The organism is Aequorivita capsosiphonis DSM 23843, assembly GCF_000429125.1.
Taxonomy (GTDB): Bacteria; Bacteroidota; Bacteroidia; order Flavobacteriales; family Flavobacteriaceae; genus Aequorivita; species Aequorivita capsosiphonis.
On sequence record NZ_AUBG01000014.1, the window covers coordinates 115343 to 173013 of the forward strand.

At 37.0% G+C, this 57671-nt stretch carries 51 protein-coding genes (2 of these 51 running past the window's edge); 18 read left to right on the forward strand and 33 right to left on the reverse strand.

From position 1 onward, the window contains the following. The 9 genes from G440_RS0112810 to G440_RS0112850 form a co-directional block, all read right to left on the reverse strand. Positions 1–374: the 5' portion of a GlcG/HbpS family heme-binding protein gene (locus tag G440_RS0112810; protein ID WP_026451673.1), read on the reverse strand. It extends 25 nt beyond the left edge of the window; the window shows 374 of its 399 coding nt (coding positions 1–374); the start codon lies at positions 372–374; its stop codon lies beyond the left edge, outside the window. 80 nt (positions 375–454) lie between these two features. Continuing rightward, positions 455–748 carry a putative quinol monooxygenase gene (locus G440_RS0112815; RefSeq protein WP_026451674.1) on the reverse strand — a complete coding sequence of 98 codons (294 nt, stop codon included), beginning with the start codon at positions 746–748 and terminating at the stop codon, positions 455–457. Positions 749–958: 210 nt separating this feature from the next. Continuing rightward, positions 959–2242 carry a glycosyltransferase gene (locus G440_RS19985; protein ID WP_084426781.1) on the reverse strand — a complete coding sequence of 428 codons (1284 nt, stop codon included), beginning with the start codon at positions 2240–2242 and terminating at the stop codon, positions 959–961. A 47-nt stretch (positions 2243–2289) separates the two neighbouring features. Beyond that, positions 2290–3546, reverse strand: a complete 1257-nt coding sequence (locus G440_RS0112825; RefSeq protein ID WP_026451675.1) for a hypothetical protein — start codon at positions 3544–3546, stop codon at positions 2290–2292. 278 nt (positions 3547–3824) lie between these two features. Next, complete coding sequence (locus tag G440_RS0112830) at positions 3825–4130, reverse strand: hypothetical protein (protein WP_026451676.1); 306 nt, start codon at positions 4128–4130, stop codon at positions 3825–3827. A 574-nt stretch (positions 4131–4704) separates the two neighbouring features. Next, the gene (locus G440_RS0112835; protein WP_157417979.1) at positions 4705–5910 is read right to left on the reverse strand and encodes a hypothetical protein; all 1206 of its coding nucleotides are present in this window, start codon (positions 5908–5910) and stop codon (positions 4705–4707) included. 243 nt (positions 5911–6153) lie between these two features. Then, positions 6154–7287 carry a hypothetical protein gene (locus G440_RS0112840; protein WP_157417981.1) on the reverse strand — a complete coding sequence of 378 codons (1134 nt, stop codon included), beginning with the start codon at positions 7285–7287 and terminating at the stop codon, positions 6154–6156. A 273-nt stretch (positions 7288–7560) separates the two neighbouring features. After that, a complete protein-coding gene (locus tag G440_RS0112845) occupies positions 7561–9231 on the reverse strand; it encodes a T9SS type A sorting domain-containing protein (RefSeq protein ID WP_245574858.1) in 1671 nt (556 codons plus the stop codon). Positions 9232–9514: 283 nt separating this feature from the next. Next, positions 9515–11218, reverse strand: coding sequence for a T9SS type A sorting domain-containing protein (locus G440_RS0112850; RefSeq protein ID WP_026451680.1), 1704 nt, complete (start codon positions 11216–11218; stop codon positions 9515–9517). Positions 11219–11591: 373 nt separating this feature from the next. Between G440_RS0112850 and G440_RS0112855 the strand changes: the two genes are divergently transcribed. From G440_RS0112855 to G440_RS0112890, 8 genes are all read left to right on the forward strand, one after another. Next, positions 11592–13547, forward strand: coding sequence for a histidine kinase (locus G440_RS0112855; protein WP_245574859.1), 1956 nt, complete (start codon positions 11592–11594; stop codon positions 13545–13547). A gap of 3 nt (positions 13548–13550) precedes the next feature. After that, a complete protein-coding gene (locus G440_RS0112860; RefSeq protein ID WP_034259514.1) occupies positions 13551–14309 on the forward strand; it encodes a LytR/AlgR family response regulator transcription factor in 759 nt (252 codons plus the stop codon). Between the two features lie 457 nt (positions 14310–14766). Beyond that, a complete protein-coding gene (locus tag G440_RS0112865; RefSeq protein WP_026451683.1) occupies positions 14767–15744 on the forward strand; it encodes a lipocalin-like domain-containing protein in 978 nt (325 codons plus the stop codon). A 106-nt stretch (positions 15745–15850) separates the two neighbouring features. Beyond that, positions 15851–16543: a hypothetical protein gene (locus tag G440_RS0112870; RefSeq protein WP_026451684.1), complete on the forward strand. Its 693-nt coding sequence runs from the start codon at positions 15851–15853 to the stop codon at positions 16541–16543. Between the two features lie 497 nt (positions 16544–17040). Then, positions 17041–17904, forward strand: coding sequence for a hypothetical protein (locus G440_RS0112875; RefSeq protein ID WP_026451685.1), 864 nt, complete (start codon positions 17041–17043; stop codon positions 17902–17904). Between the two features lie 207 nt (positions 17905–18111). Then, positions 18112–19464: a hypothetical protein gene (locus tag G440_RS0112880; RefSeq protein ID WP_026451686.1), complete on the forward strand. Its 1353-nt coding sequence runs from the start codon at positions 18112–18114 to the stop codon at positions 19462–19464. Positions 19465–19569: 105 nt separating this feature from the next. Then, positions 19570–20091 (forward strand): hypothetical protein, encoded by a 522-nt coding sequence (locus G440_RS0112885; protein ID WP_026451687.1) that lies wholly within the window; start codon positions 19570–19572, stop codon positions 20089–20091. A 69-nt stretch (positions 20092–20160) separates the two neighbouring features. Further along, positions 20161–20532, forward strand: a complete 372-nt coding sequence (locus G440_RS0112890) for a DUF4870 domain-containing protein (protein WP_026451688.1) — start codon at positions 20161–20163, stop codon at positions 20530–20532. A gap of 151 nt (positions 20533–20683) precedes the next feature. Here G440_RS0112890 and rimO read toward each other — a convergent pair whose 3' ends face one another. After that, entirely contained in the window at positions 20684–21985 is a 1302-nt protein-coding gene (rimO, locus tag G440_RS0112895) for a 30S ribosomal protein S12 methylthiotransferase RimO (protein ID WP_026451689.1), read from the reverse strand. A gap of 191 nt (positions 21986–22176) precedes the next feature. On the opposite strand from rimO, the gene G440_RS0112900 reads away from it, so the two are divergent. Continuing rightward, a complete protein-coding gene (locus G440_RS0112900) occupies positions 22177–23256 on the forward strand; it encodes a serine hydrolase domain-containing protein (RefSeq protein WP_026451690.1) in 1080 nt (359 codons plus the stop codon). Positions 23257–23353: 97 nt separating this feature from the next. Then, positions 23354–25252, forward strand: a complete 1899-nt coding sequence (locus tag G440_RS0112905; RefSeq protein ID WP_026451691.1) for a S9 family peptidase — start codon at positions 23354–23356, stop codon at positions 25250–25252. 97 nt (positions 25253–25349) lie between these two features. On the opposite strand, the gene ftsY is transcribed toward G440_RS0112905, so the two are convergent. The 12 genes from ftsY to G440_RS0112970 all read right to left on the reverse strand — a co-directional run bounded on the left by ftsY (position 25350) and on the right by G440_RS0112970 (position 36268). Then, entirely contained in the window at positions 25350–26303 is a 954-nt protein-coding gene (gene ftsY / locus G440_RS0112910; RefSeq protein ID WP_026451692.1) for a signal recognition particle-docking protein FtsY, read from the reverse strand. Between the two features lie 271 nt (positions 26304–26574). After that, positions 26575–26727: a DUF4295 domain-containing protein gene (locus G440_RS20995; protein ID WP_084426772.1), complete on the reverse strand. Its 153-nt coding sequence runs from the start codon at positions 26725–26727 to the stop codon at positions 26575–26577. 41 nt (positions 26728–26768) lie between these two features. Beyond that, the gene (gene rpmG / locus G440_RS0112920) at positions 26769–26951 is read right to left on the reverse strand and encodes a 50S ribosomal protein L33 (protein WP_026451694.1); all 183 of its coding nucleotides are present in this window, start codon (positions 26949–26951) and stop codon (positions 26769–26771) included. A 27-nt stretch (positions 26952–26978) separates the two neighbouring features. Continuing rightward, the gene (gene rpmB / locus G440_RS0112925; RefSeq protein ID WP_026451695.1) at positions 26979–27218 is read right to left on the reverse strand and encodes a 50S ribosomal protein L28; all 240 of its coding nucleotides are present in this window, start codon (positions 27216–27218) and stop codon (positions 26979–26981) included. A 77-nt stretch (positions 27219–27295) separates the two neighbouring features. Then, positions 27296–28543, reverse strand: a complete 1248-nt coding sequence (locus G440_RS0112930) for a competence/damage-inducible protein A (RefSeq protein ID WP_026451696.1) — start codon at positions 28541–28543, stop codon at positions 27296–27298. 2 nt (positions 28544–28545) lie between these two features. Further along, positions 28546–28887 (reverse strand): Hpt domain-containing protein, encoded by a 342-nt coding sequence (locus G440_RS0112935; RefSeq protein ID WP_026451697.1) that lies wholly within the window; start codon positions 28885–28887, stop codon positions 28546–28548. A 1-nt stretch (position 28888) separates the two neighbouring features. After that, positions 28889–29500: a fumarylacetoacetate hydrolase family protein gene (locus tag G440_RS0112940; protein ID WP_026451698.1), complete on the reverse strand. Its 612-nt coding sequence runs from the start codon at positions 29498–29500 to the stop codon at positions 28889–28891. A 7-nt stretch (positions 29501–29507) separates the two neighbouring features. Next, positions 29508–30281 (reverse strand): 3'-5' exonuclease, encoded by a 774-nt coding sequence (locus G440_RS0112945; RefSeq protein ID WP_026451699.1) that lies wholly within the window; start codon positions 30279–30281, stop codon positions 29508–29510. Positions 30282–30393: 112 nt separating this feature from the next. Then, on the reverse strand, positions 30394–31713 hold the full coding sequence (locus G440_RS0112950) for a dihydrolipoamide acetyltransferase family protein (RefSeq protein ID WP_026451700.1): 1320 nt from the start codon (positions 31711–31713) through the stop codon (positions 30394–30396). Between the two features lie 96 nt (positions 31714–31809). Then, positions 31810–32931, reverse strand: coding sequence for a glycosyltransferase family 2 protein (locus tag G440_RS0112960; RefSeq protein ID WP_026451701.1), 1122 nt, complete (start codon positions 32929–32931; stop codon positions 31810–31812). 81 nt (positions 32932–33012) lie between these two features. Further along, complete coding sequence (gene recR / locus G440_RS0112965; RefSeq protein WP_026451702.1) at positions 33013–33633, reverse strand: recombination mediator RecR; 621 nt, start codon at positions 33631–33633, stop codon at positions 33013–33015. 142 nt (positions 33634–33775) lie between these two features. Further along, complete coding sequence (locus G440_RS0112970; protein ID WP_084426775.1) at positions 33776–36268, reverse strand: VPS10 domain-containing protein; 2493 nt, start codon at positions 36266–36268, stop codon at positions 33776–33778. Positions 36269–36399: 131 nt separating this feature from the next. Here G440_RS0112970 and G440_RS0112975 point away from each other — a divergent pair, with 131 nt between their 5' ends. After that, on the forward strand, positions 36400–37845 hold the full coding sequence (locus G440_RS0112975) for a sodium:solute symporter (protein ID WP_026451704.1): 1446 nt from the start codon (positions 36400–36402) through the stop codon (positions 37843–37845). Here G440_RS0112975 and G440_RS0112980 read toward each other — a convergent pair. Further along, positions 37816–38175: a CoA-binding protein gene (locus tag G440_RS0112980; RefSeq protein ID WP_026451705.1), complete on the reverse strand. Its 360-nt coding sequence runs from the start codon at positions 38173–38175 to the stop codon at positions 37816–37818. The genes G440_RS0112975 and G440_RS0112980 overlap by 30 nt on opposite strands. Positions 38176–38936: 761 nt before the next feature. Then, positions 38937–39944, reverse strand: coding sequence for a 3-oxoacyl-ACP synthase III family protein (locus tag G440_RS0112985; RefSeq protein ID WP_026451706.1), 1008 nt, complete (start codon positions 39942–39944; stop codon positions 38937–38939). Between the two features lie 169 nt (positions 39945–40113). Here G440_RS0112985 and G440_RS0112990 point away from each other — a divergent pair, with 169 nt between their 5' ends. Next, a complete protein-coding gene (locus G440_RS0112990) occupies positions 40114–42534 on the forward strand; it encodes an alpha/beta hydrolase family protein (protein ID WP_026451707.1) in 2421 nt (806 codons plus the stop codon). Positions 42535–42859: 325 nt separating this feature from the next. On the opposite strand, the gene G440_RS0112995 is transcribed toward G440_RS0112990, so the two are convergent. Together G440_RS0112995 and G440_RS0113000 are read right to left on the reverse strand one after the other, a co-directional pair. Further along, positions 42860–44167 carry an ABC1 kinase family protein gene (locus G440_RS0112995; protein ID WP_026451708.1) on the reverse strand — a complete coding sequence of 436 codons (1308 nt, stop codon included), beginning with the start codon at positions 44165–44167 and terminating at the stop codon, positions 42860–42862. Continuing rightward, positions 44167–44856 carry a TetR family transcriptional regulator C-terminal domain-containing protein gene (locus tag G440_RS0113000; protein ID WP_026451709.1) on the reverse strand — a complete coding sequence of 230 codons (690 nt, stop codon included), beginning with the start codon at positions 44854–44856 and terminating at the stop codon, positions 44167–44169. Before G440_RS0113000 ends, G440_RS0112995 begins: the two co-directional genes overlap by 1 nt. A gap of 220 nt (positions 44857–45076) precedes the next feature. Here G440_RS0113000 and htpG point away from each other — a divergent pair, with 220 nt between their 5' ends. Then, positions 45077–46999, forward strand: coding sequence for a molecular chaperone HtpG (gene htpG / locus G440_RS0113005; protein WP_026451710.1), 1923 nt, complete (start codon positions 45077–45079; stop codon positions 46997–46999). 151 nt (positions 47000–47150) lie between these two features. Next, complete coding sequence (locus G440_RS0113010; protein WP_026451711.1) at positions 47151–47501, forward strand: DoxX family protein; 351 nt, start codon at positions 47151–47153, stop codon at positions 47499–47501. A 90-nt stretch (positions 47502–47591) separates the two neighbouring features. Here the strand turns inward: G440_RS0113010 and G440_RS0113015 are convergent, their stop codons facing one another. Beyond that, positions 47592–48371, reverse strand: a complete 780-nt coding sequence (locus G440_RS0113015) for a S1/P1 nuclease (protein WP_026451712.1) — start codon at positions 48369–48371, stop codon at positions 47592–47594. Positions 48372–48618: 247 nt separating this feature from the next. Here G440_RS0113015 and G440_RS0113020 point away from each other — a divergent pair, with 247 nt between their 5' ends. The 3 genes from G440_RS0113020 (at position 48619) to G440_RS0113030 (ending at position 52217) form a co-directional block, all read left to right on the forward strand. Further along, on the forward strand, positions 48619–49545 hold the full coding sequence (locus tag G440_RS0113020) for an alpha/beta hydrolase family protein (RefSeq protein WP_026451713.1): 927 nt from the start codon (positions 48619–48621) through the stop codon (positions 49543–49545). Positions 49546–49849: 304 nt separating this feature from the next. Beyond that, a complete protein-coding gene (locus tag G440_RS0113025) occupies positions 49850–51187 on the forward strand; it encodes a DUF819 family protein (protein ID WP_034259517.1) in 1338 nt (445 codons plus the stop codon). A 313-nt stretch (positions 51188–51500) separates the two neighbouring features. Further along, complete coding sequence (locus G440_RS0113030; protein ID WP_026451715.1) at positions 51501–52217, forward strand: DUF4369 domain-containing protein; 717 nt, start codon at positions 51501–51503, stop codon at positions 52215–52217. Here the strand turns inward: G440_RS0113030 and G440_RS0113035 are convergent. The 4 genes from G440_RS0113035 to idi all read right to left on the reverse strand — a co-directional run bounded on the left by G440_RS0113035 (position 52212) and on the right by idi (position 54492). Further along, positions 52212–52478 carry a hypothetical protein gene (locus G440_RS0113035; RefSeq protein ID WP_026451716.1) on the reverse strand — a complete coding sequence of 89 codons (267 nt, stop codon included), beginning with the start codon at positions 52476–52478 and terminating at the stop codon, positions 52212–52214. The two genes, G440_RS0113030 and G440_RS0113035, sit on opposite strands and share 6 nt — an antisense overlap. 111 nt (positions 52479–52589) lie before the next feature. Then, positions 52590–53567 carry a type I phosphomannose isomerase catalytic subunit gene (locus tag G440_RS0113040; RefSeq protein WP_026451717.1) on the reverse strand — a complete coding sequence of 326 codons (978 nt, stop codon included), beginning with the start codon at positions 53565–53567 and terminating at the stop codon, positions 52590–52592. Continuing rightward, positions 53567–53977: a 6-pyruvoyl trahydropterin synthase family protein gene (locus G440_RS0113045; protein WP_026451718.1), complete on the reverse strand. Its 411-nt coding sequence runs from the start codon at positions 53975–53977 to the stop codon at positions 53567–53569. The genes G440_RS0113040 and G440_RS0113045 overlap by 1 nt, the downstream gene beginning before the upstream one ends. Beyond that, positions 53974–54492, reverse strand: coding sequence for an isopentenyl-diphosphate Delta-isomerase (idi, locus tag G440_RS0113050; RefSeq protein WP_026451719.1), 519 nt, complete (start codon positions 54490–54492; stop codon positions 53974–53976). The genes G440_RS0113045 and idi overlap by 4 nt, the downstream gene beginning before the upstream one ends. Positions 54493–54864: 372 nt before the next feature. Between idi and G440_RS0113055 the strand changes: the two genes are divergently transcribed. Next, entirely contained in the window at positions 54865–56478 is a 1614-nt protein-coding gene (locus G440_RS0113055) for a peptide chain release factor 3 (protein ID WP_034259519.1), read from the forward strand. A gap of 99 nt (positions 56479–56577) precedes the next feature. On the opposite strand, the gene G440_RS0113060 is transcribed toward G440_RS0113055, so the two are convergent. Then, a complete protein-coding gene (locus G440_RS0113060) occupies positions 56578–56898 on the reverse strand; it encodes a DUF3467 domain-containing protein (protein WP_026451721.1) in 321 nt (106 codons plus the stop codon). 169 nt (positions 56899–57067) lie between these two features. Further along, positions 57068–57671 carry the end of a DNA-directed RNA polymerase subunit beta' gene (rpoC, locus tag G440_RS0113065; protein ID WP_211228198.1) on the reverse strand. Its footprint extends 3695 nt past the window's final position, so 604 of the gene's 4299 nt are visible here — the last part of the coding sequence; its start codon lies beyond the right edge, outside the window; it ends in the stop codon at positions 57068–57070.

Sequence of the window (57671 nt, forward strand, 5' to 3'; positions counted from 1 at the left end):
GCAACGGCGTGATCATTTTCTACAACGCTTCCACTTACGCCAACAGCACCAATTATGTCGCCATTCTTGTTCTTTATCAACACACCTCCGGGAAAGGAGATTAACCCACCGTTGGAATGTTCAATATTATATAGCGATTCGCCAGGTTGCGAGAGTTTTCCTATTTCTCCAGAAGGCATATCGAAGAATCTAGCAGTTTTCGCTTTCTTTAGTGCGATATCTGCAGAACCCAGCCACGCGCCATCCATACGAACGAAGGCCACTTGATTTGCTCCACCATCTACTACACAGATGTTCATTTTAGTGTCTATTTCTTTTGCTTTTTTCTTGGCTGCGGCAATTACTTTTTCCGCTTGTTCTAATGTGATATTCATTGTTATAATTATTTATTGTTATTCAGTATTATTATTTATTGCTATTCTTTATTATTATTATTTATTATTGAGTTGCTCCTTTACTTTGAAGAGAGTATGTCAAGCTTTTGAATTTTTGGATCTTCAGAAAGTAGTTTGCTAGCATTTTCCATTAAGGCTTTGGCTATATCACCATTTAAATGTGCTTCGCGGCCTTCTTCATTTTCAAAAGTATCAAAAATGCCAAAGGTGTTGTTATCTATCTTAAAACTGTACCAAGTAAGGGTTTTGTCTTCCTGCTGGGCAAGATTTATTGCACCTCTTATAAAAGATTCCACATCAGTTTCTTTTCCGCTTTTGGCCTTTAACCTAACTAATAATCCTAACTTTTTCATCTTGTTTTTTTTTGAAATTTCTATTTCATAAATATAACTTGTTGAAATTTAAAAGTAGTGAAGATTGTGTTAAGCTTAGGGTTAACACGGATTTATAAATTTATCTAAATTGGAAAATTGAAAAATAGCCACACTATAAAAGGGAATCAACTTACAGGACTAAATTTTTTTGCAAAAATTATTCTTTTCAGCCCGATTATAAAATTGAACTCATTTGTAATCATCCCGAACCTCATCGGTATTGGCAAAACAAACTGGAGAAGTGTTTTGCGAAGTTGCGTTTTTCGCTTCAATCCACTTACTCATATATTTTGTGCCTTGTAGCGTGTGATATTGTAATATTTGTCCAACAAAGTTTTCTTTACGATGTGCGTCAAGGTTGGCCAAAAGATCAGCGATACGCGATTTAAATTCTTCAGAAAAAAGATCTTTTTGAAAACGTTCCTGAATAATTCTAAAACCATTTTTCTGCGCATCTTGCCAGCGGATTTCTTCGGAATATAATTGCACTGAGTTTTTGATGAAATCTTCCTTAGAAGAAGTAATGGCACCGCCAAAAGGAAGTTTACCGCATAAACCTTCCGCACCTATTTCTGTTGTTACCGAAGGTAAGCCAAAGTGCATCGCATCTAAAAGTTTACCTTTAAGCCCCGCACCAAAACGGATTGGAGCCAAAAGCACACGATAGCTTTTTAAAGTTTTCTCCAAATCTTCTGCCCATCCCTTTATAATAAAATCTTCCTTTTTATTGTTAAGCTGAAGGATTTGCTGTGGGGCATAAGCGCCGTAAATATGCAGTTCTGCCTTGGGAATCGGTTTTCTTATTTCAGACCAAATTTTCTTTAACTGCAATACTGAATCTATATTTGGTGCGTGAAGCAAATTGCCAATGGTCATAAAGTTTTGTCGTTCTTTAAAGGATGGAATCGTAGTTTCTTCTGAAAAAATTTCAACCAAAAAAGGTAAGTAATAAAGTAATTGTGGAGCTATTTTAAAGGTATTCTGAAGCAACTCCATTTCATATTCCGAAATGATCAGCGAAAGATCACAGCGTAAAATACTTGCAAGTTCCCGTTTGGCAATTTCTGAAAAGAGGTTTGCATCAGAAACCAATACGTCTTTTTTTATTGCCCCTTCCCTAGCCTTCCTTAAAAAGTGTAAATCTTCGGTGTCGAGGATTTTTAAAGTATTTGGACAGGTTTCAGAAACACGCCAACCAAATTGTTCTTCCGTAATATAACGGTCAAAAATGACGATTTCTGGATTTAGTGGTTTTAAGAATTCATCAAAAGAAGAATCATTCAGCAGAATACTTTTTACTGAAATATTTCGAGTTTCCAGATTGAAAGTTCGCTCAGAAATTGCCGCAGTACTAGCAAAAGTGATTTGGTAATTATCTTCTTTAAACAATTCAATAAGCTGCATCATTCTGCTTCCCGCAGCTGTGGTGCTCGGTTCGGGGAAAGTATGGCCAATGATGAGAAGATTTTTCAATTGTATTTTTTTCAAAGATACGGATTTGCCAGAAGCACAAAATTCCATTACAAACTCTTAATAGAAATAGATGCGGTTTTAATAGAATTATTGTCTCCATCAACATTTGTCCAAGCTGCATAAAGTGAATCTCCTACAATTTCCAATTGCGGAAAACCACTTGCTCGCTCAAAACTTGTTTTTGAAATGGTAACAGGAAACGCTTTAGCGCCATCTTTGGAAACCCGCATTGCCCGAATCAGGGTTTCGTCTCCTATATTTTCCACCCAACTTACAATAGCAGTATTTTCTGATGTCATAACAACATCAACCCTACCCATAGTTTTGTTTTCATTTACTTGAATAGGTGCTCCAAAAGTTTTGCCTTTATCCTTCGAAAAAGCAAGCTGAACTTTAGAAATGTTATTAACAGCGGTAAACCACGCAACCGCCGCATTATTTTTATAAGCATCAATTACCGGCCCATTAACTGGACAGCCAGAAATTTTCCAATTATCATTATAAACTGGATGCGGGGCCGAAAATGAATCTTCAAAAAGCCCGATGCGAGCAATGTCTCTTACTTCGGCAGCAGACCTGTCTCTATAAACCAATAATGGGGCACCGTCTATGGAAGTCATTCCTGTTTGGCAGCAGTCACAAACACGATTATCTAGTTCTACAGCAGGTTCCATGCTGCCATCTGCGTGAACCACACGCCCTCGAAGCGACATAGGCGGACCACCGTGAGCTTCATGGCCATCTGCTCCCGCTACGGTATTTCTTCCATCTAACCAGATTGCATAAAAAGAAGATTTACCGTAAGGAACCACCGAAACAAAACCATGTTCACTGGCAGTTCCGTCATTATGCAATAGAATATCCTTTTTCCATGTCTTGGTTTCTGCTGAGAAAAGATCCATTTTTACATCATAAGTATATTTGTCTTCCGCTGATTTCTGAAGATGGCTTACAAGAATATTCCCATTGTTTTCAGCAATAGTGGGAAAATCTGCCCAATTAATAAACCAATCATTTCCCGAATTTACTTCGAAAGGCTTTGTCCATTTTCCATTTTCAAGCGTCGAAAAATATAATACTGAAATGGAATCTTTCTCTTCCACCCAAGACATAAAAAGTTGATTCTCCGTTCCAAAAAGCCTAGGTAAAGAACTATTGCCCGAGCTTGGATTTTCTAATAATGCTACAATTTCCGAAGTTGCATCAATTTTGGAAGGGGTTATGGCTTTCTTTTTTACGTTTTTACAAGAAACCAGTATTGCTACACCTACAAAAAGTATAGGAATTAATTTTAAAAACTTCATTTGCTAAATATTTTTACTAGGTGTGGGTAAGGTGTGATCAATGATTTAAGAGTTATTTCAAGTTTAAGGTTTGCTGTTGAACTTCTGCTTGTGGTGAAAAAATAACCTCGGAGGCGCAGAGGGCGCAGAGTTTTAGTTGCTTTTCTAGCTTTAAAATATTATAAATTTGTTTTTTCTCTAAAATGAGTAATAGAATTATATTCTTTGCGGCCTTCGCGCCCCTGCCTGTCGGCAGGCAGGTCTGCGGTGAATACTAACTTCAGAGTTTTATTTCCTAATTAAAATCCATAAATCTCACACATCAAACCCAGATTGAAAAAAGCGGAAATCGCTCCCATAACGAGCATGGCACTGACAAACAAGGTAGCAAAAATCACAATTTTTCTATTTGAATGATAATTGACGTAATTCAAAATTACTTGAAAAACCAAGGCTAAAGATTGAGCCACCAACATTCTTTTCGCGCAAACTATAACGGGTTCTTTAAAATATAGAAAGTATGTAGCCAGCATTAAGATTATATACAATGCAGTTATTCCAAACAACACAGTTTTTGGAAATTTAAATCTTTGAGAGTTTATCATGGTGGCAGTTTTATCTCAAAGATAGTGAATCGAAGAATAAGGATTCACGCGTTTATTGAGGTATTGGATTTACGTCTTGTAATCAAAAAAGTCTTCCCTTAGAATAAATTCTTTAGGAAGACTCTTAACTTGGTTAATTAGCGAAGGGCGTTAGTTTACCTCCGACACTCTTAATTTTGGAAAACATAAGCTTTTATTTCGAAAAGCCCGATTTTCGCAAATCTTGGTTCCTACTTAATTCCATATTGGAGAACCAGATTGGCCATTCACTTCAACCTTCATCACATATACCCCTAATGCTGGTGATGAAAAGTTGAAGGATGGACTTTATATATTTTTAAAGAAATAACATTTTTAAATTTAACAACAAACATAGAAGTAAGAAAACTAACCTGAAACCTCTACTTAGAATTTGGATAGTTTGGATTAGTATTCGGTAAAAATGATGATCTCTTCTTTATATTTAAGTTTATAAATTTAAAACAAAGAGAAGAGCCACAGTTACGTAGCTCTTCTCCATACCAATCAAACAATCGCTTTTCCATTTTTTAATGAATTTATAAAAGAAAAAGTTTTAACCTCTTTCAAATAACTCTGTACAAGGCGTATTAATAAATGTAAGGTTTGATGATGAATAATTTGGGTTTTCTGATTGTCCCACTCGTAAATAACCATATACACCACAAGAAGCTAAATCTTTAAACTCGGTATCATGGATATTAAGCTTTGTATTAGTCCAAAGAATGACTGCCCCCTTATTGTTTTCAGGGTCTTGACCGGCATCACTTATTTTGGCAAAACCTATTTCGTTCATTGGGTTGATTGTGCCAAGACCGATACCTAACCATGATCCTGGACCAGATTGTACACCACGGACTACAATAGGCAAATCTGGAGTTCCCACCATTTTAAAACCTCCTTCATTTATATCGAAACGAGTTCCAGGCTCCATCTCAATAATAGTTCCTGGTTCAATAGTAAGGCTGCCGAGCCTCGATACACCTACATTTCCTGTAACTCGGAAGGGTACATTTATATTTTGCCAAACAACATTTTCCTCTATTGCGGAAGGGTTTGAAATTATTTGAACTCTATCTAGTTCATTTCCACTAAAATCATTGGTAGCGGAAGCCTTATGTGCGAGTTGAAGACTAATATTTAAAGGCTGAATGTTTTCCGTAAATGTGTTATTTTCCAAAGTTACGTCTGAATCTCTATATCTGGCGTCAAAAGCTGATTTCTCACTATGTTTAATAGTACTGTTTTTCATTATAAGACCTGCTCCAGAATATACAACAACACTCGTTGGACCATCGCCGTTAACAATTTGGCTTCCGCCATAGCTTATGTCTACATGTTCCATAATATTAGTGTTACTACCACTATGGACTACAATTCCTTTCCACCAACCAGGGCTTAACTCTGTTCCGGTCATAACAATGGGCTTATCAGGTGTACCCACCGCATGAATTGAAGATTGTGGTTTAAAATTAAGACCTGCATGTTCAGTAAAATGTACAACAACGCCAGGTTCAATTGTCAGTTTCTTTTCAACAGAGGCATAGCAGCTTATAATATAATCTACTGGTGCATCTGGATTATCAACAAGCAATACATCTTCCCCAAAGATATCACAACTAAGCTCTATTGGTGGGGCTAGGCCTGATGGATCATCTCCAGGGCCATCATCGTCACTGGAGCAGGAAACTACTAGTAGTGAAATTGTAAAAGTTGCTAAAAACAACAGCTTATTGAATTGATTTTTCATAATACGTTTCATAAATTTAAATTTTAGGTTTGATTTGAATTTGTAGGATTCTGCTGACAAAGATACTTAGAGCAAGATTTTTTAAAACCTATAATTAGTATTTGGTAGGTTTCACTTAGAATTCAGTCGAAAACCGTAAATAAAATGCCTTTTACTTTGTTAAACATTTTAAAAAAGAAAAGAGCCTTATACGGGCTCTTTTCTCTGGTAATAAAACAATTGTTCTTTATTTTTGATAATCTATAAGTCTTAGTCTTACTCGAATGCTTCATTACAAGGCGTATTTATGAATGTGAGGTTTGATGATGTATAATTTGGATTAGATGATTGCGAATGGAGCAATTTACCATATACACCACAAGAAGCTAAGTCTTTAAATTCCGTATCATGGATGTTAAGTTGTGCACTATAATAGAGAAAAACTGCCCCCTTATTGGTGTCCGGATTTTCTCCGGCGCCACTTATTTTTGCATAAGCAATCTCGTTCATACCATTGGTACCTGAGATAGAAATATCCTTCCAAAATCCGGGGCCAGGATTTTCCCCTCGGATTATTATGGGTAATGCTTCGGTACCTACAATCTTTAAGCCTCCGCTCTCAACGTTAATATTACTTCCAGTAGCCATCTCTATTTCTACTCCTGGTTCTATTGTAACTGAACCTCCAGTGACAACACGTAAAGTTCCCTGAATGAGGTAAGGAACATTGATGTTCTGCCAGACATGATTTTCACCCACGGCTCCGTCACTTATTGTAACTTTATCTATTTCATTACCTGTAAAATCATTGGATGCAGATATTTTATCGGCATTCTTACATGTCATTGTCATTGGCGCTACATTTTCAGTAAAGGTATTATTCTCTAAACTTACTTTTGAACCGCTCACCGCCGTATAGGCAGTTCCCTCACTATGACGAATGCTAGAGTTATTCATGATAAGTGCACCTCTATTATATACTATTATACTGGACTCACCAATCCCATTATAAGTTTGACCGCCACTATAGCTGATATCAACATATTCCATAATACCGGTATTGTTAGTAGTTATGAAATTTAAGCCGCTCCACCATCCAGGACTAGATTCTGTTCCTCTCATAATTATTCGTTCATCAGCCGTACCCATAGCATGGATAGAAGAGGTTCCATGGAAAGAAAGTCCAACATCGGGGCCGAATTCAATAACCACTCCGGGCTCGATAGTCAGTTTGCCCTTTACTTGGCCATTACAGTTTATAATATAGTCTACTGGTGCGTCTGGGTTGTTCACGAGGGTTAAATCGTCCGCGAAAAGTGAGCAATCTAGCTCGATTGGTGGCGCGTCACCTACTGGATCCCCCCCAGGTCCATCATCGTCACTGGAGCAGGAAACCACTAGTAGTGACATTGTACATATTGTTAACAGTAACATTTTCTTTAATTGATTTTTCATAATATTTTTTTTGTGAATTAAATTAAGTTTGTTCGAATTTGTAAGATTCTAGAGACAAACATACCTATCACAATAAAGCTTTTAAACCCCCAGTTAGAATTTGGTGTATATCAATTAGTATTTGGTATAAAAGTTAATTAACTAGTATTAATTTTTTGGATAAAAATGCTTTTATAATGAATTGGGCACAGGTCAGTAAGCCCTTTCTTAATTAAACAAACACTATTTTTATTCTTTTATAATTTTATAAGCACCTATTTGACCATCTATTTCGACTTTCATTGTATAAATTCCGGTAGCGAGTGCAGAAATAGTGATAGACTGACTTTTCTGCTGTGGAGAAAATTGCATGACTTCTTGTCCCAATTGAGAAAAAATTGCAACTTTTTGAATGCGGCTTTTTGCTAAAATATTTAAAACATCTTCAGTTGGGTTGGGAAATACGGTAACACTGTCTGTATTATTTTCTTCTACATTCACCGTTTCCGTCATAGCATCAAAATAAACATTTTCCGCATACTCCCCATTGATTTTGTCTCCTGCAAATACCATGCAAGGCTGATGATCTGAAGTTTCAGCAATAATAGATCGAGCGCCGCTATAAACATTGATACCACTATCTGAAACCCTATGAGCCCAATCAAACCCGTCATCGCCATTATAGGTTCGGGAATAATTTCTATTGTTTTCAAAATTATATATATTAACAAATGATGTTCGTATGATATCTACGTCATCTTCTCTTCGCACCCAGCTATTAACGTATATGTAGTGACCATCATTAGATGGAGTAATCGCACCTATTGTAGTGTAATCATCGCTGTTTTTTCTCACAAATGATCTATAAATAAACTTCTCACTATAGGATGGTTTAGAAGATATCCCAATTAAAACATGATCATCGGCTGGGGCTTTTCTCGCAGCCCGAATGGTTGGACTCCACAGTTGGGCATTTGTCCCAGACCACACATTTTCATTTGTTTCCCAAGATCCTGGATCGTTATAATTTGGGTTAGCAGTGGCATATAAATCTCCTGAAGCACTATCTACAAATGTAGTATAGCATCCACCATCTCTTCCGTATGCAAAAGCAACTCCTTCAATATTTGTTTGTATTTCGGTTTCATCCACCCAATCCAATCCATAACTGCCTGCTGTACTTCGGGCGGAATACAACGTAGTTATATTATTTTGTTCTTTTATATAGGTCGCAAAAACGCTTTGGTTTGAAGTGATTTCTGGATAATTTCGATCCACACTAAAGTCGATCACATCGTCAGAGATTCCTTGCATTTCAAAATCATTCGTGGCCACTTTGATTTTCATCGCAAAAAAGGAGTAATACGTATTCATATAGGCGAGTAAATAGTCATCCCCATTTCCATCAATAGAAATCGTCTCTATTTTCCATAATTCCGCATCAAAAATAATAAAGCTTCTCCAAAGGTTAAAGGTGCCTCCGTTATTGGTACTGCGATATACAAGTAAATTTGCATCACCATTGGTATCATTTTCAATAACACTTATATAGATTATACCTTCAATTGTTACACTCATATCAAATCCGTCAATGATACCTTCATGAACCATCTTGTCCGTATCCCAATATTCTGGAGATCTTGACTCTTCATAACTCCCCTCAACTACTGTCGGTGCTATTATTGGAGTAAGTGGACGGTACAGTGCTGCCATGCGTGGATCTACTTCCTGCCAGGCATATTTAATGGCAAGCCGATTGCTATTAATCTCGGCAGCGGTACCAGTGTTTTCCAATTGCTTGGCCTGTTCATAAAGAGCCTTGAGTTCTGGAGTCACCACTTGGTTTCCAGTGGAATTTATTTGTGACATCCCTTTAAGGATACAAAGTGTACACATTAGTAAAGTAATTACATTTTTCATGATTTTGTGTTTTTAAAATTAATTTTCGTTCGTTTAAATAATTGAGGAGTAATTAATAAGGAATTGAAAATAATCTTAATCGGTAACTAGACATTTTTTAAACTATATGTTATTTAGGCTTTATAAGCCTGCAAAACAAACATATAAGAAAGAAACCTACTACGAAACATACAATTAGAATTCGGTTAGCATGAATTAGTATTCAGTAAGAAAGAAGCAATTTATAAAGAAAGGAGCCGCAGTTAAGCAGCTCCATTTCTTTACTAATCAAACAATCATTCTTCTATTTTTTAATGATTTTATAAGTTCCTAATTGACCATCTACTTTAACTTTCATCACATAAACACCCGGGGCAAGTGATGAAACATTGATGGATGGACTTTTTTGTTCTGGTGAAATCTGCATCACCTCCTGCCCAAGCAAGGAATAGATAGAAATATTCTCAACTTTGTTTTCCGAAGCAATATTTAAAGTTTCTCTTACAGGGTTTGGATAAAAAGTAAAACCTTCCAATAGGTTCTCTTCTATACCCACCAAATCGGTCTTTGCATCAAAGTATAGATTATACCCGTAAGAACCGGCGCTACTAGACCCTGCGAATGCCATACAAGGCAAACCGTCTCCTGTTTCAGCAATTGCTGCGGGAAAGCCTGCATAAACATCTTTGTCAGTATCTGCCACAGGTTCCAATGGGTCAAAGTCATTTCCATTGTATGTAAGTGACCTATTGGCATTATTTTCAGAGCCATCAATATTTTCACGAATATAAGATGTACGAATGGTTTCAACACCACCTACTCTTCGTATCCAAGAATCAGGTTTAACTATGTTCCAATCACCTCCGCCGCCAGCGGAATAAGAAGTAAACTCAGCAAAATTTCCACTATTTACACGTTTATAACCTTTTGCGTTATAATGACCTGTAGATCCAGCATCTCTGCTGGATGTAAAAATAATAACATTATCTTCTGATGGAGTATTTCTAGCAGCCCGGATGGTTGGGTTGCGAACTTCAATATCCGTTCCATAGGTCACATATTCGGCCAGGCTTCCCCATGAGCCGGGATCATTATAGTCAGTGTTTGGACGGGCATATAAATTTCCACTACCAAGCCCAAGATAAGTGGTGTAACACATACCCAGCCTACCGTAAGCAAAGGCAATTTGACCTAAGTTGGCTCCGGGAACTGGTGTTTCATCGACCCAGTCAAACCCATAGCTTCCTGATGTGCTTCTCGCAGAATAAATTTTTGGAGAAGCGGACTCTTTTGTGTAAATAGCGTAAACTCGGGTTGCATTTGTGTTTCCGGGCCAATCACGGTCCAAGCTGAATTCGGTTACATCGTTGGCTATTCCCTCTGATTCAAAATCGCCAGTGGCCATATTAATTCGAATTCCAAAAAACGATGTATCGGTATTCATATAGGCTATCAGATACTCGTTGCCGGTACCATCAAAGGAAACTACCTGCATTTTTTGAACCTCAACATTAGATAAATTAAGGCTTTTCCACAATACAAAAGAGTTGCCTCCGTCGGTGGAGCGATAAACATAGAGGCTGGAATCACTCCCAGTTCCAGTGAATCGTTCAATGGCTGCAACATAGATGTCTCCATCAGCAGTAACATCCATATCTACCCAATCTATATAACCTTCCCGCAACAGTTTGTCTGTATCCCAATCTTCAGGAGATCTCGACTCGTCATAATTTCCTTCAGCTATTCTGGGCACGCTAACAGGTGCCACTGGCTTGTAAAGTGCAGCCACAGCCGGATCTATTGTCTGCCAAGCGTTTTTAATGGCAAGCCGATTGGCATTAATCTCAGCTGCGCTACCAGCTTCTTCAAGTTGTTTAGCCTGTTGGTAAAGGGCATTGAGTTCTGGCGTTCTTTCAGGAATTAGCATTTCGCCTCCGGAGGATTCTGTTTGTGATAGCCCCGAAAGAACAAAAAGGGTACACATTAAAAGAGTAATTACATTTTTCATGATTTTGTGATTTTTTATTGTTAAATTAATTTTTGTTCGCTGAAATAATTGAGGAGTTATTAATAAGGAATTGAAAACAATCTCAACCGTTGAAAACACATCTGTTGAAATGCATCTCAATTATGCATTATGGAACTGGAAGACAAACATATAGTGAAGAACTCTAATCTGAAACCCCCACTTAGAATTCGGACGGTTTGGATTAGAATTCAGTAATAAAGAAGGAAACTACCGAATACTAACTAAAAGTAGCCAAATTCTAAATAGGTCTAATGAATCCCAGATAGATTAGTATTTTAGTAAACTCATGAGGGTTTCAATTATAATAGTAATTTATTTTCTAACCAGTTTGACACCATTAAAAGGTCAGATTGTGGCTGATTCCATTAATTACAATCTTGCCTTACTAAACAATAAAGAAGTTCAAGCACTTCGAACGAGCCCAGAATCTACTTTTGAAGAGATTCAAAAACACACCGATTGGAAATCCTACAACACTAACTATACACCTACTCCAGAATCCACGATTTGGCTAAAATTTAAAATTGAAAATCAATCCCGAGATACAGTCCACAGCTTTTTATATAGTAGAAACCACTATACCACCATTTATCAACAAAAAAAATCAGGGTTTGAAAAGTTTAAAAACGGCTTTTATGTTCCGTTGTCACAGCGTGCCAATAAGTCTATAAATTATTTTACACCATTAAGTCTTGCGCCTAATCAACAATCAGAATTATATGTAAGGTTAAAAGTTCTTCAAATTTTGGGCGAACAGAGTGTTCCTGCATTGTACTCAGAAAAAGGATATTTTAAGCATTTGCGGAGTGACTATGAATACGAAAAGAACGCTATAGCTTTTATAAGTTTCTATCTCATATCGCTCATAACCATTATGGTTTTTGCAGTCGTGTTCTGGTTCACCTTGGTTAAAAGACTCTATGTGTATTATTTGGGATATTTATTTTTCCAACTTATCTATGGTTTTATTGTTCTTGGAAGAACTTTAGCCCCAGCAGGTAATATCACTCAACATATTCCAAAATTAGCCGAAGATCTTTTTGAACCGGCACAGTTTGCCTTTATTGGATTTTATGTTTTTTTCATTCTAAATTTGATTTCAGTAAAAAAATATGATAAATTATTGGCTCAGATTCTGAAATATTTAGGCTTTACCTGCTTTTTATACGCCATTTTTCGGTTTGTTTTCAGTCACTATTTCTATAATCCAGAACTCACTTCTATTTTATTCAACACAATCAGGATCATTATTCTTCCCATAAATTTTATTTTGATTTTTTGGGTAATTTATAAAGTAAAACACCCATTATTAATCTATTTTATTATTGGACAATCTTTCTTTTTTATTGGTGCATTGATAGCCTCCCTTATTGGTTCCAATATTCTAGAAGCTTACAGTATGCTGCACTTTAGCCAGTCAGCAAATATTATATTTCAAATAGGATTGCTGGCAGAGGTTTATTGTTTTTCACTTGCACTGGGTAAAAATGTTTTTATACTTCGAAAAGAAAAAAATAAGACCACTGATGCATTAATCGCACAATTAAAGGAGAACCAGCTTTTGCAAATAACAATGAATCACGAACTCGACGAAAAGGTGAATAAAAAGACCGAAGAGCTCATCCAGCTATATACAGAATTAGAAAAAGAAAGAGAGCAAAAAATAAAAGACGATTTTGAACAACGGATCAAAGAAATCGAAATGATTGCCTTAAGGTCACAAATGAATCCACACTTTATTTTTAATAGTCTGACCGCTATAAAATTCTTGATTATGGATTCTAGAAATGAATATGCCATTGATTACCTCGACGATTTTTCAAGTCTGCTTCGAGGCATACTTCAAAACAGTAATCGGAAGAAAATTACCGTAGAGGAAGAGCTCGAAATACTGGAGCTCTACCTATCTTTAGAAAAAAATCGTATGGGGGAAGAATTTATTTACGATATTCAATGCACATCTAAAGAAACGTTATCACAATATGAAATACCACCATTACTTTTGCAACCTATTGTGGAAAATGCTATTTGGCACGGTTTGCATCCAAGTTTAAAAGCGGGGAAAAAACTGACCGTTATCTTTGATACTACAGATAATCTAAAAATAATCATTGAAGATAATGGCGTTGGCAGAAAGGAAAGCGCGAAAAGCAAAAAATTGCACGATTCTATGGGAACAAAAATTGTCCATGATCGATTAACGCTTTTCAACCACCTCAACGCCCCCTTTATTCGTCTAAAAACGATCGACCTTGAAGAAGACGGCAAGGCTATAGGAACGAGAATAACACTAACCTATCAAAACTAAATTATGATAAAAGTAATTATAATTGACGACGAAACCCACTGCACAAACGTGTTACAGAATTTAATTGAAAAAGCACATTCAGACTATACCGTTACTGGGGTTTTCACCAATCCACTGCAAGGGCTGGAGTTTATCAAGAAGAATCCACCAGACTTGTTATTTCTAGATATTGAAATGCCAAACCTCAATGGGTTTATGTTGTTGGACAACCTACTTCCAATAGATTTTGATGTTATTTTCACAACAGCCTATGATCAATATGCTATCAAAGCATTTCGCTATAGTGCCATTAATTATTTACTAAAACCCATAACCGAGAAAAGCATCGTAAAAGCATTATCAAGCTGGGAAAAACGACGTAAAAAAACCAGTGCCAAACAATGGGAGATGTTGCAGGATCAGTTAAAAGATGAAAAGAAAGAGTGTTCCCAAATAGCGTTGCCCACGGGAATTGGCTATCAAATTGTAGAAATCGAAAATATCGTGCGGTGTCAGTCCGACAGTAATTACACTAACATTTTCTGTAAAGATGATAACAAAATTTTAATAAGCCGGACTTTAAAGGATATAGAGGAGCTTTTAAAAGATCACGGTTTTTTAAGGGTACACCAGTCGCATTTAATAAACCCACAATTCGTAAAAGGGATATTAAAATACGATGGTGGAAGTCTTATTATGAACAATAATGCAGAGGTTCCCGTTTCCAGACAGAAAGCAAAACAGATAAACAAAATTTTAGAAACGATGCTTCGGTTTAAGTAGCTAAGAGATAGCATGGAAACCGGAAGTTAACTTTGACAAAGTTTTCATATGCTTCCAGAAGCTATCATACATAATAAAATGTGATCTATTATAAAACAAACGGAGCAACTTTGTCAAAGTTGGGAGCTGTCTGCGTTTTCAAAAGTTTACGAGCGAAACCCCAGGAACGCGAGCGACGGGAATTTTGGACTATTATTCATGAATTTTTGGTTTATTTTTTATTTCCAAATTACTTCGAGAACTAACTTCCAAAAATAGACGAGATAAAGGTTTGCGAGTGAAATCTAAGACAAGCGAGCGACTTGGTTCTTGTATCGAGCAACCTAATTCTAAACCATAGCTACCAAATACTAAATAGCTATTGTAACCTTACTACTAGATGAATAGGTTTGTATTTAATATTCTCCCTTCCCATTAGTTTAAGATTAAAACACTTTAACTCAAAACTCATTTAAATATGAAAACAATTCAACTAAAATCTAAAACACTATTGGATTTACTGCTGATGAGTACATTGTTTTTTAGTAGTACGCCTTCTGTTGCGCAGAGCCTAGAAGGAAAATGGAATATAGCTCAAGTAGATACCAGGCATTCTAAAGTGATAGAATTTACCAAAGACAGTGCGATATTCTATGAATTTGACAAACGTCAGGCGGCATATCCTTACCATGTCGAAGGTAATCGCTTAGTTGTCGACACTGCTTCATTGGGAGCGTTTGAGTTTGTAAATCCCCATCGGTTGCGGATAAAACCAGATCAGGAAACCGAGTCTATTGATCTTGTCCAGTTAAAACCCACAAAAACGAACTTAACAAGAGCTGAAATAGAGCAATTGAATTTCGAAATAACTAAAGATAACACGTTCCCGGTAAATCTTGATGGCGTAGAAGATGAATCTGGCAAAACAATCCAGTTGGAGAAAATAGACTCTACCTACTTTCTCTCCTTTTATCACAAAGACAGAAGGATGGGAGCTATGCCCATTGAGCAGGTAACCTCTGAAAAAATTGTGGTTTATGGATTTCCGGAAAAGCCGTTTATGATTACTGGAGAGCGGGTGCTTTCCAATGAAATTACCGCCAAAAGCAGCAGTGCCTTGGCTCCTGATGGCGAGATGAGTACTGTAGAAGCACTCACAGGCAAATGGTTTTACAAAAGTATAGAAGGACGACCTCCCTTATCAGACTGTACTAAAAAGACCTATTTTCAATTTACAGAAGATTTGAGTTTTGAAATAAAAGCTTACGCCGAAAACCACAGTAACGGAAACTGTATCGCTGGCTCCAGTATAATTGGAACTTACGAGCCTGTGGGGAATGACCAAATCAAGATAATCCAAAATGGTAAAATTGAGACTTGGAAAATTAACTCGCCTACAAAGACAATGCTTGTAGTAGAAAGAAATGGCAGTGCACTTACGCTTATAAAAGAATAGGTCTCTATTTTAATAAAACTCAATTTTGAGTCAAAAAATAAAACTACTACAAGCAAACTTTAACGTGAAAAATATTTAAAATTTCATCTTCTAAAACCCTCTAAATATGAAAACATCTCAACTTAAAATCAAAACCTCAAAAATAACAGTGCCTATACTAAAAACACTACTGTTCATGGTACTCATTGGCGCTGTAACTAGTTGCAATAATAAGAAGGACGCATCGGCTGACGATAAAAAAGAGAAGGTAACTGATGATAAGAAAGAGAAGGCTGCCGACGATAAAAAAAAGAAGGTAGCAGATGCAGACCACACTTTTGATATAACCTTGGTAAAAGACTCTGAAACCATTGAATTTTCCGAGAATATATTAAATAAAGAAGGAAATGCGCTATACAACAATCAACAAATGCCAACAGGTAAAAAAGGAGATCGAAGACGTAGTATAATGATGACCATAGGGAAGGATTACAACCGTGGCGAAGCTGGTGTTTTTGGTCTTTTTGTAGTGAATGAAGATTTTAAACCTCTAAGCGATATTAATGGTTCAGAAAAACAAGTATCCAGTTTAACTATACGGCCCGAAAAGGACGGCGATTGGTATAGTGCCGTTTCTGGAACCTTAACTTTTTCAGACCTAAAATTTGTCTTGCCCACACCAAATCTGGGTGGAGCCTGCTTTAAACTCAGCTTTGAAGGTGATTTTAAAAAGAACGATAACAAGAAAGATATTTATCAGGGTTCGGGTACGATTGTTCTCAGCCCTAAAAGAGCTATGGGTGTTTATAAAGAAAAGTAGTTTGTTTCTAATTATGAATGGCGAGCGTGAATTGTATACGGAAATCTGACAAACGAAACAAGCTTCTTGTAAAACATCAGAAAATTAAGAACTATTTAAGCCAATATGGTCACGTGTGAATATTATGGATTCGTACCACAATATTCCTGGAATTTCCAAAAACACTAAAGTAATGTGGCCTTTAGTAATAATTTACCGAAAGTGTTTATTTGCAAAGAGAATTAAGTAAAGATTTAAGATATTTTAGGAAAACCCTAGTCGCAGACCATACTGTAGTTATTAAATATATGTTGAAGATCTCAGTAAAAATAATCGAGCGAAATTCAACCTGTATCTATAAAAAGGTCATGAGTTACGAATGCTTTCTAGCTCTTTTTGATATACCCAATTCTAAATTAAAACTACCAAATACTAATTGGCTATTGACAGCTATTACCTTAATTAATATTTTTGTGTATATTATAGTCTCAATCCAAGCTATTTAAAATCAAACCATTATGAAAAAAATATATCGAATTTCACTGACAACATTACTTCTACTTCTTTTTATAGCACCCGCACAAGCGCAACGCGGTTTTATAAAACGGAAAATAAAACAGAAAGTAGAAAAGGATATGAGAGAGAAGCATGCCGAACCACAAAGAGAAAAGGGCAAAAAAGCACTAGAGGATATTACTTATGAAAACGATACCCGCTATCCCGTCCCTGAAAATCCCGTACAAGCAACTTTGGTAATGCAAATGCAATCTTTTAAAAAGAACGGTAAATTGGATGACACCAACACTACCAAAATGATTTTTGGTAAAACCGGGGAATGTATGATTATGAACGAAGGCGATAAAAATGAAACCCGAATGCTTTTTGATTATAAAGGAGCCGCTACCTATATGATTAACGAAAAAGAAAAAACGGCCATGAAAATGCCCATGATTAATTTTCAGAAAATGGTAGAAAAAATGGCAAAAAGTCAAGGTGACATAGACGACAATAACGGGCAATGGGAACGTACTGAGGAACAAAAGGAAATCAATGGCTACAACTGCCGTAAATATATATACCTTAATGCAAAAGAAGACACAAAAATGCATGCGTGGGTCACCCAGGACATCAGCCTTGATTTAAGTGGTAATCATCTTTTTGGAGGACAAATTAGGGACTTCGCTACTGAAACTGCGACCGATACTACTGTCAAGGTAGATGAAAACTTCCCTAGAGGAATGATGGTTCGCAGTATTTACTTCGATAAAAAGAGTGATAAACCAAGCATGATAACAGATATAACAACTTTTAAAAAATCTTCCGACCCAAAGTATTTCGATCTTAGCGATTATGAGATAAATGATATATTGGGCAGGTTGTAAATTCCGAGAAACCGGAAGAAATTTTTTACGAAAGCTTAAAGTCTTTATCAACACCGAATTCTTGTATTATATGCTGGTGATCTTGACAACCAATTTTAAACTATATTAATAAAAGCTCCTTTTAGAATCATATTGAAAAAAGCTTATTTGTGATTATACAAAAAACAACTTCCCTAAGAAATACTTCATCCATAAAACCCGTTAACAATGAAAACCCTAAAAAAAAATCTCAAAGCCTTAGCACTCTTTTTATTCATTGTCATGGTTTTTGCCAGTTGTCGCGATGGCAAGGAAGGTGAAGCAATAGATGATGACTCAGACTCAAATACAGAGCAGTTAAAAAATGCATCAGCTACTGATGATGACAGCGGTGAGATAAAGTCAAAGCCGCCACAAGAAAGCAATACCTCAATTGTAGAGGAAGATAATGATGCAACAAGTCCAGATGCTATGGAAGGCAATACCGCGGCCATCACATTGGACTGCGATTATTTTAGCAAGCATCCAAATACAGTCTTAAAAGACAATCCAGAAGCTCCTGTAGATTATATTATCCCTTGTGTGGCAAGAATTGATGGCAAACTTACCATCGAGCCAGGCGTTGTGATTGCTTTTAAACAAGGTGCAGGAATAGATTTTTATGCGAAGTCTTCCTTTAAGATGAACGGCACCGCTGAAAAACCAATCGTCCTAACCGGAAAAGAAAAAATAAAAGGATTTTGGTGGGGTGTTCGTACGGAAAGCAACAGTATAACCAACGCTATGAGTTATGTAACCATTGATTATGCAGGTGGTGGCTTAAAAGCTGCTTTGAAAATCAATAATGAGAAAAGTAGTGTAAAGCTCGAGCATTGCACTTTTTCAAATAGTAAAGAATACGGAATGATTACCAAGCGAGGCGTCGATAAAGACGTCCATAATATTGTGATGAATAACTGCAACTTTACTAAAAATAAAATACCAGTACACACTGATGCAAGTCGCTTAAGATTGTTTAACGGCTCCAATAAATTCTCTGGCAACGAAAAAGATTACATCCATCTGGAAGGTGGAACCATGAGAGGTGATGCCACTTGGGCCAAATTAGACGTACCTTATTTTCTTCAAAATAATTTCACCATTAAAGAAGGTGTATTCACAGTAGCACCAGGTGCAGAGATAATAATGTCTTCCCAAAAATGGATTCACGTTTCCGAAGAGGCTTCCCTGTTAATGATCGGTACGCCAGAAGCGCCTATCAAATTTCGAGGGGAACGTGATATTGCTGGGTTTTGGCAACAAATAAACGTGAAGTCCAGCAGCCCTTTAAATGAAATGGGGCATGTAATCATAGAAAACGCCGGCAGAACCACAAAAAAACCTAACGGTGCTGTATTTTTCGAAAGATCAAGATTCTTGAATATCCACGATGTGATTTTTCGCAATTGTTTTGAATATGGAATTACAGTCCAGGATGCAGCACAATCCAATTTAAAATACGCCAATTTAAGTTTAGACAATACGCCAAAACTGTTTTCAGATTGGAGTGGCAAAGAAATCGTTGCTCCTGAAAAGCCTTAACAGTTCGTATTGAAACAGGCTAAATCAGAAGGCTTCTTTAAAAATTTCCATTTATTACGAGAAAACAAAAAATAGAAAATTCATTTAAATTAAAATCAATTAATCATGAAAAAAGCCATTTTATATGTAGGAGCACTTTTCTTCATGCTAATATCAAATTCGGCATTTGCACAAGAAACCGCTAAGGAATCGAAAGATTCTAAGACAGAAAATCTTCAAAATATAGAGAACTCAAAAGTGAAGGTATTGGTTGATACCTCTTCTAAGAAAGTCAAGAATTCTTCGACAAAGACCTCTGCTACCAGAGCAGAAGAAAAAGGAATAGGTACGCCAGATCATTGGCATAAACCTAATAGCAAAACCTGGACTACTAGATTTTCTCAAAAGTTGACCCTTAACAATAGTGTTTTTCAAATAAAACGCAGTAAAAACGGATTTGACCTTTATGAAAAAGGCTCATCCCAAGTGTATGCCAATTTGGTGCCTACCCCAAAAGAAGGTTTATACCGCTATAATTCTTCAACTAAAAATGGTGCGGCTCATTTCGATAAAAAAGGCAACTTAATTTTAAAATATTTGGATAATGACACAGGGAAAACGAAAGAAATACAGTTTCAGTCAAATTAGAGAATTTTCTCAGATTCTACTTTCTACTATAATATTTAAAAGCTGAAAATTCATTTATAATAAAAAACTATGGAAAACGAAACAAACACACCGACGCAAAAAACAACAGAAGAGCCTACTAGTATTATCGAGCAAGGTAAAACAATCGCAATAATTAGCTATATCACAATCTTTGGTCTCTTGATTGCTTTTATAATGAACAACGATAAAAAAAATACATTTGCGGCATATCACATACGTCAATGCATTGGCTTGGTTTCTGTAGGTTTAGCTTCTTATATTATTGGTAAAATCCCTTTTGTAGGTTGGTTAATTTCACTTCTAGTCGGTATATTTCTTTTGGTTTTATGGATAATCGGATTAATAGCTGCAATAAACGGAGAGAAAAAACCAGTTCCTATTTTAGGTGAAAAATTTCAGGAGTGGTTTAAAGGGATATGATATCTAGATGAAATCGAAATCGAAGCCGAAATCGAAGTTGAAAATGAAGATGAAGATGAAGATGAACTAAAATGCTCAACAATCTTTGAGGTTTTATATTTAAAGAAATCAATCGATATTCCTATATTTTTCTGTAATTTATTCAGAATAGCTAAACAACTTCGGCATACAAATCAAAATCTTCGGCAGCGGTAATTTTTACATTGAAAAATTCTCCGGTGCGCAAATAGTCATCCTCGGCGTTTATTAACACTTCGTTATCCACATCTGGGCTGTCAAATTCTGTTCTTCCCACAAAGTAACCGCCTTCTTTTCTGTCAATCACCACTCTAAATTCCTTACCGATTTTCTGTTGGTTTAATTCCCAAGAAATCTGGGATTGGATTTCCATAATTTCATTGGCACGATCCATTTTAACTTCTTCCGGCACATCATCTTCAAGATTATAGGCGTGCGTATTTTCTTCGTGAGAATATGTAAAACACCCCAAACGTTCAAAACGCATCTCCTTTACCCATTGTTTCAAGGTTTGGAAATCTTCTTCGGTTTCACCAGGATATCCAACGATTAAAGTAGTTCTGATTGCCATTTCTGGAACTGCAGCTCTAAATTCTTCCAATAATTTTGTAGTTTTCGCTTTTGTGGTTCCACGACGCATAGATTTCAGAATTGAATCTGAAATATGCTGCAACGGAATATCTAAATAATTACAAACCTTAGGTTCATTTCGCATTACTTCTAAAACATCCATCGGGAAACCTGTAGGGAAAGCATAATGCATTCTAATCCATTCAATACCTTCAACCCTTGCTAACTTTTCTAGCAATTCCGCAAGGTTTCGTTTTTTGTATAAATCAAGTCCGTAATAGGTTAAATCCTGAGCGATCAATATCAATTCCTTCACGCCTTTGGCAGCGAGCTTTTCGGCTTCAACAACCAATTCCTCCATAGGCGTACTTCTGTGTTTTCCACGCATAATCGGGATGGCACAAAACGAACAAGGTCTGTCGCAACCTTCAGCAATTTTGAAATACGCGTAATTTTTCGGAGTAGTTGTTACGCGTTCCCCAATCAATTCGTGTTTGTAATCTGCACCTAAAGCTTTCAACAAGCCGGGAAGTTCGGTAGTTCCGAAATATTCATCCACATTGGGGATTTCCTTTTGAAGGTCTGGCTTGTATCTTTCAGAAAGACAGCCCGTAACAAAAACTTTATCAACAATGCCTTCTTCCTTTTTCTGAACATACTCAAGGATGGTGTTTACACTTTCTTCCTTGGCGTTATTAATAAATCCGCACGTATTTATAACCACAATATTTCCCTCTTCTTCGTGTACAACCTCTTTATTGCTGGCGCGCAACTGGCCCATCAGCACTTCACTGTCATAAACATTCTTGGAGCATCCTAAGGTTACTACGTTTATTTTATTTTTCTTTAGGGTTTTTGTACGCATTGTTGTTTAACTATTTTTTAAATTTTAATTGTGGCCTAAGGTGCCTGAGTGTTTTGAAAGTATTTCTAAAAATCTTACTGCTTTTTATCAATTACTCTTACTTTCAAAATGTACCGAAGGCAAAAGCGTGCAAAGGTACAACCATTTTAAACTAAATCCGCATAATATGGTCAAAGCTAAAACCTAAACTTATGAAACCTTCCATTTTAATACTTTTCATACTATTTGCTTTCTTCTCAGGATGTTCCCAATCTGATGAAACCACAGAAACTAGCGCTACATCCCTCTATTTTCCTCCTATCGATTCAGCCGCATGGGAAACCCTTAGCCCTGAAGCCTTAAACTGGAACACGGAATTTCTACCAGAGCTTAAAACATATTTAGCCGAAAAAAACACCGATGCCTTTATTATTTTAAAGAATGGACGCATCATTGTGGAGTATTATTTCAACGACTTTACGTCAAATACACCACACGCATGGAATTCAGCCGGAAAAACGCTTGTCGCTTTTTCAACCGGAATAGCGCAACAAGATGGATATTTAACCTTAGACGATTCCACTTCTGAATACTTGGGTCCTGGCTGGACAACAATGACGACCCAACAAGAAGGGGAAATCACAATTTGGAATCAACTTACAATGACTGCTGGCGGTGATTATAACGTTCCCGACACAGCCTGCACAGATCCAGCGTGTTTGCAATATTTAAACGATCCAGGAACTTTTTGGTTTTATCACAACGCCTTTTACACCTTGCTCCAACCAGTTTTGGATTCCGCAATTCCAATGGGTTTTGATAGCTATTTTGAAGAAAAACTAAAAAGTCCAACTGGTATTTCAGGAACTTGGTTACAATTTGGATACAACCGTGTGTTTTTTAGCAATGCACGTTCCATGGCGCGTTTCGGGATATTAAACCTAAACCGAGGCAATTGGGACGGAACGCAATTATTGAATGAAACCTATTTTGACCAAATGACCAACACCTCCCAAAACCTCAACAAAGCTTACGGTTATTTATGGTGGTTGAACGGGAAGGAAAGTTATCGACTTCCGCAGACAACCCATGAATTTCAAGGAAAATTAATTCCCAATGCGCCTAATGACCTCATTGCAGGTTTAGGAAAAGATGACCAAAAACTTTATATCGTTCCCAGTCAAGACTTAATTGTGATTCGTATGGGTGGCAATGCAGGGAATCCGCACCCAGGTCCTTCGGGTTTTGACGATGAACTATGGGGGAAATTGAGCGTATTGTTCAATTATTGAATGACTTTTTTTCCACGTACGGACAGGTCGCGACCTGCCCCAACAACCAACTTTTTTAAGTAACTTTACATTTAATAATAATTCAATTTTAGTACTGATGAAAAAAATAACATTCCTGCTGGCCTTTCTTGGCGCCAGCTTTTTGTTCGCTCAAAAAACAATGACTCCTGAACTTTTATGGCAGGTGAAAAAAGTAAGCCCAATTGGAATTTCCGATAACGGAGAAGTGCTATTTTACAAGGTTACTACTCCCAATATGGAAGAAAACAGCTTTGATTCAAAGTATTATGCCATGCGGGTTGCTGGCGGCAATTTTGCCGAAGTTACAAAGGAAGAAGCTAAGGTAGCCGATAAAAACCTTTCTCCAGATGGCAAATATTTGTTAATGAATAAATCCGTTCACGTTAAAGATATATTGGGGAAAGATATTTTCAAAGACCTTCCTAAAAGCGATGCCTACGTCTTCACTTCTTTAGATTATCGCCATTGGGATACCTATAATGATGGTAGCTACAACCACCTTTTTTTTAAGGATTTAAAAACCGGCGCCGAAACGGATATTACTCCCGGTCAACCTTACTATACACCTCAAGCTCCTTTTGGTGGTGATGAAGATTACGTTTGGGGCCCAAAAGGCGAAAACATCTACTACGTAAGTAAGAAACTGGCTGGAACCGAGTATGCAGTGAGCACGAACACAGATATTTACAAGTTCAATTTAGCTGACAAAAAAACTGAAAACATAACGGAAGAAAACAAAGGTTATGACACCAACCCAGCCTTCTCAAAAAAAGGTGCCATGGCTTGGCTTCAAATGAAGACTGACGGTTATGAAGCCGATAAAAATGACATTATTGTTTTACAGGACGGTGTTAAACAAAACCTTACCTCACAATGGGACGGTACAGTGGGTGGTTTCACTTGGGCCAATAATAGCAAAGACATCTATTTTACTGCTCCAGTTAATGGTACCAAACAATTATTTAAAGTTGATTATCCAGGAAGAACCAGAAAAATGCCAGTTGTGGAGCAAATTTCAAAAGGGCAGTTTGACGTTACTGGTATTGTTGCAGAACAAGATGGGCAATTGATTGTTACACGAACCGATATGAACCATGCCTCTGAAATATTCTCTTTCGATTTAAAAAAGCAGACTTTTAAGCAGCTTACCCAAGTAAATACAGATTTATACGGAAAGTTAGACTTGCCGACAGTTGAAAAAAGAATGGTAACAACCAAAGACAATAAGCAAATGTTAGTCTGGGTAATTCTTCCTCCAAACTTTGATAAAAACAAAAAATATCCAACCCTTCTTTATGCACAGGGCGGGCCACAATCGGCTTTGTCACAATTTTACTCCACGCGTTGGAATTTTCAATTGATGGCTTCTGAAGGCTATATAGTTGTAGCACCCAACCGTCGCGGAATGCCAGGTCACGGTGTAGCATGGAATGAAGCCATTAGTGGTGATTGGGGCGGTGGTGCTATGCAAGATTACCTTGATGCCATTGACGATGTTGCAAAGGAACCTTACGTAGATAATGATCGTTTAGGCGCTATTGGAGCTAGTTTTGGTGGGTATTCTGTATTTTGGTTAGCAGGTAATCACGATGGGCGCTTTAAAACATTTATAGCTCACGATGGTGTTTTTGATACGCGTTCTATGTATGGAACCACAGAGGAGTTATTCTTTGTAAACCACGATATGGGTGGTGCTTACTGGGAAAAGAACAATGCAATAGCGCAGAAATCTTTTAATGAATTTAATCCAATATCTTATGTTGACAACTGGGACACTCCTATTATGATTATCCAAGGTGGAAAAGACTATCGCGTACCAATTGAACAAGGACTAGGAGCTTTTCAGGCCGCTCAATTAAAAGGAATAAAAAGTAAACTACTATATCTTCCAGAAGAAAATCACTGGGTGCTTCAACCGCAAAATGCGCTTGTTTGGCAACGTGAGTTTTATAGCTGGTTAAAGGAAACGCTTTAGTAGACGTTAGGCGGTAGAGGGTAGACGGTAGAAAAAAAGAGCCACGAATTCGCGAATACAATTATTCGTGAAATCGTGGCTTATACTTTAGAAGTATTTATTTGAAGAAGGAATCTACAAACTCCAATTTATTAAAAACCTGAAGATCTTCCATGCCCTCACCTACTCCAATATATTTAACCGGAATCTGAAATTGATCGCTAATACCGATTACGACCCCACCTTTTGCAGTACCGTCTAGTTTTGTTACTGCCAATGAAGTTACTTCGGTTGCAGCGGTGAATTGTTTTGCTTGCTCAAAGGCATTTTGACCTGTAGAACCGTCTAAGACCAAAAGTACGTCGTGCGGCGCATCTGGAATTACTTTTTGCATGACGCGTTTTACCTTTGTAAGCTCATTCATCAAGTTTACCTTGTTGTGAAGTCGTCCTGCGGTATCAATAATCACAACATCCGCATTTTGGTTTACAGCGCTCTGCAACGTGTCAAAAGCAACACTGGCAGGATCACTGCCCATACTTTGTTTCACGATGGAAACATCAGTGCGATCGGCCCAAATTTGTAATTGGTCTATTGCTGCAGCCCGGAAGGTATCAGCGGCTCCAAGAACTACCGTTTTTCCAGCTTTTTTAAACTGATAAGCAAGTTTGCCAATGGTGGTAGTTTTACCAACCCCATTTACACCAACTACCATCATCACGTATGGTTTTTTATTTTGTGGAACTTCAAACTCAGTTGCATTCCCCGCATCTACTTTACTTAAAAGACCAGCAATTTCTTCACGAAGAATCTTGTTAAGCTCATCAGTCCCCACATATTTGTCTTGGGCTACACGCGCTTCAATCCTATCGATTACTTTAAGAGTTGTATTAACACCAACGTCACTGGAAACCAAAACTTCCTCTAGGTTGTCCAAAACGTCATCGTCAACCTTGCTTTTTCCGGCTACGGCTTTGCTCAGCTTATCAAAAAAAGAGGTCTTGGATTTTTCCAAGCCTCTATCGAGGGTTTCTTTTTTCTCCTTGGAGAATATCTTTTTAAATAGACTCATGTTTCAGTGGTCAGTATTCAGTATTCAGTATTCAGTATTCAGTAAAATTACTCGATTTTTTCACTTTAACAAAGTTTGATACCTTTTCAAAGCTTATTTTTCACAGTTCCCTCCCTTTTTCAGAGGATGGTAGATTTTAAATCGCCCTAAAAGGTGGTTTAAAAGACAGAAGGATCAACTTAAAACTTTATCAAAATCATTCTCTTGAAACAGTAAAATACGAAAAGCCACCTTCGTAAAAAAGTGGCTTTATCTCAATATTTTAGGTTGGTTATTTCTTGTTTAACCAATCACTTACCATTTCTGGAGCCATGATAGCTTCAGTAAATGTATATGCCCCTGATTTAGGCGATTTAACCATTTTAATTGCTTTGGTTAAACGCTTTGAACCTGTTTGTAACGATGCTACTGATTTTTTTGCCATAATAAACTTATTTGCATTTCCCACGAAGGTGGGAACATATATTATTTAATCTCTTTATGAACCGTCATTTTCTTAAGAATAGGGTTGAATTTTTTCAACTCCATTCTATCCGGTGTATTCTTTTTATTTTTGGTGGTGATGTAACGAGAAGTTCCAGCTTTACCAGATTCCTTGTGCTCTGTGCACTCCAAAATTACTTGTACTCTATTTCCTTTTCTAGCCATTGTAATAGACTTTATTGATTATTGCAGTTATTTAGTTAAAAAGCCTTTTTCGCGAGCTTCTTTCATAACCGCTGAAATACCTTTTTTATTGATGTCTTTAATAGCAGAAGCTGAAACTTTCAGCGTAACCCACTTATCTTCCTCAGGAATATAAAAACGTTTTTTTAGCAAATTTACATCAAACTTACGTTTGGTTTTATTCATCGCGTGCGACACGTTATTTCCAACCATCGCTTTCTTTCCGGTAAGTTCACAAACTCTTGACATTTCTTTAACTTTAATTAGTTATTTTAAAACAGGGTGCAAATTTAAGTAATTCTTTTGGGTTGCACAACAAAAGAAAATTAGTTTTTTGATATTTCTTTTAAAAGCATCTCAAAAGCCTTATTTATAGTCTTTTCGATGACACGATACCGGTCATTTCCAAATCCAAATTTTTCTGAAATCACCCCTTTCGGCGAAGCAATAGCAATACATACCGTTCCTACCTCATCTACTCCATCACCTTTGGTAGGGCCAGCAATGCCTGTAGTGGCGATAGCATAATCTGTACTAAAAAGTTTACAGCAATTAATAGCCATGCTTTCCGCGACTTCAATACTCACCACGGAATGCTCCTTAATCAACACCTCTGGAACGCCGAGAATCTTTGTTTTTAGCTCCGTTTTATAAGGCACTATGCCACCCAAGAAAAAAGTAGAAGCTCCGGCCTCTGAGATTATATGCTCCGAAATTGCTCCGCCAGTACAACTTTCAGCTAAACTTAAGGTTTGCTCGTGTTCATTTAAAATATGCGCGATTCTGCCAATAATGCTTGTTTCATCTTCAAAGCCAATAGCTATATCTGAAAGCATCTCGCGAAGCACCTCCATTCTCATATCAATACTTTCCTTAAGCAAGGCTTCATCTTCACCACTGGATGAAAGTCTTAAACGAACTTTCCCTAAAGATGGTAAATAGGCAAGTTTTATATGCTCGGGTAAATTGTTTTCCCAATCCTCTATTTTTTCTGCAATAGCACTTTCACCCATGCCATAGGTCAACAGTGTTTTATGATAAATAAAAGGTCTGTTAAAACGCGCAATACTTCTGGGCAAAACCTCTTCTCTAAGCAAATGCCGCATTTCATAAGGCACACCTGGCAGGGACACAAAAACAGTATTGTCTTTCTCCATCCACATTCCCGGGGCGGTGCCTTGAAGGTTGTTTAAAATGGTAGCTTTTGAAGGTACCATCGCTTGCTGAAAATTGGCAGGTAATGGCTTGTTGAGCTGATATTTTTCAAAAAGTTGTTTTATATTCTCATGTACATTTTGATCTTCTACCAAGGTGTCTTCAAAATAATCGCAAAACGTCTGTTTAGTAATATCATCCTTTGTTGGACCTAGACCTCCAGTAACTATAACAAGATCAACCCGTTTTTGGGCATCCTTAAAGGCTTGTAAGATATGAGTTTTATCATCTTGGATAGAAGTAATCTGGTAGACTTTTATGCCTATTTGATTCAGTTCCTTTGCAATAAAGACTGAATTTGTATCAATAATCTGGCCGATGAGAATTTCATCGCCTATGGTTATAATTTCTGCAAGCATTTTTATAGTTGGAAATCTTGCCTCAGTTCAGTGAAGACGTTATTCAATGTTTCAAGCACGTTTTCAAGATGCGGAATTACCGAGGTTTTATTTTTTGTTGTTCTAGACCAGGTTTCGATACTGGTAATATCTTTAAGAGCATCAATACCGAACATTTCGATATTAGGCTTCATTTTATGTGCAAATTGATATGCCAATTCTCTATTCTCATTGTGGATGGCTTCATCCATAGAATGCAGATCTGGTGGAATTTCCTCAAGAAACGTTCTGGCCAAGATTTTTAAAAAATCTTGATCACCGTCGGCGATTTCTTCCAGGTTTTCTCTTGAATAATATTTTGTCATCCTATTTTACTTTTATGGAAAACATTTCTGTTTTACCAATAAACCCCGTCAATATATCATTAGCCTTAACACTTCCTACACCAGCAGGAGTTCCAGTAAAGATAATGTCACCAATTTTCAAAGTGAAATATTTTGATACATATTCGATTAAAGCATCGATTTTCCACATCATGAGCATAGAATTGCTTTTTTGAACAATTTTATCGTTTCGTTTCAGACTGAAATCTATATCATTTATATCGTCAAAGTCTTCTTTCTTTAGGAAATTTCCTACAACGGCTGCGCCATCAAAAGCTTTCGCCTTTTCCCAAGGCAGCCCTTCCTTTTTTAGTTTTGCTTGTAAATCTCTAGCCGTAAAATCAATTCCCAAACCTATTTCATCATAATATTTATGCGCGAACTTTTGGTCAATATGCTTACCGATTTTGTTAATTCGAACCAGCAATTCAACTTCATGATGCACATCATTTGAAAATTCAGGTATAAAAAAAGGTTGTTTCTTTAGCAGAATTGATGTGTCCGGTTTTAGAAAAATAACAGGTTCTGTGGGCTTAGCACTATCAAGTTCTTTGATGTGATCTGCATAATTACGACCTATACATATTATCTTCATCTTGCTTCTAAAATTTTGTATTCAACTTTTGAAGTCGGATACGCGTTAAAACCTGTTTGGTGTAAAGTGGAAAATCCGCATTTAACAACCATCCAAAATAACCAGAATCCTTCTCCAAAATGTCTGTAACTAACTTTCCTTTATACTTTCCGAAAGAAAACACCTCTACGCCATCCTCATTATAGCTTATAAAACCAGCAAAGTCTGCGTGATCCTTGTGCGAACTGAAATCAGCTAAAAAGCTCATGTCGTTTTGTAAATCAGGATATTTATCCAACTGCGACTTTAAAACTTCGTAGGTTGCATTGGTATCAGCAGCGGCGCTATGGGCATCTTTTAAATCTTTATCACAATAGAATTTATACGCAGCTTCCAAAGTACGCTTTTCCATCTTGTGAAAAATGGTCTGTACGTCAACAGAAAGCGCTTTTTTCATATCGAATTCTACCTCAGCCCGAAGAAGTTCCTCTGCCAACAAAGGAATATCAAAACGATTGGAATTAAACCCACCAAGATCACTGTCTTTTATCAAGGCGTAAACCTTTGGCGCCAACTCCTTAAACGTTGGTTCATTAGCAACCATCTCGTCAGAAATCCCGTGAATTGCGGTGGTTTCTGCGGGAATTGGCATTTCTGGATTTACACGCCACGTATGGCTTTCCTTGTTGCCATTTGGAAATATTTTTAAAATGGCTATTTCCACAATTCTGTCTTTTGCCACATTTATACCAGTGGTTTCAAGATCGAAGAAGCAGATTGGTTTTTTTAAGTTAAGTTCCATTGTTCTGTTTTATTCCAACAAAGCTATTTTTGTTGAAGTTATGAAAAAACATATAAAAAGAAAGAGGGGACTTGAAATTCAAAATCCCCTTTTTTATTATAATTCAATTAATCTAAATTTCTGTATTTACATCCCAATCCTCTAGGTAATCGGCCACTCTTTTTACAAACTGCCCACCTAAAGCTCCATTTACAACTCTGTGGTCATAACTGTGTGAAAGGAACATTTTAAAACGAATTCCAATGAAATCCCCTTCCGGAGTTTCAATAACGGCAGGCACTTTACGAATTGCTCCCAAGGCCAAAATACCAACTTGTGGTTGATTGATTATAGGTGTTCCCATAATACTGCCGAAGGTTCCCACATTTGTAACCGTATAGGTTCCACCCTGAATATCGTCTGGCTTAAGTTTGTTTTCACGAGCTCGCCTAGCAAGGTCGTTCACCGCTTTACTCATTCCAAGTAGATTTAATCGATCGGCATTTTTAATTACCGGTACAATCAAATTGCCATCTGGCAAGGCTGCTGCCATTCCAAGATTTATATTTTTACGTTTAATAATGTTGTTGCCATCAACTGCAATATTCATCATTGGGAAGTCTTTAAGGGCTTTTGCCACAGCTTCCATAAATATTGGGGTAAAGGTTAAGCTTTCCCCTTCTCTTTTGGCAAAACCTGATTTTACTTTATTTCTCCAATTCCACACATTTGTAACGTCACACTCAACAAAAGACTGAACGTGGGCAGAAGTTTGGGTACTTTCAACCATATGATGCGCAATAAGTTTGCCCATTCTGGTCATTTCTATAATTTCGTCTTCGCCCCCAACTGAAACTGCTGGTTTCGCTTTTGCGGTTTCAGGATTTTTAGCTTCAACTACGGTTTTAGGTGTAGGAGCTTCTGATTTTCCAGAAGAACGATTGTCTACGTAGCCCAAAATATCGTTTTTGGTAACGCGTCCATCTTTTCCTGTACCTGAAATACCATCGAGTTCAGACTGTGAAATATTCTCTTGTGAAGCAATATTTTTAACCAACGGAGAATAAAAGCGGTCTCCTGTGTTTTCAATTGGGGTTTGGACTGTTTGTTTTGCCATTTCAACCTGAGCCTCAACTTCTTTGACTCCGGCCGATGCAGCCTTATCCGTTTCAGCAGCTTTTGTTTCTAGTTTTGGACTATCGTCGCTTCCACCTTCTGTTTCAATAATGGCGATGGTTTGCCCCACTTGCACTACATCATCAATGTTGAAAAGCTTTTCAACCAATACACCATCCACCTCGCTGGGCACTTCACTATCCACTTTATCAGTAGCAATTTCCAATACAGCCTCATCGACCTCAATGGTATCGCCCACTTCTTTTAACCAGTTTGTAAGTGTTGCTTCTGCTACACTTTCGCCCATTTTGGGTAGTTTCAATTCAAATTTTGCCATAATATAATTTCAATGTCGAATTTATAGGCATACAAAGCCTGTTTTTTTAACGCTGCAAAATTAGTTAAAATTTGTTCGTTTAGTGTTTCAAATTTCTTAAAATACAATAACCCCACCCTTTTCGTCACTTTGGTCGCTTCCAATGATGAAATTACAACCGAAAGGTCTAATACGGAAAAGGTTGTCTTTGTCTTTTAGTTGTTTCATTAATATGAATATTTCCTCATAAGAAATATACTCAGCATCGAAAACCAATAAACTATTGCTGAGCACAACTTGTGAATGTACGTGTTTTGAAGCCATCTGAAACACCGTTGAAGTAGCAGCTGAAAGCTTTTCGAGCAGTTCAATATTTTCGGTGAAAAAGTAACTCCTTTCCGTTTTTGGCGAAGAAATCAATTTTTCTTCGGAAGAAAACCTTCGTGCTTTTTTGGCCAAGGCAACTCCAGCGTTAACAGAGCCTTCCAACAATATATTTTTATTAAAATGTTTCTTATAAAAAATTTGCATTGCTCCGTAAAACCGTTCAAAATAGGCATCGTTCTTTTGGGTGCTTTCGCCTTTATAATGAAGCACGGTTGTGCTTCCCAAATAATGATTTTTATAACCTGCTTTGGTTATTTTATAAGAAAGGTCTATATCTTCACCGTACATAAAATAATCTTCGTCAAAACCGCCTACTTCTTCGTATATACTCCTTTTTAAAAGCATAAACGCGCCCACTAAAACTTCGGCTTCTCCTTGGGATGTTTCAGATAAATGACTGGCATAATATTTTTTATGAAAGCCCGTAAGTTTCAATAAGGAGACTTTAGGTGTGGGGAGATTTCTTTTACTTTCAGGGAGAAAATTCCCCGTTCCATCCATTAGATAAACCCCCAGAGCTCCAATGTTTTCAACACTTTCATAATATTTAATAGCTTGAGTAAAGGTGTCTTCAGCAACAGCAGTATCTGGATTTAAAATACAAAGGTATTCTCCTTTCGCAACCTCGACTGCTTGATTATTCGCCTTGCTAAACCCGACATTTACTTTATTTTCAATTAAAGTGAGCTTTGGAAATTGCGCTCTTATCATTTCGCAACTATCATCTTTAGAGTCATTATCTATAATAATAATTTCTGCGTCTATGTTTTCGATTGCTTTCTGAACAGAAAGAATGCACTGTTCCAGAAAATAACGCACATTATAATTAAGGATAACAACGGAGAGCTTCATCAGTAAATGGAATTTTAGAAATAAATACCTGTTCAGCAGGTAGGTAAGATTTTTAGTTTAAAATTTATAAAATGAACTATGTTAAGTACTTTTTAATGAAGATTCAAAAGGAATTCGGTGCAAGATACTTCTTCCCAGAGTAACCTCATCTGCATATTCCAATTCATCGCCCACTGAGATTCCGCGAGCAATAGTAGTAGTTATTATTTTGTAGGGTTCTATCTGTTTATAGATATAAAAGTTGGTGGTATCTCCTTCCATCGTTGAGCTAAGCGCAAAAATGAGTTCATTGATGGAGCCAGTTTTTACTTTTTCAACAAGAGACGGAATGCTGAGATCCCCTGGACCAATACCGTCCATTGGCGATATTTTACCTCCCAAAACGTGATAGTGCCCGCGATACTGGCTGGTGTTTTCAATAGCCATAACATCGCGAATATCTTCAACAACACACACCAACTGTGAGTCACGATGTGGATTAGCACATATCTCGCAAAGTTTTGTATCGCTAATATTATTACAGTTTGCACAAAAGTTGATCTCCTCTCGCATTTTCACCAAACTTGCAGCTAATTTTTGTGATTGTTCCTTGGGTTGTTTCAGTAAATGTAATGCCAATCTTAGCGCCGTCCGCTTTCCGATTCCGGGAAGTTGGGAGATTTCATTTACCGCATTTTCAAGAAGTTTTGAAGAAAATTCCATAGCATAATTCTTGCTGCCAAGATAAAAAAAATGCTTCAGAAAAAGAGATTTTTCCTGAAGCATTCTATTTCGTTTTGTACCTCAGCCAAAAGAGAGTAAAAAGCAGATGTTATTTCTCCTCTTTTAGATGTCAGCGGTTAGATTAATTTACAAGAAGTTTTTTGGTCACTGTGCCTTCTTCACTATTGATACGCACAAAATATGCACCAGATGAAAGCGATGAAACATTAACGCTATGCTTAGTGTTTATTAGAGCTTGGGCTTCAAATACAAGAAGTTTTCCGCTAATATCGAAAATTCTTATTTCAGCGTTTATGGCTTTTGGCAAGGCGATAGTGATTTCTGATGTTGCTGGATTTGGATAAATACTAACGTTTCCAGAAAGTACATCATTAATTCCAGCGGTACCTTCTACCAACGGTGATGCCCAAAGACCTCTTCCATACGTGCCCGCATAAAGCGTATTCGTTGATTTGTTGATATCAAATTCATTCACCATTACATTTGGCAATAAGTTATTAAATGGCTGCCAATCTGTAAAAGTATTGTCGATATAGAAAATTCCATAATCCATTCCCAAATAAAGTCCATCTTTACCATTGTCATCCCAAATTACAGCCAAAGAGCTAAAATTAGGAAGGTTCTTTTTATAGCTTATCCAAGTAGCACCGCCATCTTCAGAAACGGCAACGCGGCTCGCACCATTAACTGCTACGGCTACTTTATTTGGATTTGTAGGATGAATTGCGATAGAGTTAATAGAGCCACCAGGGGAAGGCAGTTGCTCCCAATCTGTTGCGCCGCCATCATCAGTTTTATACATAAATGCTCCTCGCGAAGCATACATTACTTCATTATTTGATGGAGCAATTTTTAAGTTATCTAAGTTTCCAACAAAGTTCTGTGAAATTGGAACCCAGCTTCCACCGCGATTGCCAGATTTATACACATAATTATAACCAACATAGATGGTACTTTCAAGAACGGGATCTTGTTCAAAAGGGGTAACCCAGTTTCCAGAGCCGCTTCCTGGCAAATTCAAATTAATATATGTAGTTCCACCGTTCATAGATCGGTACAGCGATCCGTATTGACTTGTTCCGTAAAGTATATCAGGGTTTGACTTGTCTATAAATGATTCCATTCCATCTGCACCCAACCAATCTTTCCAGCCAGTTGCTTCTGTATAAAATGATGTTCCATTGTCCTGAGCTCCTCCAGAAATAATTACGTCGGGAGTTTGTGAAACGCCAATTTTATAAAATTGACGAATTCCCAACCCATTGGTAAGATCTTCGTAATAATCAGCCGTTAGGTTCCCTGTATCGGCAGCCTTAAAAATACCACCATCCGTTATAGCGAAAAGCGATGTTCCTTGGAACATAAGGTCGTCAACATCGGCGTGACAATACCCAATATTTTGAGAAGCGGCGCTTCCAGGAATCCAATCTGCAGTACAAGTAAAACTTGTACCGCCGTTCATAGATCTCCAAGTAAGAATACCCGCAATATGCACTTCATTAATGTCCGTAGGGTTTACCGCAATTGCCATATCCCGCGGAGCTTGACCATTGTTATCATTAGCAGTAGTGCTGTAGCCAAAATAATTTTTCCCAACATGGTTCAATTTGGTAAAGCTATCTCCAGAATCATCCGAAGAATAAAAACCACCAAACCTACCGTTGGAAGCTTCAAGAACATATACCACACTGGCATCAGCTTCAGAAACCCCGATCATTTTCGAACCGGATCCAAAACCTCCAATTGTTGTAAAGGTTGCACCGCCATCTATAGATTTATGAAAGCCACTTCCTGAGGCATACACCACTGAGAGATCACCAGGCATAAACTCAACATCATAGCCTCTGCTATCGGAATTAATTTTTGCCCAAGTTACACCAGCGTCCATAGATTTATAAATACCCGCATTTTCGGATGTAGCGAAGATCATATCTGGATTTGCAGGATTTACAACAATTTTATTTACAACGCTATTTCCGGCTGTTCCCAATAGATTCCAAGTTGCACCAGCATCAGTCGATTTAAATATTTTACCACTTCTAGAGCCAAAAAAGTACGTATCGGCATTTGTAGGATCAATAGTTACGGAATATACCGAAAGATTAGAGAAATAATCATTCAATGGAGTCCAAGTTTGAGCACCATCGGTAGTTTTCCATACCCCACCTGTGTTAGCTCCAACAATCATATGGTCTGTGTTACTTTGCTCAATAGAGAGTCCCGTAATCCTACCAACTCCTGGATTCCATCCTGAAGTGGCACTCCACGATGTCGGGCCTAGTTCTTCCCAATTGTCGTTAAGAGTAACTCTGTTTTGTGCGGTAGTGTTTAAATGTGCGTTCCAACGCTCAAGTTCATTTAAACGCTCTTCGGTTGTGGGAAGATATCCATCAGGCTCTACCATTCTGAGAGCGTTGTACTCCCATCTCTTAAATTGTTTATAACCGGTTCCGCGACCTTTGTCCTTACCGTCAAAGTAAGCTTCGGCATTATCAATAACCTCTTGGACCTTATAAGTTCCAACATCGATCATTTGAAGATATTCTCGTGTCTGCGATTGTCCTGAAAAGGAACCAAAAACAAAGGCAACAAGTAGTAGTAATTTAAAACGCATCTTTTTAATTTTTAGGGAGTTATACGATTATTAGGTTGAAAGCACCAAATGTATTAAAAATAAACAGGGTGGAGAAACCAAACTTTGTATTTTTACCCAGTCGAATTCTTAATTGTTGAAGTTCAAAATATATGGAGTCACTGCACATTCTATTGTTAATTGCTGGTTATTTTTTAGCATTAATACTAATTTCCTTTTTAACCAATAGAGGTGGAAGCAATGCCGATTTCTTTAAGGCCGGCAAACAATCTCCTTGGTATTTAGTGGCTTTTGGGATGATTGGCGCTTCGTTAAGTGGAGTCACATTTATTTCAGTTCCTGGATGGGTAGAAGCTTCAAGTTTTAGTTATTTTCAGGTTGTTCTTGGCTATACAGTGGGATACGCCGTGATTGGCACCGTCCTTCTTCCGCTTTATTACCGTCTAAACTTAACTTCAATATATACCTATTTAGATGAAAGGTTTGGAAAAGCTTCCTATAAAACCGGAGCTTCATTTTTTCTGATTTCCAGAGTTATAGGTGCCAGTTTCAGATTATATCTGGTGGCGATTGTTCTTCAAAGCCTGATTTTTGACGATATGAACATCCCTTTTTGGGTAACGGTAACCATCACTATCTTACTGATTTGGCTATATACTTTTAAAAGCGGAATAAAAACCATTGTGTGGACAGATACCCTCCAAACACTCTTTATGCTAGTTGCAGTGGGAGTAGCGGTATATTATGTTTCTACTGATTTAGGATTGTCGGGAAGCAATCTTTTTAATTTTATTGCAGATAGCGATATGAGCCAAATTTTCTTCTTTGACGATTGGAAATCGGGAGATCATTTTGTTAAACAGTTTATAAGTGGAGCTTTTATAGCGATTGTTATGACAGGGTTGGATCAAGATATGATGCAAAAAAACCTTACCTGTCGCAATCTGAAGGACGCACAAAAAAACATGTTTTGGTTTACCATTGTTTTGACAATCGTAAATTTTGTCTTTTTGGTGCTGGGACTGTTATTGACCGTTTATGCCCAACAAAATGGTATAGACGCACATAAAGATCAGCTTTTCCCAACCTTGGCTGCCAACAATGAATTTGGAATTGGAGTAGCGATCTTATTCTTTTTAGGTTTAATAGCTGCCGCATATAGCAGCGCCGATAGCGCATTAACCGCATTAACCACTTCGTTTAGTATCGACATTTTGGAGATCGAGAAAAAATATGACGAAAAAAAGCAGGTTCGCATACGCAAGCGAATTCATATATTGCTTTCCCTACTGTTGATTTTAGTAATTATAATATTTAAATATGTGATTGCTGATGAATCAGTAATCTCAAAGCTATTCGTCTTTGCAGGTTATACATACGGTCCACTTTTAGGACTATACGCTTACGGACTTTTTACAAAATGGAACGTAAAAGATAAATTTGTTCCGGCCATTGCCATCGCAACCCCTTTTTTAGGATATGGAATAAGCTACCTATGTGAAGCATATTTTAATTTTGAATTCGGATTTTTTATTTTAATACTAAACGGAGCACTTACCTTTTTAGGTCTAATATTGATTCGTGCCCAAAAGAACTAAGGTGCAGGCAACTTCAGAGTCGATATTGTTTTCTTTAAGGATTTTATAGAAATCTGGATTTTCAGTACCCGGATTAAAGATGACACGTTTGGGTTTTAGCGAAACTATATAGTCGTAATATTCAACCTGTCGCTTCGGATTTAAATAAAGCGTTACTGTATTTATATTGTCGAAATCCTCCTTTTCTGTGGAAATAGAAACTCCAGCAACTTCTCCTTTTTTTAAGCCTACAGCTTCAACAGGATGATCGTGATTTACCAAACGATTGATTGCAAGATTGGAATATCTACTGGGATTAAGGCTGGCGCCAAGTACTAAAGTCTTCTTCATTTTTAATAGTTTTTAGGAAAAATACAATACTACTTCCGAAGAATTCACAAATCTTAGTTAAAAAGATAAGTGCGATGAAACATTATACCTTTTTCTCCGTCTATATAATAACATTGGCAAGTAAAGCAGTATTTGGTTTAAAAATATTATTCTTTATCGTGATGGTTTTACGTTGATGGTTAGTGTTAATAATTGCGGTAAAGATTCAAACCCGAGGCATTCGCTTCGGGTTTGTTTTTTATACAGCAGCCACAATGTTATTCTTCTGTTAAACGATGAGTTATAGTGAAACTATCTCCCCCGTACCTCGTCTAATATAAAAATACCTAAAACTTTATTATATAATTTACCTGCCGTCTGGCAGGCCCGTTTGAATTAGCCTTTTAACGAATTATACCTTATTTTAGGTAACATAAAAGTCTTTCAGTTTTGCTGAAAGACTTTTTTCAATATAAATATTATTCTTATGATGCTTTTCGAAGTTCAGATTTCTTTAATTTTTTACCCTTAACCCTAAAGGAAAATTAAAGAAATCTTCATTTCATCCTTTAGGAGTAAGGTAATTAAATGAAGATTTCTCCCCAAGTAGTTGTTAGGTATAAAAGCATTAAACAAAGTATTTTTAAAACTCCTTCTCAAAGGTAGCTGAGTGACTTAAGATTGTCAACAGGCATATCTTAAAGTGACCGAAGCTCAAATGGTAGCTGAGCCTGCCTCCCGTAGGAAGGTGATCCCGATAACATCGGGATTGTATCGAAGCTCTACCACCTAATAATTACACTTCCCCAAGTAAATCCACTTCCAAAAGCGGCCAAAACCACCAAATCGCCTTCTTTTATTTTTCCTGCTTCCCAAGCTTCAGTTAATGCAATCGGGATAGAAGCTGCCGTTGTATTTCCGTATTTCTGGATATTATTAAAAACCTGGTCATCGGTCAATTTTAATTTGTGTTGAATAAATTGTGAAATACGAAGATTCGCCTGATGTGGAATAAACATATCAATATCTTTTACTTCAAGGTTATTGGCTTGTAATCCTTCTTCAATAACTTCGGAGAAACGAACGATGGCGTGTTTAAAAACAAACTGTCCATTCATCACTGGATAATAAGGTATATCTTCTTGCGGATTTTCTGCTATAATTTGTGGCACCCAATGGCCAGTGCTTGGGCCTTTTAATGCAAGTTCGTCTTTATGCTTTCCTTCACTGTGGAGATGGGTTGAAAGAATTCCACCCTTTCCTGCTTCGTTTCTTGACAAAACCGCCGCCCCAGCACCATCGCCAAAAATTACAGAAACACTGCGTCCACGGGTTGAAAAATCCAAGCCGCCACTATGGTTTTCGCTACCAATTACCAAAACGTTTTTATACATTCCCGTTTTTATAAATTGGTCGGCAACTGAAATAGCATATACAAATCCACTACATTGGTTGCGAACATCCAATGCTGGAATGGTGCGCATACCCATCATTTCCTGTACTTCTACGCCGCCTCCGGGAAAATACATGTCTGGACTCAGCGTGGCAAACACAATCATATCGATATCATTTGGCACCAGATTGGCGCGTTCCAAAGCAAGGGTTGCGGCTTTTACACCCATCACCGAAGTAGAATTGCCATCACCCTTCTTTATATGCCTGCGCTCTTGAATCCCTGTGCGTTCTTGAATCCAAGCATCGTTGGTATCCATTAATTTGGAAAGATCATCATTGGTAACCACGTTTTCGGGCACATAATATCCCAGCCCAGTAATTTTTGAAGTGTACATGTATTTGAATTTTTATAGAGAGTGGAAAGATAAGTATATACTGTATTAAAGGAAACAAATTGAAGTTTATATAGTATGCGTGCATAGGAATTGAAGATGAAATCGAAATCGAAATTGAAAACATTTAGCCTAATAATTTTGAATATCTTTAGCCTTTAAAATTATTACTATGAAAAAAATTCTAGCAGTTGCTACGTTTCTTCTCTTTTCCTCCAATTTTATTGCACAGGAAAAACTGGACTACCAAAAACCTCCAAAAGAAATCCTTGACCTCGTGGATGCTCCTTTAGCTCCTTCGGTTTGGATTGACAGCAAAGGGGAAAACGTCGTCCTTTTTTATCGCGATGCCTATAAATCTATTGCTGAGCTTTCCGAACCCGAACTTCGTTTGGGCGGACTTCGGATCAATCCTAAAACAAATATTGGCAGTAGAACCAGATATTATAACAATATAAAAGTGAAGAAAGCCACAGCAAAAGATGCTAGTCAAGTTTCTGGACTTCCAGAGCATGCCATGCTTTCAAATTTCACAACTTCTCCAAATCAGAAGATGATCGCTTTTTTAAATACCTCTGAAGATGGCGTTCAATTATGGATAACAGATATTGAAAAAGCAAGTGCTAGCAAACTAAGCACACTCAAGCTGAACGCGAACATGGGAAACCCCATCAATTGGTTTAAAGAAAGTAACGCGCTTTTAGTAAATGTAATTCCGGAGAATAGAAAGAAATTGATAAATACTTCCGAAGCAGTTCCCGAAGGACCAACCATCACCGTAAGCGATGGAGAAAAAGCGCAAAATAGAACGTACCAGGATCTATTAAGCAACCCTAACGATGAATACAATTTTGAGCAATTGGCACATTCCGAAGTTAAAAAGATTGCTTTGGATGGAAGTGTTTCTAATTTTCTACCGTCCGCCATGTATGACGATCTCGAGTTTTCGCCAGACGGAAAATACGTGATGGTAAATTCATTAAAAAGACCTTTCTCCTATATTGTCCCTTATTATAGGTTTCCTTTTGAAACGAATATTTATGATATCAATGGAAAGTTAATTCAAAAAGTAAACGACATAGCGCTGAATGAAGTGGAACCAAAAGGTTTTATGGCAACCCGAATAGGCAAAAGAAATATGAATTGGCGTAATGATAAACCCGCAACGCTATACTGGGCAGAAGCGCAAGATAAAGGTGATCCTGAAGTAAAAGTTGATTATCGGGATGCTGTTTACCAAATAGCCGCTCCTTTTACCGGAAAGGAAAGACTGCTGTTAAAAACCATAAATCGTTATGTAGGCATTACTTGGGGTAATGACAATATAGCAATCGCTCGGGATTCCTGGTGGAATGATCGAAATACAAAAAGTTATATTTTCAATCCTTCCAATGCTTCGGAAACGCCCAAGATTATTTTTGATAGAAGTTATCAGGATAAATATAGCGATCCGGGAAATTTCGTAACAAGCAGAAACAACTTTGATGAAAAGGTTCTAGAAATGGAAAACGGGAAAGTTTTCTTAATGGGCGATGGTTTTTCCGATAAAGGGCAATTTCCATTTATTGATGAATTCAATCTAAAAACGCAGAAGACGAAACGCGTTTACGAATCTGCTTATACCGAAAAACTAGAAGACCTTAGAGCAGCTATAGATATGAAGCAAGGAAAGATTTTGGTGCGAATAGAATCTCAAAATGAATATCCTAATTATTACTTCAGAAATATTAAAAAGAAGAATAATTTAACGCCGGTAACTTCTTTTGAAAATCCTTTTAAAAGTATTCAGGACGTTCAAAAGGAAGTTATCACATATAAGCGTGATGATGACTTAGAGCTTGAAGGAACTTTGTATTTACCCATTGGTTATGATGTAAACAAGAAGGAAAAAATGCCGATGATTCTTTGGGCATATCCGCGCGAATTCAAGGATAAAAGCAGTGCTTCACAAAACACCACAAATCCAAATGAATTTATTTATCCGTATTATGGCTCCCCGATTTATTGGGTAACGCAAGGTTATGTGGTTTTGGATGATGCTGCTTTCCCCATTGTTGGGGAAGGTGATGAACAACCCAATGATACTTTTATAACTCAATTAGTTGGCAATGCCAAAGCTGCTATTGATGCGGTTGATAAAATGGGGTATATTGATAGAAATCGCGTTGGCGTTGGGGGACATTCTTATGGCGCCTTTATGGTTGCAAACTTACTGAGCCATTCCAATCTTTTTGCAGCTGGTATTGCTAGAAGTGGCGCTTATAACAGAACGCTTACTCCTTTCGGATTTCAAAGTGAAGAAAGAAGCTATTGGGATTCTCCTATAACTTACAATACTATGTCACCATTTATGAATGCCGATAAAATGAAATCGCCCTTATTGCTAATTCACGGGGAGGCAGATAATAATTCAGGAACTTACCCCATGCAAAGTGAGCGTTATTTTAATGCGCTAAAAGGATTAGGTGCAACCGCGCGTTTGGTTATGTTACCAAAAGAAAGTCACGGTTATAGTGCCAAGGAAAGCGTACTTCACGTTTTATGGGAACAAGATCAATGGCTAGATAAATATGTAAAAAACAGAGAAAAATAATCCCTTAATCTAGCATACTCTTAAAAGTTATAATATTGCTTGATTAACCACAATGAACACAATGGTTTGCACAATGTACACAAAGAAAAATCTTTGTGATCTTTGTGTTTACTCAGTGTTCATTGTGGTTATTTTTTTCATCCAGGCAGATTATGATAAAACAAAAAGGGCGCAAATTAATGCGCCCTTCTTAAACAACCTAACCAATTAAATAATAGAATATTTCACTTTTTCATAGCAATTTAATATTCAATTATTTAATTGTAAAGATACCATTCTTTGTTTAGTGAAATTGTTAATGCATTAAACAAAGTTTTGTTAAAGTTTAAATGTAATTTTTGTAATTATTAATGGAAACTTTCGCTCCCAAATCATTCATCAAATTGTAAAGCCCAAAGAAAGTTCTATTTATATAAAGGAAATGTTTAGATCCTCGATTTCCATTCATCTTTCTAATTTCGGTGTCTTTTGAATATTTATTACTGAGATCAGCTATTTTTCCAAAGAATTCTTTATCCGAAAAATCAAAAGTTTCATCGTGGAATGGTTTGGTAAACAAGCTTAACATTTCATAAAAAAGTTCTGAAAAGAATTTGGTTTCCTCTGGTGAATCTTCCACCTTTAGAATTTCCAAAGCGTACATTTTTTCTAAAAAGATTTCAGGATTATTGATGTTTTCAGGTTTTGCCAATTCAAAATACGGTGTATAGAAATCTTCAGGAACAGATTTTACACAACCAAAATCTATAGCGATTAAATTTGCGTCTTCATCAACCAAGAAATTTCCAGGATGTGGATCTGCGTGAACGCGTTTCAATTGATGCATCTGGAACATATAGAAATCCCAAAGGGTTTGCCCTACTTTGGTAGCAGCTTCGCTACTGGTATTCGCTTTTACAAATTCAGATAAATGCACTCCTTCCATCCAATCCATGGTAATGATACGTTCGTTGGAAAGTGTTTCGTAATATTTAGGAAATCTGAGATTGGGAATATTACTACAGGCCTCGGTAATTTCCTTACTCTGCTCCATTTCCAAAACATAGTTGGTCTCCTCCAATAACTTCTCTTCAACTTCCTGAAAATATTTATCGCTGTCCTTCCCTTTAATGTTAAACATTTTCATGGCTACAGGTTTTACCATCGCTAAATCACTGCTGATGCTTTCGGCAACGCCAGGATACTGGATTTTAACGGCAAGATCCTTCCCATCTTTTGTAGCTTTATGAACTTGGCCAATACTCGCTGCGGCAACAGATTCAGCGTTAAAAGTGTCGTACAGACTTTCAGGCGTATCGCCAAAATATTTTTTAAAAGTTTTACGAACCAATGGTGCAGAAAGTGGTGGCACCTGAAATTGTGCCAACGAAAACTTCTCAACATAAGCCTTTGGCATGATATTCTTTTCCATACTCAACATTTGAGCAACTTTTAAAGCACTTCCTTTAAGGTTCTTTAAACTGTCATAAATATCTTCGGCATTGCTCTCATTAAGTTCATCTTTATTGTGCTCAGAATTCACGAGCTTTTTTCCGTAATACTTCAAATAATTGCCGCCAACTTTTACACCGGTAGTCATCAGCTTTGAAGCACGCTGAATTTTATTGGTGGGGATTTTGTCTAGTGTTTTCATTACATCATTTTTTCTTTCCACAAAAATTTACCGAAATCCAACACACTTTCCAGCGGCTGTGTATCGAAAACATCAAAGATGGCTCGAACCGATTTTTCAATTGCAACATCCGTATTCTCAAAGCTGGCAGAATTATCGTCCATCCAATATTTCATCAAAAAGAGTGTTTGCAGCCAAGCACCTTCAGAAAAAACAGTTACCGATTGTTTTAAAACCTTCAGCTTTTTGTCTTCATTGTTTTCGCGAATCAAATTTGCTGCGAAGTGTTTTATTTTTTTTCGAAGGCCTTTTAGTTGACTCAAGTTCTTCATCATATTTTGATGTTCTCTTAAGGTGAAAAGAACATAGCTTCGGTTTAGCGTAAGTAATTCAAAAAAGGTATAGAAAAAAGTAAGCATCTTTTCTTGGTTCGAATAATTTTCATAGGACTGATCATTATTCGCCAATGAAATTGTTTGCTCATAAAACGAGTTCCAAATCTCCATTTGCAAGCCTTCAAAAGAACCGAAATATTCGTAAAACTTGGCTTCTTCAAAGTTGTTTTCCTTGCAGAATTTAAAAACACTCTTTGGATTTTTTTCGTTCAAAAGAACAGATTCCATATAAAGTGAAATTATTTTTTCCTTATCCATTTTCTTCTTAGGAACCGATTTTTTAGGTGCTGGAGAATTTTTATTTACAGTTGCCATAATATCGTAAGTATTTAAAATTGAATTGAATTAGACTTTTGTGTGAAGATACAAAGATAACCTTGTTTAACCTTCTAATTCATTTGCTAAACAAAACATTCTGTTAAAGTTTAATTACTTTTTACCGTGACAAGGTGTCAGCATGCTAAGGCTTGGTATTTTTTTTGACTTATATAGTTCACTGAGTAATAATAAGAAATAACAATAAATAATATTTAAAATGAGCAAAGGAACAATCAATGTATCCGTGGATAATATTTTTCCGCTGATTAAAAAGTTTTTATATAGCGACCACGAGATTTTTCTTCGTGAATTAATTTCGAACGCAACAGATGCCACTTTAAAAATGAAGCATCTTGCCAATATTGGCGAGGCCGATGGCGTGGAATACGGAAATCCGAAAATTGAAGTGAAGTTGGATAAAGAGAAAAAACAACTTCGCATTATTGATCAAGGTATTGGGATGACCAAAGATGAAGTTGAAAAATACATCAACGAGATCGCTTTTTCCGGGGCTGAGGAATTTCTAGAAAAATATAAAGACAAAGACGGAAAAGACGCCGGAATTATCGGGCATTTTGGTTTAGGTTTTTATTCTGCTTTTATGGTAGCTGAAAAAGTTGAGATTATAACTAAAAGTTACAAAGATGCACCAGCAGTGCATTGGGCTTGCGATGGTTCACCAGAATTCACTTTAGAAGAAGCTGACAAAAAAGAAAGAGGAACCGAAATAATTCTTCACATTGCAGAAGATTCTACTGAGTTTTTAGAAGATTCTCGCATCACTGAACTCTTAGTGAAGTATAACAAGTTTATGCCAATTCCAATTCAATTTGGAATGCGTACTGAAACGCTTCCAAAGCCCGAAGACTCCGACTCTGCTGAAGCTACGTCGGACGAAGGCAAAGATGAACCGGCGCCTACTGTGGAAGTTGATAATATAATCAACAACCCAAATCCAGCTTGGACAAAACAACCAACGGAACTTGAGGATAAGGATTACAATGAATTCTATCGCGAATTGTACCCAATGCAATTTGAGGAGCCACTATTCCACATTCATTTAAATGTAGATTATCCGTTTAATCTTACCGGAATTCTTTATTTCCCTAAGATGTCGAACGATATGAGCATTCAAAAGGATAAAATCCAGCTTTATCAAAATCAGGTTTTTGTAACGGACAATGTAGAAGGAATTGTACCTGAATTCTTAACCATGCTTCGCGGAGTTATTGACAGTCCAGATATTCCACTAAACGTTTCGCGAAGCTATTTGCAAGCAGATGGTGCGGTGAAAAAGATTGCTAGTTACATCACAAGAAAAGTTGCAGATAAGCTGAAGAGTCTCTTCAATAACGACCGTGAAGGTTTTGAAAAGAAATGGAACGACATTAAGATCGTGATTGAATACGGAATGTTGACCGAAGATAAATTCTTCGAAAAGTCAAAAGATTTCGCACTTTATCCAACTGTGGATAATGCGTTTTACACTTTTTCAGAACTAAGAGAAAAGATAGAAAAAACTCAAACCGATAAGGATGGTAATCTTGTTGTGCTTTATGCTTCAAACAAAGAAGAGCAACACAGCTATATAGAAGCAGCCAAAGAAAAAGGTTACGAAATCTTGCTATTGGATTCCCCAATTGTAACGCACTTACTTCAAAAAGTGGAAGGAAGTGAAGAGAAAGTTTCTTTTGTGCGTGTAGATAGTGATCACGCAGAGAACCTTATCAAAAAAGACGATGCCCAGATCTCAAAACTTTCAGATGAAGAAAAGGAAACTTTAAAAACGTTCTTGGATGGTGTTATTCCGAAGGAAAAATTCACCGTACAATTGGAAGCTATGGACAGCAACGCCAATCCATTTATCATTACTGAGCCAGAGTTTATGCGAAGAATGAAGGACATGCAAAAAACCGGCGGCGGTGGCGGAATGTTCGGAATGGGAGGTTTTCCTGAAATGTACAATCTAATCGTAAACACCAATAACGAGTTGGTAAGCGAAATTTTGAACACCAAAACCGATAAGAAAAAAGAACGTTTGGTGAATCAAGCCTTAGATTTGGCTAGATTAAGCAAAAACCTATTGAAAGGCGAAGAGCTTACCGCGTTTATAAAACGTAGTTATGAGATGATAAAATAGACGGTAGTTGGTAGACGGTAGACTTAAGGCTACAACTTTCTGATTTTAAAAGCCTTCCTAAAGCAAGTTTAGGAAGGCTTTTATCTTTTACATCATTCGTTATTGTTGCAAATCTAAAAAGACCTACTTTTAAAAACTTAAAATCACAACTATGTTACCTTGGCACCAATATTTGATGGGAGTAATCTTCGTTCTAGCTGGAATGAATCATTTTAGAAAACCGAAAATGTATGAACGTATTATGCCTCCATATATTCCTGCGCACAACACCATGGTTTTAGTGAGCGGGATTGCGGAAATGATATTAGGTTTTATGCTCTTGAACAAAAACACACAAGATATTGCCGCTTGGGCAATTATAGCCATGATGCTTGTGTTTTTACCAGTCCATATTTATATGCTTCAGAATAATAAAGCAGCAATGAAACTACCAAAATGGGCGCTTATCCTTCGGATTCCATTACAATTTGCAATTATTTATTGGGCTTATCTTTATACTTGAAAAGGTTCAAGGTTTAAAGTTTAAAATTCAAGGTGAATTGTCTACCGTCTACAAACCACCCGCTACCGACTACTAAATACTGACTAAAGACTAATCAAAAATCTCATTCAACAATCCCGCTAAACGGATGCCTCCTTTTTGAAGTTGGAAGCGTAGGGTATCCATATAATCATACATATAATTATAGCTTAGCTTTTCTCCGATTTCAGTATTGCTATAAATTTCTTCACAAAGCGCGCGACTTTCGTACATCCAATCTACTGCAGTGCCAGATTTAATAGCTTTTACCTGCTCTTTTGTAAGGACATCGCTATTTGCGGCTACTTCGGTATAAGACATTTCATAAGAATCCAACATTTGTGAATCCCACACCTTATGTAAGTTGGTGCCTTTTTTAAACCAAAGCACTTGAAAATCATTTCCACCTTTATCTTCTTCCATACCGATGTGTAAAGGTTGGTGAAGATCTCCTAAAAAATGAGCGAGCATTTTAAGGTGGAAGACCTTATCTTCTTTTGAACTATTATCATTCTTTAAAACTGCAATACATTCGTCAATTCCTTGAATGATATCTCCTTTTTCACTTTTTGGATAGGTTTCATATTTTTCACCAAAGGGAAAGTTTACATAGTGCCAAGGACCATACGAATCATAATGACGGTCACTTTTTATATCATCACCATAATTTGCAACGAAAGCAAGGGAATGTCCGTTTAATAATTTAGAGATTTCCTTTTCGGCTTTTTTGCTTAAATACGAATCGGCGATTTCGCCCACTACGCGATGACCTGTTTTCCCCCAATCTTCAGAGGCAACAAGTGTTGAAATAGAAAATAAAAGTGAACATGTAATTAGAACTAACTTCTTCATATTGCTAAAAATTTAATGTGCAAAGATAGCACCTTAAATAAATTTAGATTGAATTCTAAAAAAATGTTTAGGTTGGAATTTGGAAGCCTTTGATTCTAATGAATTTTATATGAATGAGAACGCTATTTTATGAATTAAAAAAATTAGGATTGTTAGGGATTTTTGAAAAATATGATCTTACCACTAGGTGCCTAGATTTTATGCTATCTTAGCATGGAGAATGTTAACCCAATAATTTAAAATGAAGATGAAAAATCTACTTATACTTTTGCTTCTTTTTACTGGAGTAGTTTCTTCCCAAAACAAAAAATATCAAGGGGAAGATTTGAGCATCACCCCATTAGTTGATGGAACATTATTAACACCCAAAACCAAAGGAAAAATGCCTTTGGCCATTATTATTAGCGGAAGTGGCCCCACGGACAGAGACGGCAACCAACAAATGCTTATGAACAATTCCCTTCGGTTTTTGGCAGAAGGACTTTATACTAAGAACATTGCCACTTTTAGATATGATAAAAGGATTGTAAAACAGATGAAACAGGGAACGGTGCAAGAAAAAGACATTCGGTTTGATGATTTTATTGACGATGCCGTCGCTGTTTTAAAATATTTCAAAAAGGATCCGCGATTTTCAAAAATATTTATCATTGGTCACAGTCAAGGATCACTGGTTGGGATGGTTGCTGCACAAAATGGAGCTGACGGTTTTATATCTATTTCGGGAGCCGGCCAATCTATAGACCAAGTAATTATAGACCAACTCACCAAGCAATCCCCAGGATTGGCTGAGAATGCGCGAACTGCATTTAAGGAGCTGCGTGCCAATGGTGAAACCAGTAACTATGACCCTAACTTGGCGTCTATCTTCAGAAAAGACATCCAGCCGTTCATTTTCAATTGGATGCAATATGATCCCAAAGTGGAAATCGCAAAACTAAATATGCCGACTTTGATAATTAATGGAGATAATGATATTCAAGTCCAAGTTTCGGAAGCGGAATTATTGAAAGATTCCGAGCCAGATGCCGAATTCAAAATCATCCATAATATGAATCATATCTTAAAAAAAATTGATGGGGATATTGTAGAAAACACCGAATCTTACAATAAAGAAGATCTGCCTGTAATGCCGGAGTTGATTGATATTGTCGGTGATTTTATTGTAAAATAATCGGGATTAAAAATTAAAAATTAGAAATTAGAAAAAATTACGCATTTCATTTATAAATACTCCTACAGCGGGCAAAATTTAAAATTCAAGGAATAAAAAAGTTGAGAAGTTGAGAGTTGAGAAGTTGTGAGGATCTTTAATAAAGTCTCAGCTTTTCATTTCTAAACCCTCCTACGGCGGGCAAGCTCTTAAACTCATCGACTCATCAGCTTTAAATAATTACTATAGAATAATTCCATTCTAAAACCTTCAACAATTCAGAATTATAAATTAAAAAATGTAATTTGCAGCAAAATCATCATCTATGCAGGATACAGCCGTTGAAATTATAAAAGACACCACTCCCCTTTTTACGAACGACACCATTGTTTTTGGAATTTTAATGGTGGCATTAGGCCTTATCTTTTACACTTCCTCTAAAACAGATGGTTTTTGGAAAAAATTCTACGGCATCGTGCCTGCACTTTTTTTGGCGTATTTTTTACCTGCGCTTTTAACTACCACAGGCGTTATTTCTCCTGAATGGAGAAGCGTTTCTGAAACTGGCGAAGCTACTGTGGGAAGCACTAGTTTATACTATATGTCCAGCAGGTATTTATTGCCGGCTGCATTGGTGTTAATGACTTTAAGCATCGATTTAAAAGGGGTTTTCAATTTAGGTCCAAAAGCCTTGATTATGTTCATTGCGGGAACTATCGGAATTGTAATTGGAGGGCCTTTGGCCGTTTTAATAGTTGGAAGTATTCATCCAGAGGCTGTGGGTGGCGAAGGAGCTGATGCTGTATGGCGTGGGCTATCAACACTTGCGGGAAGTTGGATAGGCGGCGGGGCCAACCAAACTGCGATGTTGGAAATTTACGGCTACAATCAAAAACTTTACGGCGGGATGGTATTTGTTGATATCGTTGTGGCCAATATTTGGATGGCTGTTATTCTCTTCGGAATCGGGAAGTCTGAGAAAATTGATAAGTGGTTGAAAGCTGATACTTCCGCTATCGAAAGTTTAAAAGCAAAAGTTTCCGAATACTCTAAAAAAGTAGATAGAAACCCGAGTTTAACAGACTTGATGATTCTTGCCGCAATTGCATTTGGAACGGTAAGCTTTGCACATTTTGGCGCCAATATTCTAAGCGAATTTTTCTCTTCCGTGGTAAGTGAAATTCCAAAAGGCATAACAAGAAATATTTTTACTTTCTTGGATTCGAGCTTCTTTTGGATGATTAGCATAACTACAATAATTGGCGTACTGCTGTCATTTACGAAACTTAGAAGCTATGAAGGCGCTGGAGCAAGTAAATTTGGGAGTGTATTTATCTACATTTTAGTGGCCAGTATTGGTATGAAAATGGACTTGACCTTGATCTTTGATAATATGTGGCTTATTGTGATTGGTTTAGTCTGGATGTCCATTCACGCTGGGCTTATGATTTTGATAGCAAAATTAATCCGTGCGCCTTACTTCTTCTTGGCAGTGGGAAGTCAAGCAAATGTGGGAGGTGCAGCTTCGGCTCCAATTGTGGCTTCTGCATTTCACCCTTCCTTGGCAACCGTAGGCGTGCTATTGGCCGTATTTGGATATGCCGTTGGAACCGTTGCCGCAATTTTATGTACTGTATTGATGCAATTGGCTTCAGTTGCGTAAAAGGGTTTCAGGTTCATACTTCGGTTTCGCTCAGTAACTGAATATCGAGATTCAACGTATACTTTGATGTAGTCTATCCTGAGCATTGCCGAAGGATTCAGTAACCGACCATGAAATTTAATATTTATAGAGTCTTTGTTCTATTTTCTAATTTCTTTGTTCTTTCCTCTTTGTTCTATTTTCTATTTTCTTTCCTCTTTGTTCTTTTCCCAAATTCAACTTTAGCTACTATTTTTCAAAAAATTATTCCATATTTGCACCTTCGTAAACCGAGGCTATTTTCAGCCTATGTTTGACCCTTAAAAAAGATACAATGCGCAAATTTCTATCCCTTTCAATTCTGTTTTTAATTCTTATTGGTTGTACTGCGAAAGACACAGAAGTAATGAATCTTAAAGGTACTGTGAAAGGGCTAAAAAAAGGAGTCATCCTTCTTCAAAAATTTGAAGACACGGTTTTAGTTTCTGTAGATTCGATGCTTGTAGATGGTAATTCAAATTTTTCCTTTTCTGAAAAAATAGAAAGTCCGGAGGTTTATTATCTATACGTCCGACTAAAGGATGGGACTTTGCGTGACGATAGGATTACATTTTTTGCTGAAAATAGTGATATCAATATCAAGACAAATCTGAAAAACTTTGGCAGCGCTGCAGTAGTTACGGGTTCTGAAAATGATAAAACTTTAAAAGAATTTCTTCGACTGAAAGAGCGATATGTAATCAAAAACTTAAGTCTGATTGAAGACCGATTGAAGATAAACCCAAGAAAAGATGATTCGGCGGCAATTAAGATTGATCAAAAACAAAGCAAGCTTATTTCGAGCAAATATTTCGCTACCATCAACTTCGCCCTCAATAATAATGACACAGAAGTGGCGCCTTATTTAATGCTGAGTGAGGTTTATGATTCCAATATCAAATATTTGGATACCGTATATAATAAACTTACCCCAAAAATAAAAGACTCCAAATACGGTAAGGAATTGGAGTCTTATATTGTAGATCGAAAAAAATTGGACACTAATTTATAGTGCGTTTATTTTTTCAATAAGCTTTCTACCGCGTTCTTCAAGCTCATTGTTGATCGCTTTAAAGTGCTTCTTTTTATCGTCAACTTTCTTTTCGTTCACTTTTACGATAAGCTCATCAAAAGTACCGATTGCTTCGTCTATGATGCCTTCAGCTTTTTTGTTTTCTTTATCTGGATTGGTCAATTCCCACACATATACTGCTTCAATGATATCTCCCAAAACATAATTAATGTCTTTTTTTAAATCTCTTACGTTTGCCATTTTATTGTTTATTGCTATTACTTATTATTACTCTTACTTATTATTATTGATTATTGGTATTCTCTATTATTTATTGTCGATAAATTTAAAATCGGGCAAAGATACGAACATTTAGGGAACGAACACCTCTAAAAAGCTTGCGGAATTTGTAATAAATTTTATTTCAGGCAATTGGGCAGGAATTAAGATGGTTTCCCCTTTAGAAATGCTTTCTGAAAAATCTTCTGTTTCAATTAAAGCGGTGCCTTCCAAACACATATAGACTGTAAAAGAATCTACTTCTTCTAAATCGCGAACATAGTTTTTTGATAAATCCAGTTTGTTTACCGAAAAGAAAACGGTGCCTCCAACAGGGCTTGGAGTATTTACTTCTTCTGAATAATCAAGCTTAGATTTTAAAGGGGAAAAGTCGATTGCATCTATAGCCAAATCGTTATGCAATTCGCGCATTTCACCATTGATATCTGGTCTATCCCAATCGTAAATACGATAAGTGATATCCGATGTTTGTTGAATTTCGGCAAGTAAAACACCAGCTCCTATAGCGTGGACTGTTCCAGGATACAAAACAAATGCATCGCCTTTTTTAACCGATTGAGAATTTAAGACATTAGTAATTTGCTTTTTGGAAAGCGCCTCTAAATATTCCTCGCGACCGATGTTTTCATGAAGACCAACAATCAGGCGGCCATTTTCTTCTACATCTAGGATATACCACATCTCTGTCTTGCCGAAAGAATCATGTCTCGCTTTCGCCAAAACATCATCGGGATGCACCTGAACAGAAAGATCTTCTTGAGCATCAATAAACTTAAACAACAACGGAAAGGTGTCTCCAAACTCTTGATACACCCGTTCCCCAACCAATTTTTCCTTATAATTTTCCAGTAGCCAATTCAGGGTTTTTCCTTTTAGTGGACCGTTTAATATTTCAGAAATATTTTCTCTTACCCCAGAAATTTCCCAGCTTTCGCCGATTTTGCCATCAGCCTTTTTATCAAACAATTTGTTCAACTTATCGCCGCCCCAAACTTTTTCTTTTAGAATGGGATCGAATTTTATAGGATATAGTGGAGAAACTGTTATCATTAGTGGCCATTAAAAACAACAAAGTTACGAGGCGTTTCGTAAAGTTTTATTGAAATTTTATATTCTTCATTTATGCGAGCTCGCATTTTGTTCCAAATTACTACAGCAATATTTTCAACCGTAGGATTCAGGTTTTTGAACTCCGGAACCTCAATATTAAGGTTTTTATGATCGAAAGGATCTTCCACTTCTTCCTTAATAATATCTCTTAAAATTTTAAGATCCATTAAAAAACCGGTCTCAGGGTCAATTTCACCCGTAATACCAACTACCAATTCATAATTATGACCGTGATAATTAGGGTTACTGCACTTTCCAAATACCTCAAGATTTTTGGCGTCGTCCCATTCCTTTTTAAAAAGCCGGTGGGCTGCGTTAAAATGTGCTTTTCTATAAACTGTCAGGCTCATATAACAAGATGTTGGTAAAACTTATCAAAAATAATCTTAAACCAAGCGGTATAAATATCGGGATTGGTTTTAATGTCTTTTTTCACTTCTTCCAAATCCATCCAGCGCCAAGCGGCAACTTCATCAGGATTAATTTCGGGATCTCCTTCAAAATTTCCAACTAAAATATGATCTAGTTCGTGCTCTGTCAAGCCATTGTCAAAGGGTGCTTTATAGATAAAAGTAGTGGTTTCCTTTAAATCGGTAGTGAATCCCATTTCTTCAAAAAGTCTTCTCTTACCTGCGTCCATGGATGATTCACCATCACGCTGATGGCTGCAACAAGTATTTGCCCATAGTCCTGGAGTGTGATACTTATGAAGCGCGCGCTGTTGCAACATAAGTTCATTCTTTTGGTTAAAAACAAAAACTGAAAAAGCTCTATGAAGAAGACCTTTTACGTGCGCTTCCTGTTTTGGCATTAATCCAATTTTTTGATCGTTTTCATCGACGAGAATTACTTTTTCTTCTTCCATTTAAACTTAATTTTTGCCCAAAAATACGAAATTGGAAGCTGTTGTAAAAGCAAAAGATGTTCAATAGACTGTATAAAACACTTTCATAAAAAATGTACCCAGGGGAATTTAAGTTCCACAAAATACGCTTGGCATATTATTCTGCATTTTTAAGCATACCAGCCTAGTGTTTGGTAATGTCGTCAAAATTTAGGGGCGGCATTGTAAGACATAAAATGGCAGATTATGTATCATTTCAACACTTAATATTTATTCATTAGATTAAAAATCTAATGGTATTTCTTAAAAAGATAGCACAAATTTTTGCTGCATTATGAGTTTATTACTCCAATAACAAGCTTTATCTTTGCAAGCCTATACACAAAAAAATATATGTCTTTACAGAAAGAAATAAAACGAAGAAGAACTTTTGGCATTATTGCCCATCCAGATGCTGGTAAAACGACCCTTACCGAAAAATTGCTACTTTTTGGAGGGGCTATTAACGAAGCTGGGGCGGTAAAAAACAATAAGGTTAAAAAAGGCGCCACCAGTGACTTTATGGAAATAGAGCGCCAACGTGGAATTTCTGTAGCTACCTCCGTTTTAGCCTTTGAATATGAAGGCATTAAAATAAACATCCTAGACACACCTGGACATAAGGATTTTGCCGAAGACACTTTTAGAACCTTAACCGCTGTTGATAGTGTAATTGTAGTTATTGACGTTGCCAAAGGAGTCGAGGAGCAAACAGAAAAGCTCGTTGAAGTTTGTAGAATGCGGAACATTCCAATGATTATTTTTATCAATAAATTAGATCGTGAAGGCCGGGACGCATTCGATTTGCTGGATGAGATTGAACAGAAGTTGCATCTTCGAGTAACTCCGTTGAGCTTTCCCATTGGTATGGGATATGATTTTAAAGGAATTTATAATGTTTGGGAAAAGAACATCAATCTCTTTAGTGGAGATAGCAGAAAAGATATTGAAGAAACCATAGAGATCGAAGACTTAAATAGTCCAGAACTAGAAAAACTAATTGGTGCCAAAGCTGCCGAAACACTTCGGGAGGAACTGGAACTAGTTCACGAGGTTTATCCCGATTTTGATGGGAAAGAATATCTAGAAGGCAATCTACAACCTGTATTTTTTGGTTCGGCTTTAAATAACTTTGGAGTCCGTGAGTTGTTGGATTGTTTTGTAGAAATAGCACCAACTCCGCGTCCAAAAGAAAGCAATACCCGTTTGGTAAAGCCTGATGAAAATGAGTTTTCAGGTTTTGTATTTAAAATTCACGCAAACATGGATCCCAAACACCGCGACCGTTTAGCTTTTGTAAAAATTGTATCCGGAACCTTTGAACGCAACTCACCTTATCTCCACGTACGCAATGGGAAGAAAATGAAATTCAGTAGCCCCAACGCTTTCTTTGCTGAAAAGAAACAAATTGTAGATGTATCGTATCCTGGTGACATCGTAGGGCTTCACGATACTGGAAACTTTAAGATTGGTGATACTTTAACTGAAGGCGAAGAAATGCAATACAGAGGTATTCCGAGCTTTTCACCAGAACACTTTAAGTATATCAACAATGCCGATCCAATGAAAAGCAAGCAGCTTGAAAAGGGGATTGATCAATTGATGGATGAAGGGGTAGCGCAACTTTTTACTTTAGAATTAAATGGAAGAAAAGTAATTGGAACCGTTGGTGCGCTTCAGTTTGAAGTAATCCAATACCGTTTGGAGCACGAATATGGTGCAAGTTGTTCCTATGAAAACCTAAATGTTCACAAAGCTTTCTGGGTTGAAGCGAAAGATCCAAAAAGTGAAGAGTTTGCCGAATTTAAAAGGGTAAAAGCGAAATATTTGGCAAAGGACAAACGCGGACAATTGGTGTTCTTTGCTGATTCTGCGTTTACGTTTCAAATGACACAGTCAAAATATCCGAATGTGAAACTTCATCTTGTTAGTGAGTTTAGCCCCCTAGCCCCCAAAGGGGGGAAATAAAAATGTAGGCCCACGGTACATCTCGCGCCTAAATTTTTATTTGGAATTTGGGATTTGAGCATAAAAAAGCCTCGAAAATTTCGAGGCTTTTTTATGCTTTTATGCTTCGCCCGTAGGGCCAAAGTTTAAAGGGAGTGGCGGTTGCTCATAATCCTTTATTTCGCCGTGAGCGTTTTCAAATCTTTTAACATTGTCATTCAATGCTTTCAGAAACCGCTTTGCGTGTTGCGGTGTCAAGATAATTCTAGACTTCACTTTGCTCTTCGGAATCCCGGGCATTATAGTTACAAAATCTACCACAAATTCAGAAACGGAATGATTGATAATAGCGAGGTTACTGTAAGTACCTTGACCTACGCTTTCATCCAATTCAATGTTTATCTGGTTTTGTTTAGGTTGTGCTTTTTTTTGATCTGACATGATAGATTTTATATTTTAGAGATGAGATTTTAGACTTTGAACCATTTGACGTTGATCCTAATACTAAAAGAAGAATCCCACAAATATAGTGGGATTCTTTGGTATTTACAAACTAGTTTTCGGAATCGCTCAACACGTATTGTCAATGAGCGAAACCAAAAGTACCTTTTTAATTATAATTTACTTCTTGCTTAATGCGATTCATTTCTTCAAGCTCTTGTTTAGACCCCACAATTATAGTGTCATATCTACGCATACCGGTTCCGGCTGGTATTTTATGCCCTACAATTACGTTTTCTTTCAAGCCTTCCAAGGTATCAACTTTACCAGCTACTGCCGCTTCGTTTAATACTTTGGTAGTTTCCTGGAAGGAAGCCGCAGAAATGAATGATTTGGTCTGTAACGATGCTCTCGTAATACCTTGAAGTACTGGAGTAGCTGTTGCAGAAACCGCATCACGCGCTTCTACAAGTTCTTTATCATTTCTTCTCAACAATGAGTTTTCATCGCGAAGTTCACGTGACGAAAGAATTTGTCCTTCTTTCAAGTTAGCTGAATCACCGGCGTTAGTAACAACTTTCATTCCGAAGATTTTATCGTTGTCTTCGATGAAATCATCTTTATGAGCCAATTGATCTTCAAGGAAAGTAGTATCTCCCGGATCTTGGATTCGCACCTTACGCATCATCTGGCGAACAACCACTTCAAAGTGCTTGTCGTTGATTTTCACCCCTTGCAGACGGTAAACCTCCTGAACTTCGTTCACAAGATAT

Coding starts and splice junctions, on each gene's coding strand:
- G440_RS0112815 (WP_026451674.1), bottom strand. CDS start 748: ATGAAAAAGTTAGGATTATTAGTTAGGTTAAAGGCCAAAAGCGGAAAA.
- G440_RS0112825 (WP_026451675.1), bottom strand. CDS start 3,546: ATGAAGTTTTTAAAATTAATTCCTATACTTTTTGTAGGTGTAGCAATA.
- G440_RS0112830 (WP_026451676.1), bottom strand. CDS start 4,130: ATGATAAACTCTCAAAGATTTAAATTTCCAAAAACTGTGTTGTTTGGA.
- G440_RS0112835 (WP_157417979.1), bottom strand. CDS start 5,910: ATGAAACGTATTATGAAAAATCAATTCAATAAGCTGTTGTTTTTAGCA.
- G440_RS0112840 (WP_157417981.1), bottom strand. CDS start 7,287: ATGTCACTACTAGTGGTTTCCTGCTCCAGTGACGATGATGGACCTGGG.
- G440_RS0112845 (WP_245574858.1), bottom strand. CDS start 9,231: ATGAAAAATGTAATTACTTTACTAATGTGTACACTTTGTATCCTTAAA.
- G440_RS0112850 (WP_026451680.1), bottom strand. CDS start 11,218: ATGAAAAATGTAATTACTCTTTTAATGTGTACCCTTTTTGTTCTTTCG.
- G440_RS0112860 (WP_034259514.1), top strand. CDS start 13,551: ATGATAAAAGTAATTATAATTGACGACGAAACCCACTGCACAAACGTG.
- G440_RS0112865 (WP_026451683.1), top strand. CDS start 14,767: ATGAAAACAATTCAACTAAAATCTAAAACACTATTGGATTTACTGCTG.
- G440_RS0112870 (WP_026451684.1), top strand. CDS start 15,851: ATGAAAACATCTCAACTTAAAATCAAAACCTCAAAAATAACAGTGCCT.
- G440_RS0112875 (WP_026451685.1), top strand. CDS start 17,041: ATGAAAAAAATATATCGAATTTCACTGACAACATTACTTCTACTTCTT.
- G440_RS0112880 (WP_026451686.1), top strand. CDS start 18,112: ATGAAAACCCTAAAAAAAAATCTCAAAGCCTTAGCACTCTTTTTATTC.
- G440_RS0112885 (WP_026451687.1), top strand. CDS start 19,570: ATGAAAAAAGCCATTTTATATGTAGGAGCACTTTTCTTCATGCTAATA.
- G440_RS0112890 (WP_026451688.1), top strand. CDS start 20,161: ATGGAAAACGAAACAAACACACCGACGCAAAAAACAACAGAAGAGCCT.
- rimO (WP_026451689.1), bottom strand. CDS start 21,985: ATGCGTACAAAAACCCTAAAGAAAAATAAAATAAACGTAGTAACCTTA.
- G440_RS0112900 (WP_026451690.1), top strand. CDS start 22,177: ATGAAACCTTCCATTTTAATACTTTTCATACTATTTGCTTTCTTCTCA.
- G440_RS0112905 (WP_026451691.1), top strand. CDS start 23,354: ATGAAAAAAATAACATTCCTGCTGGCCTTTCTTGGCGCCAGCTTTTTG.
- ftsY (WP_026451692.1), bottom strand. CDS start 26,303: ATGAGTCTATTTAAAAAGATATTCTCCAAGGAGAAAAAAGAAACCCTC.
- G440_RS20995 (WP_084426772.1), bottom strand. CDS start 26,727: ATGGCAAAAAAATCAGTAGCATCGTTACAAACAGGTTCAAAGCGTTTA.
- rpmG (WP_026451694.1), bottom strand. CDS start 26,951: ATGGCTAGAAAAGGAAATAGAGTACAAGTAATTTTGGAGTGCACAGAG.
- rpmB (WP_026451695.1), bottom strand. CDS start 27,218: ATGTCAAGAGTTTGTGAACTTACCGGAAAGAAAGCGATGGTTGGAAAT.
- G440_RS0112930 (WP_026451696.1), bottom strand. CDS start 28,543: ATGCTTGCAGAAATTATAACCATAGGCGATGAAATTCTCATCGGCCAG.
- G440_RS0112935 (WP_026451697.1), bottom strand. CDS start 28,887: ATGACAAAATATTATTCAAGAGAAAACCTGGAAGAAATCGCCGACGGT.
- G440_RS0112940 (WP_026451698.1), bottom strand. CDS start 29,500: ATGAAGATAATATGTATAGGTCGTAATTATGCAGATCACATCAAAGAA.
- G440_RS0112945 (WP_026451699.1), bottom strand. CDS start 30,281: ATGGAACTTAACTTAAAAAAACCAATCTGCTTCTTCGATCTTGAAACC.
- G440_RS0112950 (WP_026451700.1), bottom strand. CDS start 31,713: ATGGCAAAATTTGAATTGAAACTACCCAAAATGGGCGAAAGTGTAGCA.
- G440_RS0112960 (WP_026451701.1), bottom strand. CDS start 32,931: ATGAAGCTCTCCGTTGTTATCCTTAATTATAATGTGCGTTATTTTCTG.
- recR (WP_026451702.1), bottom strand. CDS start 33,633: ATGGAATTTTCTTCAAAACTTCTTGAAAATGCGGTAAATGAAATCTCC.
- G440_RS0112970 (WP_084426775.1), bottom strand. CDS start 36,268: ATGCGTTTTAAATTACTACTACTTGTTGCCTTTGTTTTTGGTTCCTTT.
- G440_RS0112975 (WP_026451704.1), top strand. CDS start 36,400: ATGGAGTCACTGCACATTCTATTGTTAATTGCTGGTTATTTTTTAGCA.
- G440_RS0112980 (WP_026451705.1), bottom strand. CDS start 38,175: ATGAAGAAGACTTTAGTACTTGGCGCCAGCCTTAATCCCAGTAGATAT.
- G440_RS0112985 (WP_026451706.1), bottom strand. CDS start 39,944: ATGTACACTTCAAAAATTACTGGGCTGGGATATTATGTGCCCGAAAAC.
- G440_RS0112990 (WP_026451707.1), top strand. CDS start 40,114: ATGAAAAAAATTCTAGCAGTTGCTACGTTTCTTCTCTTTTCCTCCAAT.
- G440_RS0112995 (WP_026451708.1), bottom strand. CDS start 44,167: ATGAAAACACTAGACAAAATCCCCACCAATAAAATTCAGCGTGCTTCA.
- G440_RS0113000 (WP_026451709.1), bottom strand. CDS start 44,856: ATGGCAACTGTAAATAAAAATTCTCCAGCACCTAAAAAATCGGTTCCT.
- htpG (WP_026451710.1), top strand. CDS start 45,077: ATGAGCAAAGGAACAATCAATGTATCCGTGGATAATATTTTTCCGCTG.
- G440_RS0113010 (WP_026451711.1), top strand. CDS start 47,151: ATGTTACCTTGGCACCAATATTTGATGGGAGTAATCTTCGTTCTAGCT.
- G440_RS0113015 (WP_026451712.1), bottom strand. CDS start 48,371: ATGAAGAAGTTAGTTCTAATTACATGTTCACTTTTATTTTCTATTTCA.
- G440_RS0113020 (WP_026451713.1), top strand. CDS start 48,619: ATGAAAAATCTACTTATACTTTTGCTTCTTTTTACTGGAGTAGTTTCT.
- G440_RS0113025 (WP_034259517.1), top strand. CDS start 49,850: ATGCAGGATACAGCCGTTGAAATTATAAAAGACACCACTCCCCTTTTT.
- G440_RS0113030 (WP_026451715.1), top strand. CDS start 51,501: ATGCGCAAATTTCTATCCCTTTCAATTCTGTTTTTAATTCTTATTGGT.
- G440_RS0113035 (WP_026451716.1), bottom strand. CDS start 52,478: ATGGCAAACGTAAGAGATTTAAAAAAAGACATTAATTATGTTTTGGGA.
- G440_RS0113040 (WP_026451717.1), bottom strand. CDS start 53,567: ATGATAACAGTTTCTCCACTATATCCTATAAAATTCGATCCCATTCTA.
- G440_RS0113045 (WP_026451718.1), bottom strand. CDS start 53,977: ATGAGCCTGACAGTTTATAGAAAAGCACATTTTAACGCAGCCCACCGG.
- idi (WP_026451719.1), bottom strand. CDS start 54,492: ATGGAAGAAGAAAAAGTAATTCTCGTCGATGAAAACGATCAAAAAATT.
- G440_RS0113055 (WP_034259519.1), top strand. CDS start 54,865: ATGTCTTTACAGAAAGAAATAAAACGAAGAAGAACTTTTGGCATTATT.
- G440_RS0113060 (WP_026451721.1), bottom strand. CDS start 56,898: ATGTCAGATCAAAAAAAAGCACAACCTAAACAAAACCAGATAAACATT.